This is a genomic window from Streptomyces sp. ISL-66, from assembly GCF_018614135.1.
Taxonomy (GTDB): Bacteria; Actinomycetota; Actinomycetes; order Streptomycetales; family Streptomycetaceae; genus Streptomyces.
Map to the genome: position 1 here is coordinate 1 of NZ_JAGGOW010000011.1, position 55,280 is coordinate 55,280.

Consider the following 55,280-nt stretch of genomic DNA (forward strand, 5'->3'; position numbering starts at 1 on the left):
GGCTCCGGCTCGGGAGCCGCGGCCGGCTCGGCTCCGGGCTCGGTCACGGCGACCGGCTCGGCCTCGGCGGGGGCCGCGGCCGGCTGCTCGGGAACCGGCTCCACCGCCCACGGGGCCCCGGCCTGCACCGGGATCTCGACCGACTGCGGGGCGGCCTCGGCGCGCGGGGCGTCCAGGTATTCGGGTCCGGTGGTCGGCGGACCGGGCTGTCGCACGGGGACCGGCTGCGCGGGGGTGCTCAGCGCGGACAGCACGGGAGCCTGCGCGGGCGCCGGCGTCGCGGCCGGACCCCGGTCCGCGAGGGAGCGTACGACTCCCCCGGTGGCCTCGGGCACGGGCGGGCCCATGTGCAGCGGCCGCCGCATCGGGGCCGGGGCGGCGGGGATCACCGGGGCAGGGGCCGGGGGGGCCGCCAAAGCGCCGAGGTCCAGCGCGCCGGAGTCCCGGCCGCCCGCCTCGTGGGCGCCCGCACCGTAGGACGCGGGGTCGGGGAAGGACGGCTCGGCGAAGGAAGGGTCCGCGAAAGAGGGCTGCGGGTAGCCGGCGGGCTCGAAGCCGTGCGGCGCCTCGGCGACCGGCTGCGGGTACCCGGTGACCGGCTGCGGGTATGCGGGGGCCTGCTGCGGGTACTCGGCGTACGGGCCGTCCCCGTAAGCGGCGGGCTCGGGGAAGGCAGGCACCGGCGGGACGACCTGCGGGTCGCTCCACGCGCCCTGGCTGCTCGGCATCAGCAGCAGCTCCTCGTCCTCCGGCTCGGCGGGGTCGTCCACGAGGTCCTGGAAGGCGTAGCCCCCGGTAGCGGGGGACGGCGGCACGGGAACCGGGGCGGGGAGGCCCTGCTGATCCACCATGCCCGTGCTGTCCGGGAGACCCTCGCCCGGAACCTGGCCGGTGTCAGTCATGCTTACCCCTCGCCCATCGGTGTTGCCTCTTCGATCGCTCGGCGCCCACGAAGCCGCCGAGCGGAGTTGCCGTGCCCGATCGCCGTCAGACCGATTCGCCTCACGCGCGCTTGCACGACAACCAGTAAGTATTGTCGTGCCCGTTCGCCACCGCGGCGGCCATAACCGCCACGGTCCTCTGTGGACTACGCCACGTCCCGAGTCGAGTCGGTGCCGCGTGCCCGAAACGTCCGGGCGGTGCGACGGTCGGCCAGCCTACCCCGGGCTTGTGGCTAGTGCTGTGGCGAGCGGTTGACGAGGCGTTCGGCGGACAGCAGGAACACCACGGAACGCTGCTGTTCGGTCCAGGTCCGCGTGTCCAGGCCGACGGACTGGAGGAGCGCGCACTCGACGGCGTACCCGCCCTCGGTCAGGACGCGGCCGATGGCCTCCGCCTCGTCGCGGGTGGAGGCGTGGCTGACGATCCGTTCGGGACGGCGGTCGGCCACGGCGGCGACGACCTCGGGTCCGCCGCCGCCGACGCGGACGACGTCGGGCTCGGGCAGGGTCTCCAGTACGTGCGGGGCGCGGCCGGTGACGACTTGGAGCTGAACGCCCCGGGCGCGGGCGGCGGTGACGGCGCGTTCGCAGGCGTGCCGGTCGGCGTCGACCGCGATGACGGCGGCGCCGAGGGCGGCCGCGTCGACGGCGAGGGCTCCGGAGCCGGAGCCGATGTCCCAGACGAGGTCGCCGGTGCGCGGGCCGAGCCGGGCCAGCTGGGCGGCGCGCAGTTGCGCCGACTCCCCTTCTCCCACGTCGATCTGCGGGCGGGCCCAGCCGCGGCCGGCGCTCTGGGCGGCGCTCTGGCCGAGGAGCCAGGCGGGGTCGGAGGCGGCGGGCTGGCCGCCGATGACGATGACCACGTTGGGGTCGCGCCAGCTGTGGTCGGCCGCCTTGTCGGAGGTGAGGACGGTGACCTGCTCCTTGTCGGTGCCCAGTTCCTCGCAGATGACGAAGGTGCGGTGGACGCCTTCGAGGAGCAGCGCGAGTTCGGCGGGGCCGGCGCCCGGCGAGGTGATGACGGCGACCTTGGGGTGGGCCCGGCAGACGTTGACGGCGCGGCGCAGGGTGCGGCTGTGGGCGACGACGACCTGGGCGTCGTCCCAGGGCATGCCGGCGCGGGCGAAGGCGGCGGCTACGGCGGAGACGGCCGGTACCACTTCGACTTCCAGACCGTGTTCCGGGGCGCGCAGGGCGCGTACGACGCCGAAGAAGCCGGGGTCCCCGTCGGCGAGGACGACGGCGGTGCCGCGGTGGCCGGCGATCCGGCCGGCCGCGAGGCCCACGCTGCCGAGGCGGATGCGCTCAGCGGCGGGCGGTACTTCGGGGAGTGCGAGGTGGTGGGCGGCGCCGGCCACGAGGGTGGCGGCGGAGAGCGCGGACCGGGCGGCCGCGGTCAAGGGGGAGCCGTCCCAGCCGATCACCGTGACCCGGTCGGCCATCGTCGTCAGTCTCCTGGTGTGGGGGCGGAGCTTCGCCGGAGGGGGTCGGGCACGGTGAGACTACCTGGTCATCGGGTCAGTTCCAGTCGGACGGGACCGCGTAGCCGTTCGCGTCGGACGGGCGGGTCTCGTACCCGTCGTAGCCGCTGGAGTAGCCGTCCCCGTAACCGCTCGCGTAGCCGTCCGCGTAGCCGTCGGCCTCGTCGTCGAGGTCCTCGGGGACCAGGCCCCAGACGATGAGGTCGCTGCGGGTGTCGCTCCAGGAGCCGTCGGGGTTCTGGGCGCGCACTATGCAGGCGCTGCGCAGGACGCCCTCGCTGACGCAGCCGATCTTCTGGGCCACCTGCTGGGAAGCGGTGTTGTCGGCCGCGGTGCGCAGTTCGAGGCGTTCGAAGCGCTGCTCGCGGAAGAGCCAGCGGGCCACGGCGCCGACGGATTCGCTGGCGTAGCCCTCGCCGCGGGCCCAGGGGGCGGTGACGTAGCCGACTTCGGTGGCGCGGGTGAGCCAGTTGGTGCCCTGGAGGTGGACGATGCCGACGAGGCGCTGGGTGAGGAACTCGGTGACGGCGAAGACGATGCCGCGGCCCTCGGTGCGCTCGGCGTGCGCGGTCCGGGTGGCCCAGGTGACGGCGTCGGCGCGGGTGTAGGGGTGCGGGACCGAGGTCCAGGCGGTGACCTGCTCGTCGTTCATCATCTCGGTGAGCGCGGTGGCGTCCTCTTCCTCGAAGGGGCGCAGCACCAGCCGGTCCGTGCTGATGGTGACGTCCGGGAAGGTGGTAGTCATGCGCAGCTCCATGCCTGAGACCGTGGTGCGACCGTGGTGCGTTGCGACCGGGGGCGGCGGACCGTTCGTGCGGAACCGTTCGTGCGGGTCGTAGGCCACAGCATGCAGTATCGGCCCGGGGATGTGCAGGGCCGGGCTGCCCGGAAGCGGGCACCGCGGGGCCCCGTACACCGGTGGGGTGTACGGGGCCGGTCGGCCCGGCCGGATCGGGCCGGTCGGGCCGGGTGGATCAAGCCGCGGGGTCAGGAGGCGGGCTTGCCGAAGGCCGGGATGACCGAGCCCTGGTACTTGTCCTCGATGAACTTCTTGACCTCGTCGGAGTTCAGGAGCTTCGCGAGCTTCTGGATCCGCGGGTCGTCCTGCTTGCCGTTCTTGACGGCGAGGATGTTGGCGTAGGGGTTGCCCTCGGCCTTCTCCAGGACGAGCGCGTCCTTGGCCGGGACGAGCTTGGCCTCGATGGCGTAGTTGCCGTTGATGACGGCGGCGTCCACGTCGTTGAGGGCGCGCGGGACCGTGGCGGCCTCCAGCTCCTTGAACTCCAGGCCCTTCTTGTCGGTGATGTCGGACAGCTTGGCGCCGGTGCCGACACCCTCCTTGAGGGTGATGAGCTTGTTCGAGGCGAGCAGCTGGAGCGCGCGGCCCTCGTTGGTGGGGTCGTTGGGGACGGCGATGGTCTGGCCGGCCTTGATGTCGCCGAGGCCCTTGACCTTCTTGGAGTAGAGGCCGAGCGGCTCCAGGTGCACGTTCACGACGGGCACGATGTCGGTGCCGTTCTTCTTGTTGAAGTCGTCGAGGTACGGAACGTGCTGGAAGTAGTTGGCGTCGACCTGGCCCTGCTGGGTGGCGGTGTTCGGCAGGACGTAGTCCGTGAACTCCTTCACCTCCAGCTTCAGGCCGTCCTTCGCCGCCAGGTTGTCCTTCACGAACTTCAGGATGTCGGCGTGCGGGGTCGGGGAGGCCGCGATGACGAGCGGCTTGCTCTCGTCGGTCTTGCCTCCGTCGGCCTTGGACGACGGGTCCGAGGAGCTGCCGCAGGCGCTCAGGGAGAGGGTGAGCGCGGCGGCGGTGGCGGCGAGGGCGGTGAAGTTGATGTTCTTACGCACGAAGAGTGCCTTTCTTGCTTCTTGCTCTTGCGGGTGGCGGCCCAAGCACGACAAGTGCGGGCTTTCTCGGAAAGGAAGTTTGAAATGTCCGGCTCGGGCCCGGATCAGGCTGTCCGACCCCGGCGCGCGAGGAGGCGTACCACGCCGTCGCCGATGAGCTGGATCACCGTGACGAGCACGACCAGGACGACGACGGTCGCGACCATGAAGCCGGTCTCGAAGCGCTGGAAGCCGTAGGTGATGGCCTTGGAGCCGAGGCCTTCGCCGCCGACCGCGCCGGCCATGGCGGAGTAGCCGATCAGGGTGATCACGGTGGTGGTGACGGCCGCGATCAGGGAGGGCAGGGACTGCGGGAGGAGCACCTTGCCGACCAGGGTCGGGATGCCGCCGCCCATGGACTCGACGGCTTCGATCAGCCCGTGGTCCACCTCGCGGACGGCGGTCTCGACGAGCCGGGCGAAGAAGGGGACGGCGCCGATGGCGAGCGGCACGATCATGGCGGTGGGGCCGATGAAGGTGCCGACGATCGCCGTGGTGAGCGGGATCAGGAAGATCAGGAGGATGATGAAGGGCAGCGAGCGGCCGATGTTCACGATCACGCCGAGGACCTTGTTGACCGTGCGGTTCTGGAGCAGGCCGCCCTTGTCGGTGAGGACCAGCAGGATGCCGATGGGCAGCCCGCCGAGGACCGTGACCAGGGTGGACCACAGCACCATGTAGAGGGTGTCGAAGGTGCCCTGCGTGAGCAGCGGCTGCATTTCGGACCAGGTCACTTCGCACCGTCCCCGAGGAGCGCGGCGAGCTCGCCGTCCACGTCCGTGCCGGTCACGGGGTCGGCGCCGGTGTCGGCTTCCACGACGTCCACCTGAAGGCCCTGCTCGCGCAGGAATCCGACGGGCACGACGTTGTCCTCGTAGCGGCCGGGCAGTTCGATGCGCATGCGGCCGATCTGACGGCCCGCGACGGTGTCCATCGCGGCGCCGAGGATCGATATGTCGATGTTGTAGGTGCGGGCCAGCTGGGAGATGACCGGCCGGGTGGCGGTCTCGCCGTGGAAGGTGACGTCGATGACCGTGTGCTCCTCGGTGGTCGCGGACCCGGTGAGCGGGAAGAGTTCGTGGGCGAGCTCGGAGCCTGGGGTGGCCAGCAGCTCGCTGACGGTGCCGGACTCGACGATCCGGCCCTGCTTCATCAGGGCGGCCGAGTCGCAGACGGACTTGACCACGTCCATCTCGTGCGTGATGAGCAGGACGGTCAGGCCGAGCTGGCGGTTGAGGTCGCGCAGCAGCTGCAGGATCTGCCGGGTGGTCTCGGGGTCCAGGGCGCTGGTGGCTTCGTCGGAGAGCAGCACCTTGGGGTCGCCGGCCAGGGCGCGGGCGATGCCGACGCGCTGCTTCTGGCCGCCGGAGAGCTGGCCGGGGTAGGACTTGGCCTTGTCGGTGAGGCCGACGAGGTCGAGGAGTTCGGCGGCCTTGCGGGAACGCTCGCGGCCGGAGATGCCGAGGATCTCCAGAGGCAGCTCGATGTTGCCCTGCACGGTGCGCGAGGACAGCAGGTTGAAGTGCTGGAAGACCATGCCGATGCGGCTGCGGGCCTCGCGGAGCTCCTTGCCGGCGCGCCGGCCGCGGCCGGCGAGGGCGGTGAGGTCGACTCCGTCGACGCTCACGCTGCCGGTGGTGGGGCGCTCCAGCAGGTTCACGCAGCGGATCAGGGAGGACTTGCCGGCGCCGCTCTGGCCGATGACTCCGTAGACCTCGCCCTGGCGGACGTGCAGGTCGACGCCGTCCAGGGCGGTGACCTCGCGGCCACGGGACTGGTAGACCTTCGTGAGGCCCGATGTGGTGATCACAGGATTTCCGTCGCTGTCGAGTGCACGGCGCAGCGGGTGCCGGGCACGGGGCAAACATCTGGGGACGCATGCGGCGCGAACCGTCGGAAAACGGTGGTTCCGGCGCATACGGGGCAGGAGCGGTCCGGGTTCACGCGGGGCGTGGAATGCGGAGGAGGCTCGGCCGGTCTCGCTTCGGGGCGCGAGACTGCGGGAAGGGGGCCCTCAGAAGGCGCGCATTCGACACATACAACGAGCACCGGGCGTCATCGTCGCCTCGGTCGCAAGGGTGCGGCTGCTCGTCGTGGTCATGGGCTCCAGTAAACCAGACGATCCCGGCCACCGATCAAGGCTGTCCGAATAGCGGACGCGATGCGGCCACATCCCGGACGGCATCCGTCAGGTCCGATCACCTTCATGTCTTCCAGGAAAGCCCGGAGCGGGGGCGGGCGCATCGGGTCTTTCGGCCCGTAATACCCTCGCTGCATGCTCGACGCCCTGACGGTCGCCATCGGCGTGGCCGCACTCGCCCTCGCCGCCTGGTGCGGCCACGCCACCTGGCGGGACCAGCCGACCAAGGACTGGCACTTCGTCGGGATGGCCGTGGTGACCGTACTGGTCCTCGCGCAGCTGGTGGTCGGCCTGGTCCAGCTCGCCCGCGGCGAGAAGCCGGAGCAGGGCACGGTGCTCTTCGTCGCCTACTTGGTGGGCGCCTTCGCCACCATCCCGGCCGCCGCGATGCTCTCGCTGAGCGAGCGGACGAAGTGGGGCTCGGTGACGGTGGCCGCGGGCGCGGTCGTCCTGGCCGTGCTCGAAGTGCGGCTCTACGACATCTGGGGAAACGCCGGTGCCTGACACGGACAAGGGTACGGACACGGATACGGGATCCACGATGCCCGCCGCCGGACGCGGGCGCCTGGTCACCGGGCCGGGGGTGCTGCTGGTCTGGCTCTACGGAGTGATCACCGTCGGCGCGGTCTCGCGCTCGATCTACCAGATCTCCACCGAGTTCGACCGGGCGCCGCTGGCCTACTCGCTGTCCGCCGCGGCCGCCGCGGTCTACGTGTTCATCACGTACTCGCTGGTGCGCGGCGGGGAGACGGCCCGCAAGGCGGCGCGGATCTGCTGCGCCGCCGAGCTGACCGGCGTACTCGTCGTGGGCACTTGGACCCTGGTGCGGCCCGAGGCCTTCCCCGACGCGACCGTGTGGTCGGACTTCGGGAGGGGCTACCTGTTCATCCCGGTGATCCTGCCGATCACCGGGATGCTCTGGCTGCGCGCCAGGCGTTAGGCGTTAGGCGCTGACCGCGAAGTCGGTGGCCTCCTTGGCCTCCTTCTCCAGGATCACCAGGCGGACGCCGTCGGACGCGGTGCGGCCGCCGACCTGCGTGTAGCCGGCCTTGCGGTAGAGCCGCAGGTTCGATTCGCTCTTGTGGCCGGTGAGCAGCCGGAAGCGGGCGGTCCCGTCGTGGCCCGCGAGGGCCTCCTCGACCGCGCGCAGCAGCCGCGCGCCGAGTCCGTGACCCTGGAGCCGCGGGTGGACGCAGAGCTTGGCGATCTTGCCGGTGCCCTCGTCGTCGACGTTGCCGCGCACGGCCCCGACGATCTCGTCGCCGAGCCGGGCCACCAGTACGGTGTCCGCCGCGAGCTCCGCCTTGAGGGAGTCCAGGGACTGGGTGAGCGGCTGGATGCGGTAGTTGCCGTACAGCTCGGCCTCGCTCTGGAACGCCAGATACTGCAGTTTGATGATCTGCTCGGCATCCTCGGCGGCTGCCGCCGAAATCGTCACGCTCATGCCCATGTGCGCATGCCTCCCGCTCACCTGGTGGCCTTTTGGTCTACCGCTCCATTCCCCGCAGGGCGGGAGCCGCAACCTCTACGGCCAGCATTCTGCGCAGACATCCCAGGCAACGGGAACGGACGGGCCCCAAACTTCCTTGTGAGATACCCAACTCTCCTGCGATTTCACGGTAGGTGAGGTCCCTGGGCGAAAGAAGTGCCCTCATGAGCTCCGGACACCGCCCGGGCAATCGGGCGACCGCCGATCGCAGGGCCCGGTTCTCCTCGCCGTGCAGGAGGGCGTCTTCCGGTTCGGCGCCCGTACTGGTACCGCCCCCGGCCTCCGCGCCGGATCCGGCCGGGGGGCCGCCGTACGGCACCTCGCGCCGGGCCCGGCGGCGCGCCCCGCGGGCCTCCGAACGCACCGCCCTGCGCAGCCAGCCGGCGGGGTCCGCGGGCATGCGGTGGTCTTCCAGCAGCCTGACCCAGACGGCTTGTTCGAGGTCGGCGGCGTCCACGCCGGTGCCCGCGGCCTCCGCCGACGCCTCGGCGGAGAGCAGCGGGCGGAGCTTCCAGTAGAGGTCAGCCTTCAGCAGGTCCATGCCGGGCGGGACGCGCAGGCCGCGCCGGGCGGTTTCCCCGCCGGGCGCGGCCCACTCGTACGAGAAGCCGCGGCTACGGGTTGACGCCCCGGCCGGGACGGAATGCCTGCGCCGCGAGGAGCCCTGTGTCGGCCTGGTCGGTGAAGATGCCGTCGATCCCCTGTTCGAAATACGCCTTGAAGGCGCCGAAGGCGTCTCCGTACGCCGCCGGGTCGGTGCCCCTGCGGTACTCGGCCGGCAGGAAGCCGTTCTCGTTGCGCGCGGTGTAGGGGTGCAGGATCAGTCCCTTCGCGTGGGCGTCCTTGACCAGCGTGGTCGGGGCGCCGAGCTTGCCCGCGGCGTCGCGCGGCAGGATCAGGTCCATGGTCGGCCCGACGCCCTGGGCGAATCCGGCGATCCACTCCAGCCCCTCGGGCTTGACCAGATCGGCGACCGTACGGGGGTCCCCGGCCAGTTCGAAGTCCCACGGGCGGGTGTTCGCCGCGGAGAGGAGGACCACGCGCGGGGCGGAGACCAGCCGGGAGAGCCGCTGGAGGCTGGAGGGCTCGAAGGACTGGAGGAAGAGCGGGGCGCCGCGGCCGTCGCGGCCGTAGCGGCGCAGCAGTCTGGCGAGGGGCTCCTCCAGCCCGAGTCCGAGGGCCCGGAAGTAGCTGGGGTGCTTGATCTCGACGTGCAGCCAGACCCTCCCCGAGCCTGCGGCCGGGGCCCCCGGCCCGCGCCGCCGGCCCTCCCGGTCGGCCCAGCGCAGCACCTCCTCGAAGGTGGGTACGTCCCAGCGGCCGTCGTAGAGCGTGTTGCGCTGGCGCAGGGCGGGGATGCGTTCCTTCGCGCGCAGGGTCTTCAGCTCGGCGAGGGTGAAGTCCTCGGTGAACCATCCGGTGACCGCGACGCCGTCGACCGTCTTCGTCGTCCTGCGCGCGGCGAACTCGGAGTGGTCGGCGACATCGGTCGTCCCGCCGATCTCGTTCTCGTGGCGGCACACCAGGTGGCCGTCCTTGGTGGCGACGAGGTCCTGTTCGATCACGTCGGCGCCGAGGTCGAGCGCGAGCTGGTAGGACCCGAGCGTGTGCTCGGGCCGGTAGCCGCTGGCTCCCCGGTGCCCGATGACGGTCGGCACGGGCAGGCCCCGGTACCCGCCGGACCCGCCTGCGGGGCCGTTCCCGGCCGCCGCCGCGGTTCCGGCTCCCACGGTCAGCGCGCCCGCCGCTGTGCCCGCTGCGAGGACGGCCGCCCCCAGTACCGTGCGCCGCGCTGCCCCACCCTGCGTCATGAGTAGCCACTCCCCGTCCGACACGAGCCAGGAGCCCCGGGATCTCCGGGTCCTGCGGCCCGTGTGCGCGTGCCGATCGTAGGCGGGGGATACCGGCGGGCAGGGGTGCGCGGGGGGAACATGGCGCAAACGTGTCAACACTGCGTGTCCGTCTCGTGAACCCGATGTGCGATCAGAGCTGACCCGCGAGTATCGTCCTCACCTGCACTACCGCCTCGGGGTGGGTGCACGAAAATCGCTTTTCGATGCCGGAGGGCCTCACGTTGTTCCGTACCGCGCTCATCAAAGCCACCGTCGGACCCGTCATGCGCCTGATGTTCCGCACCCGTGTGGAGGGCATCGAGAACATTCCGGGCACGGGACCGGTGATCCTGGCGGGCAACCACCTCACCTTCATCGACTCGATGATCCTGCCGCTGGTGTGCGACCGCACGGTCCACTTCATCGGCAAGGACGAGTACGTGACGGGCAAGGGCATCAAGGGCCGGGCCATGGCCTGGTTCTTCACCGGCGCCGGCATGATCCCCGTCGACCGCGACGGGGCCAACGGCGGCGTGGCGGCCCTGATGACCGGCCGCCGGATCCTCGACGAGGGCAAGATCTTCGGCATCTACCCCGAGGGCACCCGCTCCCCCGACGGCCGCCTCTACCGCGGACGCACCGGCATCGCGCGCCTGACCCTGATGACCGGCGCGCCCGTCGTCCCCTTCGCGATGATCGGCACCGACAAGCTGCAGCCCGGCGGCGCCGGCATGCCGCGCCCCGGCCGGGTCACCGTCCGGTTCGGCGAGCCGATGGAGTTCTCCCGCTACGAGGGCATGGACCGCGACCGCTACGTCCTGCGCGCCGTCACCGACTCGGTGATGGCCGAGGTCATGCGGCTCTCGGGCCAGGAGTACGTGGACATGTACGCGACCAAGTTCAAGGAAGCCGCGTAGCGCTCACTGCCGCTGGAGCGACCGGCTGACACCCGCCGCCGTCGTCGTGGCGAGGACCCAGCCGGTCACGATCAGCACGTACGACAGCCACTGGTACCAGCCGTCGGGCGCGAAGGCCGACTCCTGGCCGAAGCCGATGATCGGCAGCATCAGGTCGATCGTGTAGAACACCGGGTTGAACTCCGGGGCCTCCCCCGGCTTCAGCGGCCGGGGCGGGCGGAGCCCGTAGGCGAGCGTCCCGGTCACCAGCAGCGCCATCAGCCAGGCCGCCGCGCGCAGCGGCTGGTAGCCGTAGCCGACGGTGGCGTCCTGCAGGAGCCCCCAGACGCGGGAGCGCCGTGGCTGGGTGCGCCGGTGGCGGCGCAGCTTGGCGAGCTGGACGGCGCGGGCGGCCGTCTCGTCGCCCACCGTGCGGTAGGCCGCCGCGAGCTGTTCGTAGGCGTACGGGAGGTAGCCCGCCGCTTCGCGTTCCAGGGCGGGCAGCCGCTGGTCCGCGGGCAGGTGCGGGACGAGGGTGCGGTAGGTGAGGCCGTCGAGGCGGATCTCCTGCGGCAAGGTGACGGGCGTGACGTGCAGCAGGTCGAAATTCGAGCGGCGCAGGTTGACCGCGCCCTGGATGGTCGGGCAGGAGCGCAGCCAGACCTCGCCGGCCACGCAGCTGGAGGCGCGCAGGGCGACGCCGCCGGGGTTCACGAGCCGGGCGTAGGCGAGGTTGAGCTGGCCCGGTATGCGGGATCCGGTGAGGTTGACCCGGCCGCGCAGGTCGGCCCGCATGGCCCGCAGGTCGGTGCCGACGGTGAGGGTCTCGGCGTGCAGGGCGGTGCCTGCGGGGGCGAGGAGGCGGGCGTCGTCGAGGTTGATCTGCCCGCCGACGGTGGCGCCGTTGATGCGCGTCTGGCCGTGGACGGTGAGGCCCATGGCGATGACGTCGGTGCCGATGTCGGCGTGGTTGAACTGGAGCGGTGGCTCCTCGGTCTCCGGGGCGTCGGGCATGCCGATGACGGCACGCTGGAGGAAGAGGCCGCCGGTTATCCGGGCTCCTTGGAGCCGGACGGGCCCGGTGATGCGGCAGCAGGAGAGCCGTAGCGCGATGTCGACGCTCACGGTGGCGGCGGTCAGTCCGGGCAGGGTCGAGTCGGAGAGGACCAGCGCCCGCAGCTGGGATCCGTAGAGCAGGAGCTTGCGCTCGAACCAGCAGGCGCGCAGCCGGATCGCGTGTTCGACGACGGCGAACTTGAGGTCGAACTTGCCGGTGATCCGGGCACCTCGGACGTTGAGTCCCGCGACCTGGCCGTTGCGCGTGGGACCGTTCAGCAGCAGGGCGCTGAGTACGCCGGCGCGCAGGGTGCGCTCGGGCCCCCAGGTGTGCCCCTGCGCCCCGGTCTCGTCGGGGTCTTCACGGAAGTCGACGCCCTCACCGCGCGGGAAGGCTTCCCATACGCGGCGTTCGGCCGGGGTCAGATCGGTGATCTCCATCGCCGGGATGGTGTCCCGCACGCCGACGGCGTGTCAACTCCGCACGGGACGCCACCCTCTGGCATGACGTCAGTGCTCGATGCCGTCCTGGAGCTCCTGGCCCTTGAGCAGGAACCAGGCGGCCGCGGCGGTGGCCAGCAGGACGGCCGCACCGACGCCCGAGGCCAGCCGCAGGCCGTCCACGAAGGCCTCCTGGGCGGCGCCGACCATCTGGTGGGCGGTCTGCGGGTCCAGCGTCTTGGCTGCTTCGACGGCGCCGCCGAGGGATTCGTGGGCGGCGCCGACGAGGGGACCGCTGACGGAGGCCGGGGCGGTGAAGCTCTGGTATACCCCGGTGACGACGGAGCCGAGCAGGGCGATGCCGAGGGCGGCGCCCAGTTCGTACGCGGTCTCGGAGACGGCCGAGGCCGAACCGGCCTGCTCCTTGGGCACGCTGGAGAGGATCACGTCGGCGGTGACGGTGAAGGAGAAGCCGGCGCCGAGGCCGACGACGAGCAGGGCGGCGCCCAGCAGCGGGTAGCCGGTCTCCTTGTGGATCACGGTGAGTGCGGCCAGGGCGACGCCGATGGCCGCGAGGCCCGCGGTGACGATGACCCGTACGCCGTACTTGCGGGCGCACTTGCCCGCGACCAGGCCGGTGACCACCGCACCGACGGCGGCGGGCAGTTCGGCCAGGCCCGCTTCCAGCGGCTCGCGGCCCTGGACGAGCTGGAGGAACTGGGAGAGGAAGAAGACCAGCCCGGACAGGCCGAAGACGGTGAGCAGGTCGGCGAGGACCGCGCCGGAGAAGCCGCGGTGCCTGAAGAGCCGCATGTCGAGGAGGGGCGCGGTCAGGGTGAACTGGCGGCGTACGAAGGTGTACAGCGCGCCCGCTCCGATGACGGCGGCGGCCCACACCTCCCAGCCCATGCCGTGGGTGGCGACCTGCTTGACGGCGTAGACGACGCCGATGATGCCGACGAGGGAGAGGCCGACGCTGAACAGGTCCCAGGGGCCGGCGACGGCGTTCTTGGACTCGGGCAGCAGTTTGATGCCGACGATGACCAGGACGATCATCACGGGCAGGTTGATGAGGAAGACCGAACCCCACCAGAAGTGCTGGAGCAGGGCTCCGCCGACGACCGGGCCGACGGCCGCGCCCGCGGAGGCGGTGGCGCCCCAGATGCCGATGGCGAGGCTGCGCTCCTTGGGGTCGTGGAAGATGTTGCGGATCAGCGCGAGGGTGGACGGCATCAGGGTCGCGCCGGCCACGCCGAGCAGGGCCCGGGCGAGGATCATCATCTCGGGGCTGGTCGCGTAGGCGTTCAGGACCGAGACGGCGCCGAAGGCGGCCGCGCCGACGAGGAGCAGCTTCTTGCGGCCGATGCGGTCGCCGAGGGAGCCCATGGAGACGAGCAGGCCGGCGATGACGAAGGAGTAGATGTCGCCGATCCACAGCAGCTGGGTGCCGGACGGCTTGAGGTCTTCGCTGAGGGAGGGAGTGGCGAGACCGAGTACGGTGGCGTCGACGGCGACCAGCAGGACGGCCAGGACGAGCACGGAGAGCGCGATCCAACGCCCCTGACTCTTCCCCTCCGCCCCCTTCGCCTTCATCAGCTGTTCGGTACGGCTCATTTCTCCACACTCCGTCGTGCGCCACCGAGCAGCAACTCGATGATCATGTACTGAAAGTCCTTGGCCGCGACCCGGCCGTCCATGACGGCCCAGGCGCAGGTGCCGATGAGGCCGTACAGGGCCTCGGTGAGCCAGGCGGGGCTCAGGTCGATCCTGATGTCGCCCTCCTGCTGGCCGCGCCGGAAGAGCGCGCTCACGCGGGCGTCGAGCCGGGCCCAGCCCTCGTTGACCTGGTCGCCCTCGAAGAGCTGGTTCTCGGTGACGAGGAAGGCCAGCAACTCGGCATTGGGCTCCGCCTCGGCGACGAGGCGCTTCAGCGCGTCGACCGCCGTGCCCTCGTCGAGCCGGGCGCTGTCGAACGCCACCTCGAACTCCCGGATGCCGAGCTCTTCGAGCGCCCGCACGAGGGCGTCGCGCCCGGCGAAGTGCCGGTGGAGCGTCGCGCGGCCGATGCCCGCCGCCTTCGCGACCTCGTCCATCGTGGCGGTCGATTTGCGGGAGAGCAGGGCGGCGGCGGCGCGGAGCACCTGATCACGATCCATGGCCATGAGACAAGTCTAACCCGAATGAGACATAGACGTCTCACCATAAATGAGCTGCCCTTTCGGGCACCGAAGGGAATCCTGCCGAAACGAAGCCCAAACCCTTGCTCCTGATCGACGTGGACGGCCCACTGAACCCCTACGCGGCCAAGCCGCAGAGGCGCCCCGAGGGGTACACCACCCACCGCACGCGGCCCGCGGGCTGGCGGGACACGGAGAGCGCGGAGCCGCTGCGGGTCTGGCTGAATCCCGGCCACGGGGCGGAGCTGCTCGCGCTCGCGGACGCGTACGAACTGGTGTGGGCGACCACCTGGAAGGACGAGGCGAACGAGTGGATAGGCCCACACCTGGGTCTGCCGAAGCTCCCGTACATCGACTGGCCCCGGATGCACGGCCGGGCGCCCCGCGGGACCTTCTGGAAGACCCAGTACATCGTGGAGTACGCGACAACGTCTCCGACCCGGGCCAGGGCAGCTCGTCCATCCTGGTCGGCCAGGCCGGCTCCCACCGGATCCACATCCGCACGGCGACGCCGTCCGCCGGCGGCAGCGCCGCCGTGGACAGCGACCGGCCGTACTCGGTCAGCGTCGTCTGCCCCTGATCCCCGGCCACGCCGAAGGGGCGGCCGGGGCTCGAAGGCCCCGGCCGCCCCTTCGGGGACGCGGTCAGTTCTTGTGTGTCGCCCAGGCGTGCTGGATGACCAGGTCGGCCTTCAGCTCGGTGAGCTGGATGGCAACGGCCGAAGGGGCGGTGCCGCCCCGCCCGTTGCGGGAGGCCAGCGCGCCCTTGACGTTGAGGACCGTGCGGACCTCCGGCGTCAGGTGGTGCGAGATCTTCGCGAACTGCTCGTCGGTGAGCTCGTCGAGCTCGATGCCGAGCCCCTCGCACTCCTTCACGCACTCGCCGGCCACCTCGTGCGCCACCCGGAACGGCACGCCCTGCTTGACCAGCCACTCGGCGATGTCGGTGGCGAGCGAGAAGCCCGCCGGAGCCAGCTCCTCCATCCGCTCCCGGTTGACCGTGAGGGTCGCCATCATCCCGGTGAAGGCGGGAAGCAGGACTTCCAGGGTGTCGCAGGAGTCGAAGACCGGCTCCTTGTCCTCCTGGAGGTCCCGGTTGTACGCCAGGGGCAGGGCCTTCAGCGTGGCGAGCAGGCCGGTCAGGTTGCCGATGAGGCGCCCCGACTTGCCGCGCGCCAGCTCCGCGACGTCCGGGTTCTTCTTCTGCGGCATGATCGACGACCCGGTGGAGAAGGCGTCGTGCAGGGTCACGAAGGAGAACTCCTTCGTGTTCCAGATGATGATCTCCTCCGCGATCCGGGACAGGTTGATCCCGATCATCGCGGTGATGAAGGCGAACTCGGCGACGAAGTCGCGCGAGGCCGTGCCGTCGATCGAGTTGCCGACCGACCCGCGCTCGAAGCCCAGGTCGGCGGCGACCGCCTCCGGGTCCAGACCCAGCGAGGAGCCCGCGAGGGCGCCCGAGCCGTACGGGGAGACGGCGGTCCGGGTGTCCCACTGGCGCAGCCGCTCCGCGTCCCGGGACAGCGCCTGCACGTGGGCCAGTACGTGGTGGGCGAAGAGCACCGGCTGTGCGTGCTGCAGGTGGGTCCGGCCGGGCATGGCCACACCGGCGTGCGCCTCGGCGAGACCGACGAGCGCGTCCTGGAGGTCGGCGATCAGCCCGCCGACGATCCGGGCGTGGTCGCGCAGGTACATCCGGAAGAGGGTGGCGATCTGGTCGTTGCGCGACCGGCCGGCGCGCAGCTTGCCGCCGAGGTCGGCGCCGAGCCGCTCCAGCAGGCCCCGCTCCAGGGCGGTGTGGCAGTCCTCGTCGGCGATGGTGCCGACGAAGGAGCCGTCCGCCACGTCGGCTTCGAGCTGGTCCAGGCCCGCGATCATGCGGCCGAGCTCGTCGGGCGTGAGCAGACCCGCCTTGGCCAGCGCGCGGGCGTGGGCACGCGATCCGGCGATGTCGTACGGGGCGAGGCGCCAGTCGAAGTGGACCGACGCGGACAGCTTCGCGAGGGCCTCGGCGGGACCGTCGGCGAACCGGGCGCCCCAGAGCCGGACGTCGCCACCGTTGTTGCTGCTCACAGCTACTGCTCCTCAAGATGCATGGCTTCGGATGTGCAACCGCCTCTCCGCCGCGGAGGTAACGGGGAAGCGGTCCGTACTGCGGGTCCGCACTGCGGGCTCGGACTGCGGGCTCGGACTGCGGGCTCGGACTGCGAGCTCGGATCGGGCTCGGACTGCGGGCTCGGACTGCGAGCTCGGATCGGGCTCGGACTGCGGGCTCGGACTGCGAGCTCGGATCGGGCTCGGACTGCGAGCTCGGATCGGGCTCGGATCAGGCGAGGTCGCGGCGGGCCGCGATCTTCGAGGACAGACCGAAGATCTCGATGAAGCCCTGGGCGTTCGACTGGTCGAAGGTGTCGCCCGAGTCGTAGGTCGCGAGGTTGAAGTCGTACAGCGACTCCTCGGACTTGCGGCCGGTGACGACGGCGCGGCCGCCGTGCAGGGTCATCCGGATGTCGCCGGTGACGTGCTGGTTGGCCTCGTTGATGAAACCGTCCAGCGCCCGCTTCAGCGGGGAGAACCACAGGCCGTCGTAGACCATCTCGCCCCAGCGCTGCTCGACCTGCCGCTTGTAGCGGGCCAGTTCGCGCTCGACCGTGACGTTCTCCAGCTCCTGGTGGGCGGTGATCAGCGCGATCGCGCCCGGAGCCTCGTACACCTCGCGGGACTTGATGCCGACGAGGCGGTCCTCGACGATGTCGATCCGGCCGATGCCCTGGGCTCCGGCGCGCTCGTTGAGCTGCTGGATCGCCTGGAGCACGCTGACGGGCTTGCCGTCGATGGCGACCGGGACGCCCGCCTTGAAGGAGATGACGACCTCGTCGGCCTCGCGCGGCAGGGCCGGGTCGGCCGTGTACTCGTAGATGTCCTCGATCGGCGCGTTCCAGATGTCCTCCAGGAAGCCCGTCTCGACGGCGCGCCCGAAGACGTTCTGGTCGATGGAGTACGGGGACTTCTTGGTGGTGGCGATCGGCAGATCGGCCTTCTCGGCGAAGGCGATGGCCTTGTCGCGGGTCATCGCGTAGTCGCGGACCGGGGCGATGCACTTGAGGTCGGGTCCGAGGGCGGCGATGCCGGCCTCGAAGCGGACCTGGTCGTTGCCCTTGCCGGTGCAGCCGTGGGCGACGACGGAGGCGCCGTGCTTGCGGGCGGCGGCGACGAGGTGCTTGACGATGGTCGGCCGCGACAGGGCGGAGACCAGCGGATAGCGGTCCATGTAGAGGGCGTTTGCCTTGATCGCCGGAAGGCAGTACTCCTCGGCGAACTCGTCCCTGGCGTCCGCGACCTCGGCCTCGACGGCCCCGCAGGCGAGGGCCCGCTTGCGGATGACGTCCAGGTCCTCGCCGCCCTGGCCGACGTCCACGGCCACGGCGATGACCTCGGCGCCCGTCTCCTCGGCGATCCAGCCGATGGCGACGGAGGTGTCCAGGCCGCCTGAGTAGGCGAGTACGACGCGCTCGGTCACGGGGTTCTCCTCACGGGGTGCATCCGCCGTTACATCAACAGCGCTAGGCATAACTATGCACTGCTCCGTATGTTTCGTCAATCAAGCCCCTCGTGCGATGCCCTGACCAGCGCGAATATCAGAGGCGCCGCCCCAGCGCCGCGGCCTACGATCGGCGGGACACCAGGGGGAGGGCCCATGCACACGGGACGAGGACAGCGGGAGACGCACGCGGGGCGGGCTGCCGACGCCGGTCGCGACGCCGTCGGGCGGCTGGTGGCGGCGGAAGGCACGGACACGGAAGCACTGCCGCCGGACGCAGGGCCTGCCGCGTGGATCTCCTTCGACGAGGCGGTGCGGGACTCCTGGCCCGGCTCCCGCGACATCCCGCACGTCGCGCTGCGCCTGTGCCACCGCGACGGGTGGATCCGGGCGGCCGCGCTCGAACACCCGCACTCCCCGCTGCCCCTGGTCGCGATCCGCTGCACCGACTGGGTCCCCGCCGTGCGCGAGCACGCACGGAAGGTACTGACCACGGCGCTGGCCGCCGACCCCACGGGCACGCTGCGCCTGCTGACCCCGCTCGTCCTGCGGCTGGCCCGGCGCGAGCAGGGTGCCTGGGCGCTGGAGGTGTTCTCGGCGGTGCTGCGCGGTGAGCAGGTGCCCGTGGCGACATCTTGGTGGCGGCTGGGCCCCTCACCGGTGGCACGGGACGCAGCCATGGAGCCCGTACTGGCCGCGCTGCGCGACAGCGACGATCTGCCGACCCGGCGGTTCGCCACCCGGATCTCCCTGGAGGGCGGCGGGCTCGCCGTACGGGAGCTCGCGGGCCGGGCCCGTGCCGAGCTCGACCCGGTGACGAGCCGGATCTGGACCGACGCCGCCCTGGCAGCCATGGCCGCCGACGGAGCGGACGACGCGGCGGTCGACGAGCTGCTGGCCGGGCGCCTCCCGCTGGTCCGGGCCGCCGGAGTCACCGCGCTGCGCCGGGCCGGGCGGGCCGCCGAGGCCCCCCGATACCTCACCGACCGCTCCAGCCTCGTACGGGCCTGCGCGCGCTGGCTCGTCTCACAGGACGGCGGGGACCCCCGCGCCCTCTCCCGCGCGCTGCTCGAGGACCCGGCCCGGGTGACCCCGTACGCCGTGACCGGTTTCGCCGAGTGCGCCCGCCGGGAGGATGCCCCGCTGCTGCGCGCGCTACTGGACCATCCGGCCGGGGCGGTACGGGCCTCCGCCGTGCGCGGGCTGCGGCTGCTGGACTCCACCGACGTCGGGCCGCTGCGGGCGCTGCTGGACGACCCTTCGCCCTCCGTGGCCCGCGAGGCCTCGCTGAGCCTGCGCTCCTCGGCGGGGCGGCTGCCCACCGACTGGCTGGTGGACCGTCTGGCGCCCGGGCGGCCGGTGCACATCCGCCGCGCCGCGTACCGGCTGTTGCACGCCCAGGGCGGTGTGGCCGGACTGCGGGCCTCCGTGGAACTGCTGACGGACCAGGACGCGGGCCTGCGCCGGCTCGCCTCGCAGTACATCCAGAGTCTGCGGTCCCCCTACGGGCCGCCCGCCCTGCCGCCGCGGGACCCGGAGGTCGGCACCCTGCTGGACCGCTGCACGGGACTGTTCAGCGACTACGTCTTGGCGTGCATTCGCTCACAACTCGGACTCCCCCGCGGGGAATCCACGACGGACGGATACTGATCCACATGGGAAAGCTCTACGAACGCATAGACGGCCGCCTTCGCACCTTCATCGAGGAGCAGCCGATCTTCTTCACCGCCACCGCCCCGCTGGCGGGTGACGGTCACGTCAACCTCTCCCCCAAGGGCCGAGCCGGCACCCTCGTCGTCATCGACGAGCAGACGCTCGCCTACCTGGACTTCGGGGGCAGCGGCGCCGAGACCATCGCGCACGTCCGCGAGAACGGCCGCATCACGCTGATGTGGTGCGCCTTCAGCGGACCGCCGAACATCGTGCGCATCCACGGCGACGGCGAGGCCGTCTTCCGCGACGACCCGCGCTGGGACGGGCTCGTCGAGCTGTTCGGGGATGCCGACGGGCCGGCGGCGCGCGCGGTCATCGTCGTCAAGGCCCGCCGGATCGCGGACGTGTGCGGGTACGCCATCCCCTTCATGGAGTACCAGGGCGAGCGCACCCTCCACGCGGAGTACTTCGGCCGCAAGACGGACGAGGAGTTCAACGCGTACTGCGAGAAGAAGGAGTTCATCGGGGTGAGTGTCGACGGCCTGCCTGCGCTGCCACTGCCCCTTCCGCCCCGTACCGTCTGACATGTGCCGCGTACCGCTGTCGCCCTCGCCTCACTGATCGTCACCGGCCTGCTGGCCCAAGGCCCGCACGACCCGCACGAGCCGTACCCCGGTCCCGCGCTGCCCGCCCGGCTCGCCGACACCGGCGGCGGCAGCCAGCTGATCACCGCCGTCGCCCCGGCGCCCGGCTCCACGACGGGGCGCCTGACGTGGTGGGACCGGCGGGCGGGGCACTGGTACGAGGCGGGCAGCGCGCCGGCCCGGTTCGGGGCGAACGGCCTGACCGAGGGCGCCACGCGGACGCAGGGCACGGACACCACCCCGGCCGGGCTGTACGCGCTCCCGTACGCCTTCGGCATCGCGCACGCCCCGGCCGGCACGGCGTACCACTACCGGCGGGTGACTCCCGCTTCCTGGTGGTGCCAGGACAATGCCTCGGGCAGCTACAACCGCTGGGTGGAACCGCTGCCGGCGGACTGCGCGCCGGGCGAGGCGGAGCATCTGACCGCGTACGCGAAGCAGTACGCGCACGCCCTGGTCATCGCCTTCAACTACGAGCAGCCGGTACGGGGCCGGGGCGCGGGCATCTTCCTGCACGTGAACGGCAAGGGGGCGACGGCCGGCTGCGTCTCGGTCCCCGAGGACGCGATGCGCGCGGTCCTGCGCTGGGCGAACCCGCGCAGGCGGCCGCACATCGCGATCGGCACGGAGTCGGGGGCGCTGGCCGTCACCCGGTACTGACGCGCGGGGGCCGAAGCCGGTCCCGGAGGCCGGTCCCGGGAGGCCGGTCCCGGGACCGGTGCCGCGGCGCTGCCACCGCGCTGCCGACGCCCGCTCAGCTCTCCTTCTGCGCCAGCCGCAGCAGGTGGTCGGCCAGCGCCTGGCCGCCCGCCGGGTCGCGGCTGATCAGCATCAGCGTGTCGTCGCCCGCGATCGTGCCGAGGATGGCCTGGAGTTCGGCCTGGTCGATCGCCGAGGCGAGGAACTGGGCCGCACCCGGTGGGGTGCGCAGGACGACGAGGTTCGCGGAGGCCTCCGCCGAGATCAGCAGTTCCCCGGAGAGACGCCGCATGCGCTCCTCCTTCGCCGATTCGCCGAGCGGTGCCTGCGGAGTGCGGAAGCCGCCCTCGCTGGGGACCGCGTAGATCAGCTCGCCGCCCGTGTTGCGGATCTTCACCGCGCCGAGCTCGTCGAGGTCGCGGCTGAGCGTCGCCTGGGTGACGCTCAGCCCGTCATCGGCGAGCAGCTTGGCCAGCTGGCTCTGGGAGCGGACCGGCTGCCGGTTGAGGATGTCCACGATCCGGCGGTGGCGGGCGGTGCGGGTCTGCGGGACGGCCTGTCCGCCGTGCTCGTTGTCCTGCGCCTGACTCATCGTCGTCTCATTCTCCGGATCGGTCCCCGCTGGCTGCGTCGAGGATGCCGGGCAGGGCCCGGAGGAACGCGTCCACCTCGGCCTCGGACAGTACGTAGGGGGGCATCAGCCGTACGACGTCGGGGGCGGGCGCGTTGACCAGGAAGCCGGCGTCCTGAGCCGCCTGCTGCACCTGGGGTGCGAGGGGCTCGGTCAGCACGATACCCAGCAGCAGACCGGCGCCGCGGACGTGGGAGACCAGCCCGTGCCCGGAACCCTCGATTCCGCCGCGCAGCCGCTCGCCGCGTGCCTTGACCTGGTCGAGGAGCCCCTCGGCGGTGATGGTCTCGATGACGGCGAGGCCGGCGGCGCACGCGACGGGGTTGCCGCCGAAGGTGGTGCCGTGCTGGCCGGGCCGGAGCAGGTCGGCCGCGGGGCCGAAGGCGGCCAGTGCGCCGATCGGCAGGCCGCCGCCGAGGCCCTTGGCGAGTGTGACGAGGTCGGGCTCGACGCCCTCGTGGGCCTGGTGCTCGAACCACTGGCCGCACCGGCCGATGCCGGTCTGGACCTCGTCGAGGACGAGCAGGGTGCCGGTGGCCCGGGTGATCTCGCGGGCGGCCGTCAGGTATCCGGCGGGCGGCACGACCACGCCGTTCTCGCCCTGGATCGGCTCGATGACCACGAGCGCGGTCTCCTCGGTGACGGCGGCCCGCAGGGCCTCCACATCGCCGTACGGGACGTGCGTGACGTCTCCGGGCAGGGGCAGGAAGGGGTCCTGCTTCTTGGGCTGGCCGGTGAGCGCGAGGGCGCCCATGGTCCGGCCGTGGAAGCCGCCGTCCGTGGCGACCATGTGGGTCCGCCCGGTCAGCCGGCCGATCTTGAAGGCGGCTTCGACGGCCTCGGCGCCGGAATTGCAGAAGAAGATCTTCCCGGGGCGGCCGAAGAGCTGGAGCAGCCGCTCGCCGAGTGCGATGACCGGCTCGGAGGCGTAGAGGTTGGAGACGTGGCCGAGGGTGGAGACCTGCGCGGTCACGGCCTCGACGATCGCCGGGTGGGCGTGGCCGAGGGCGTTGACCGCGATGCCGCCGACGAAGTCGGTGTACTGCTTGCCGTCCGCGTCCCAGACCTGGGCGCCGGCGCCGCGTACGAGGGCCAGCGCGGGGGTGCCGTAGTTGTCGGTGAGCGCCGCCTTCCAGCGGTCGCCGAACTCCCGGTTGCCGGTGCTGCCGCTCACTGCGCTCCCCCTTGCTGCTCGTCGAGCACGACCATCGTGCCGATTCCCTCGTCGGTGAAGATCTCCAGCAGGATCGAGTGCTGGACCCGCCCGTCGATGACCCGGGCGGTGGTGACGCCGTTGCGCACGGCGTGCAGGCAGCCCTCCATCTTCGGGACCATGCCGCTGGACAGCTCGGGCAGCAGCTTCTCCAGCTCGCTGACGGTGAGCCGGCTGATGACCTCGTCGCTGTTCGGCCAGTCCGCGTAGAGGCCCTCTACGTCGGTGAGGACCATCAGCGTCTCGGCGCCGAGCGCGGCGGCGAGCGCCGCGGCGGCCGTATCGGCGTTCACGTTGTACACGTGGTGGTCGTCGGCGCTGCGCGCGATGGAGGAGATGACCGGGATCCGGCCGTCCGCCAGCAGCGCTTCGATCGCGCCGGTGTCGATGGCGGTGATCTCGCCCACGCGCCCGATGTCGACGAGCTCGCCGTCGATCTCCGGGGTGTGCTTGGTGGCGGTGATCGTGTGGGCGTCCTCGCCCGTCATGCCGACGGCGAGGGGCCCGTGCTGGTTGAGAAGCCCGACCAGCTCGCGCTGGACCTGCCCCGCCAGGACCATCCGTACGACGTCCATCGCCTCGGGCGTGGTGACGCGCAGGCCCGCCTTGAACTCGCTGACCAGACCCTGCCGGTCCAGCTGGGCGCTGATCTGCGGACCGCCGCCGTGCACGACGACCGGCTTGAGGCCCGCCTGGCGCAGGAAGACCACGTCCTGGGCGAAGGCCGCCTTCAGGTCCTCGTCGATCATGGCGTTGCCGCCGAACTTGATCACGACGACCTTGCCGTTGTGGCGGGTCAGCCAGGGCAGGGCCTCGATGAGGATCTCCGCCTTCGGCAGCGCGGTGTGCTTCCGGGCGGTGCTCATGAGGAGTACGCGCTGTTCTCGTGGACGTACTCGGCGGTGAGGTCGTTGGCCCAGATGACCGCCGACTCCGAGCCGGTGGCCAGGTCGGCGGTGATGCGGACCTCGCGGTCCTTCATGCTCACCAGGTCGCGGTCCTCGCCGACCGAGCCGTTCTTGCACACCCAGACGTCGTTGATCGCGACGTTCAGCCGGTCCGGGTCGAAGGCGGCCTTCGTGGTGCCGATCGCCGACAGGACGCGGCCCCAGTTCGGGTCCTCGCCGTGGATGGCGCACTTGAGCAGGTTGTTGCGGGCGATGGACCGGCCGACCTCCACCGCGTCCTCCTCGGTGGCCGCGCCGACCACCTCGATGCGGATGTCCTTGCTGGCGCCCTCGGCGTCGCCGATCAGCTGGCGGGCCAGGTCGTCGCAGACCGCGCGCACGGCTTCGGCGAACGCCTCGTACGCCGGCACCCGGCCGGACGCGCCCGAGGCCAGCAGCAGCACCGTGTCGTTGGTGGACATGCAGCCGTCGGAGTCGACCCGGTCGAAGGTGGTGCGGGTCGCGGAGCGCAGCGCCTTGTCGAGGGTGGCGCTGTCCAGGTCGGCGTCGGTCGTGAGGACCACGAGCATCGTGGCCAGGCCCGGGGCGAGCATGCCCGCGCCCTTGGCCATGCCGCCGACGGTCCAGCCGTCCTGGCTGACGCTGGCCGTCTTGTGCACGGTGTCGGTGGTCTTGATCGCGATGGCGGCGTCCTCGCCGCCGTCGGCGTCGAGCGCGGCGACCGCCGCGTCGATGCCGGGGAGCAGCTTGTCCATGGGGAGCAGGACGCCGATCAGGCCGGTGGACGCGACGGCGATCTCACCGGCGTTGAAGTCCCCGCCCAGGGCCTCGGCGACCTTCTCGGCGGTGGCGTGCGTGTCCTGGAAGCCCTTGGGGCCCGTACAGGCGTTGGCCCCGCCGGAGTTCAGGACCACGGCGCTGACGACGGCGCCGCGCAGGACCTGCTCGGACCAGTGGACGGGCGCGGCCTTGACACGGTTGGAGGTGAAGACTCCCGCGGCGGCCTGGCGCGGGCCGTTGTTGACGACGAGGGCGAGGTCCGGGTTGCCGTTCGTCTTGATTCCGGCGGCGATGCCCGCCGCGCTGAATCCCTGTGCTGCCGTGACCGTCACGGTGCGACTCCGATCGTGGAAAGACCCAGGCCCTCGTGGAGGCCGAGGGCGATGTTCATGCTCTGGACCGCGCCGCCGGCGGTGCCCTTCGTGAGGTTGTCGATGGCGCTGATCGCGATGATCCGCTGCGCGGCCTCGTCGTACGCGACCTGGATCTGAACGGCGTTGGAACCGTAGACGGACGCCGTCGCCGGCCACTGCCCCTCGGGCAGCAGGTGCACGAAGGGCTCGTCCGCGTACGCCTTCTCGTAGGCGGCGCGCACCGCGTCGGCCGTGGTGCCGGGCAGCGCCTTGGCCGAACAGGTGGCGAGGATGCCGCGGGGCATGGGCGCCAGCATCGGCGTGAACGACACGGAGACCGGCGTTCCGGCGACGGGGCTGAGGTTCTGCACCATCTCGGGCGTGTGGCGGTGGCCGCCGCCGACCCCGTAGGGGCTCATGGAGCCCATGACCTCGGAGCCGAGCAGGTGCGGCTTGAGCGCCTTGCCGGCGCCGGAGGTGCCGGTGGCCGCGACGATCACGGCCTCGGGCTCGGCGAGCTGCGCGGCGTAGGCCGGGAAGAGCGCGAGCGAGACGGCGGTCGGATAGCAGCCGGGCACGGCGATGCGCTTGGATCCCGCCAGCGCGACGCGGGCTCCCGGCAGCTCGGGCAGGCCGTAGGGCCAGGTCCCGGCGTGCGGGGCGCCGTAGAACTTGTCCCAGTCGGCGGAGTCCTTGAGCCGGTGGTCGGCGCCCATGTCGACGACGAGCACGTCCTCGCCGAGCTGCGCGGCGACGGCGGCGGACTGCCCGTGGGGCAGGGCCAGAAATACGACGTCGTGCCCGGCGAGCACCTCGGGCGTGGTCGCCTCCAGCGTGCGCCCGGCCAGCGGCACGAGGTGCGGCTGGAGGGAGCCGAGCAGCTGCCCGGCGTTGGAGTTCCCGGTCAGCGCGCCGATCTCGACCTCGGGGTGGGCCAGCAGCAGGCGCAGCACTTCCCCGCCCGCATACCCGCTCGCACCGGCCACCGCTACACGTACCACCATCGGACCCTCCTCCTCGATGGCATGACTATACGTACTACCGCACGTTTATGCAAAGCCATATCGGGGGGTTGAGGGCGGCGTGTGGACGTGCCCACCCTTCCTGATCCTGCGGTCCTGCACCCGGACGTCGCGGCCTGCGGCAGTCTTGCCTCAGCGCTCCGGGCCGAAGCGGAAGGCTGCCTGGACGCCGTCCCCGCTACGCCCTCAGGCTCCGCTTACGGTCTGGGCACGGTTGATCAGCAGTGGAGCAGTATCCCCGCCCGGATCTTCGGGATCGCCGGCTCCACATCGCCGGCCTGCGCGGTCAGCGGCTGGGCGCCCACCGCCGCCACACGCGGACGCACGAACGCGGTCCAAGGCGCCTCGCTCTCGCTGTCATCCACCATCACCCCGCCCGGCAACCGGGTCAACTCGCCGGGCTGGTCAGGACGCAGTTCGGATAATCGTTGTCCGGATCGCCGACGGCGACCCAGAGCTTCAGGACCTTGCCGCGCCTCAAGGCGTCGTAGGAGTCGGGCTTCCGCTCACCCGTTTCGGGGTGAGCGGCGTCGAAGGTCACACCTACGAAGGTTTGCTTCTTGTTGGAGTCTTGCGCCCAGATGCCTGTTCCGGACCCGGTCAAACCCTCGTCCCAGCGGTGGGCGATGCAGACTCTATCGGCGATGAACGTCCCGTCCGGCTTCAGCGTGAGGGTGCCACCGTCGGCATCGGTCCACGTGGTCGCAAGCTCGGCCGGCTTCAGAACGACCGGCTCGCCTTCGGGCGGCGGCATGACGGTGAGCCTGCCGCAGGCCGTCAAGGCGAGAGCTATGGCGAGCAAGATCAGCGCAGTACGACAGGAACGCAACACACCCACCCCTAGCGGGTTCCGCAGGCCGCGTGCGCGACCGATGAGCTCAAGAACGCCTTCCGCACTCTGGCACAGAGTTTGAACACGTTCAAGCCTCAGTCGTCGCGGCCATTCTTCACGAGGCGTGAGGCGGTACGGCAGCGGAGTACCGCAACCGCGGCGGCCGGTCGCGGTCGGGCCGCGAATAGCCCCCATGGATCACCTTCTTCGCGGCACCGAAGAACGAGCCACGCTATCTGGCTCGCGCTCTCCGAACGTTTCACTGCGACCGTGCTGGTTCTTGCAGAGCGCGCCGGGATCAAAGTGGACCGGGCACAGCGGCGTTCGGTGCGGGTCGCCGTCCGCCGGGGGCTGCGGTGCGGGCGGGAGGACCGGTCGGCCATGCCGGCCTCGCCCATGGCGCGGTAGCGGGCGGCCCACCGCTGGGCGGTGGTGGGTGAGACCTGGAAGCGTTCGGCGGCCCGGCGCAGCGGCCAGCCGTCCACGACCACGCAGCGCGCCAGGCGCAGGCGTCCGGTCTCGGTCAGGGGTGCATTACGGTGGGACACGAGGGCCTTTCTGGTCGGTGTAGACGTCGCAATCCACACCGAACCCGGAAGGCCCTCACCCGTTCAAGATCCCTCAGCCGAGACCTGCATCACCCGTCCACAACCTCCCAGGACAGAACACCTAGGCCCGGGTCAGCTGGTGGGGAAGTTGTCGGGAGTGCTGATCCGGCTTTTGATCAGCGCCCCCGATTCGGTCAGCACGCCGCTGCTGCTGTAGTCGCTGCCGTTGCAGGTGCCGGGCTTGAACACCGCACTGCTTTCGGGGGCGTCGGAATAGGTCCAGTTCGCGTAGCCGATTTTCAGCTGATCGAGCAGGTCCAGCCAGGCCGTGGCGCTCGCCCGGTCCATCGCTCCCCCGCCTGTGGCGCTCACCGTTCCGAACTCGGTGACGAAGAGCGGCAGTTGGGAGGCCGCCCGGCTCACCGCGGCGCGGTAGGTGTCCTTGTGGCTCTCGGCGTAGAAGTGGAACGTGTACATGATGTTGGTGGCCTTGACGGGATTGTTGACGACCTCGCTCTCGTTGGAGCCGTCCGAGACGCCGAGGGAGGACCAGCCGCGAGTGCCGACGATGACGACGGCGTCCGGGTCGGCGGCCCGGATCACCGGGATGACCTGCTCGGCGTAGTTCTTGATGGCCGTCCAGCTCACACCGTTGGGCTCATTGGCTATCTCGTAGATCACGTTCTTCTTGTCGGCGTTGCGGGCCGCGACGGACGCGAAGAACGTCTTCGCGCGCTCGAGGTTGTAGTTCGGGTCGCCCGGCGTCAGGGTGTGGAAGTCGATCAACGCGTACATGCCACGCGCCTCGGCCATGTCGACGAGGCTGTTCACCCGGCTGGTGAAGCCCGCCGGGTCGGTCTCATAGCCGCTCTCCTGCACGTACATGGCGATGCGCAGCAGGTCCGAGTTCCAGCCCTTGGCCAGCGCGTCCAGGGAGGCGGTGTCGTAGCACTTGGCGAACCACTGAATGCCGTGAGTGCTCATCCCCCGCAGCTGGATGGGCCGGTTGTACCGGTTGCACAGGTTCACACCGCAGACGTGGAGCTGCCCGTTGATGCTCACGGGAGTGCCGGTACCCGGCGACGGAGTAGGAGTAGGAGTGGGTGTGGGCTCGACGGTGGAGCCGGTGCAGGCGACGCCGTTGAGCGTGAACGCCGTCGGTTTGGGGTTGGCGCCCGTGAAGGTGGCGGTGAGCCCCAGATCGGCGACGGCGCCGGTGGCCAGCGTGCGGTTCCAGTCGAGGTTCACCGCGCTGACTGTGGAGCCGGATTGCGACCAATTGGCGTTCCAGCCCTGGCCCAGTTTCTGCCCCGCATCCGGCAGGCTGAACCTCAACGTCCACCCGGTGACGGCATCGCCCAGGTTGGTGACCTTGACCCCGGCCTGGAAGCCGCCCTGCCACTGGCTGGTGACGGTGTAGTCGACCTTGCAGCCGGCGGCGGCCACCGCCTCGGGGACGGTCAGGGCCGTGAGACCCAGGGCCGCCGTCGCGCAGGTCGCCAGTAGAGCCAAAAAGCGTTTCACGGTGTTCCTCCTCGTACGAAGTGGGGACGGGCCCGTCTCAGGGCCGACCACTCATCGCCGTGCCGGCATCCCGCAGACCCGGTCGTTCAATCTGAAGACCTTCGGATCGTTCACGAGGCCGGCGGACCGGCCGTTGAAGCCGAACTGCACGGTGCCGCCGGGCGCCAGCTTGCTGTTCCAGCTCAGCGCCTCGGCAGTGATCCGGGGGCCGCTCTGCCGGACGTCGGCGCCCCACTGGTCGGTCACCCGCTGCTGGTCGGCGAACGTCCAGTCGAGCTTCCAGGGTGTGATGACCGAAGCGCCGGTGTTCTTCACCACGACCTGGGTGGTGAAACCGCCGCCCCAGCGCTGCGAGGTGTAGGTGACCTCGCACTGCGCCTTCCCGGCCGCACCGCTCCCCAGGTCGTCCACGTAGGACGCGACCCACGCGAGCGGGGCGTTCCAGTTGATGGTGATCTCGTTCGTGGCCCAGGACCCGATGTCGTCGATGTAGCACATCGACGGTGCGCAGCCCTGCAGTTTGGCCTGCGCGACCGGGTCCTGAATGCCGTCGTTCGGACCGCCGGCCAGGGATCCTGGTGCGGGGTTCGGCAGAGCGGGGTCGAGCTGGTGGGACCAGAAACGGTGGTGCTGGTTCTGCGAGTCCCGCTCGCCGTATCCGGTGACGTAGGACTGGTTCAGTGCGTTACGGCCCAGCAGGTAGTCCAGTCCGCGCAGTACGGCGTCACGGTAGACGGTTCGACCGGTCAGGTCGTGCGCCGAGCCGAGGACGACCATGCTGTTGGCGACCTGGCTGTTCGACCCCCATGCGTAGTGCCCGTCACCGGGCGCGTACGGAACGCCGTACGCGGTCCCTGCCGAGTCGGCCGCGTAACCGTCGGCGGCTTCGGTCACCATGCCCCGCACCGTCGTGAGTTGGTCGCCGGACAGCCTGCTCGGCACGGTCGCGAGGTCCAGGGCGCCGAGCCCGGCGACCGCCCCCCATGACATGCCGCCGCGCGGGAAGACCGCGTCGGTGTCACCGTGCAGCGCAGAGCCCAGGACTTCCTGGCGGTACGCGTCCTCGCCGGTGGTGAGGAAGAGCTCCGCCGCCGCCCAGTAGAACTCGTCACGCACGTCGCTGTCGGCGTAGGTGCCACCGCCGGTGCCGTCCTCGGGATCGGCGAGAACGTCCGGGTGGGCCTTGGCCGCCGTCCACGCCGCTCGCGCGGCCGACCGGCACCGCGCGGCGAAGTCCGCGTCGTAGACCTGGAAGAGGCGGGCGCACTGGGCCGCGGTGGCCGCCAGGTTGAGGGTGGCCGCCGTGGTCGGCGGATGCAGTTCCCGGGGCTGGGGGTCACGGTCCGGCCGGGTCGGCAGTCCCGTCCATTCCTTGTCGTGCAGCTTGTGGTGGGCCATACCGGCCAGCGGCTTCCCTGCGGGCACCTGCATCCGCATCAGGAACTCCAGCTCCCAGCGGGCCTCGTCGAGGATGTCGGGAGTGGCGTTGCCGTGTTCGGGGAGCCGGAGTTCACCGTCACCGAGCGGCCCGGCGTCGGCGGTCTCCTCGTACAGGGTCCGTTCGAACGTGGACATCAGCTGGCCGACGGCTATACCGCCGTTGACGACGTACTTGCCGTGGTCGCCGGCGTCGTACCAGCCCCCTGCCGCGTCGAGGCGGTAGTCGCAGACACCTGGCTGGCAGGGCACGTCGTTGTCGCCCTGGTTGGGGCTCACACCCACGTGGCCGGCCGGCCGCGCGTACCGCTCCCCCACGATGTCCGCGTCGATCTCGATACCGCTGCGGTTGTGGTAGAAGTACGCGAGCGCGTCGGTGCGCAGCGACGCGTACAGGTCGTCGCCGATGGCGAACGGCTCGCTCTTCTCCCCGGCGACCGTGACGGTGTAGCCATCCCCCGGCGTCGTGACCGCGCTGAAGTCGAAGGTGTGGACGTTCTGCCGCGAGGCAGTGTCCACGCCCGCCGGAGTGGTGGTGCCGCCGGCCCGGCGCGTCCCGTCGGCCGAGTCGAGCGTCCAGGGCAGCGGCCCGGTCTCGTCGGTGACGAAGGTGCCGCCCTTGGGGCCGTGGGTGAGGTATCCGACCTGGTTGACCCGGACCGGCGATCCGGTGTCCGGTTCGTACGGCGGTGGCGCGGTCCCGCCGCGCAGCGACACGTCATCGACGCAGAAGGTGAGCGCCTCGGCGCTGCCGCCGATCTGGAAGGCGAGTTGAGCGGCCTCGTGGCCGGCTCCGGCCGTGAAGGTCTCGGTGACGCGTTCGGCGGTCGCCCCGACCGGCTGCGTGGTGGAGAGTTCCGTGCTCCAGGGTTCGGTCGCCATCTGCACGTTGGCGCGAATGGTGACCGGCACGGTGGACGTCGCCGTGTAGCTCAAGGTGTATCCCTCGCCCGCGGTGAGGGCGAGCCCGTTCTGCCCGACGATGGCGTCCCAGGCATTCGCCGTGCCTGCGGGGACGTCGGCGCACAGGCGCCCGTCCGAGACCGCGACGGGGCTGTTGGCCGTCGCCCACCAGGGGGCGGTGCCCGCGGAGAAGTCCCCGTTGACGATGACCTCGCGGGCATCGTCGGCGGGTACGGCGGCACTGGCGGGTACGACGAGGCTGCCGGCCAGCAGCCCGGCTGTGGCAGCCGCGCCCAGTAACAGGCTTACCCGTCCGGAGCGGCCCGGTCGGCGGTGGGTACGGGACAGGCGGGGAGAGAGGGGCTGTTGTCGCGGCACACTGAAGTCCTTACGGGAGGGGAAAGGCGCGCAGTGACTGGAGCACCGGCGCGTTGTGTCCGGTGGGGCGGAACGGCGGTGGGAGCGCTCCCAATCTCGGGGGCGCGAGACGCGCCGTCAAGCCGTTGGACAGGATTCGCCGCCGCCGTGGTGTTCACGGGGCACCGCCCGCGACGGGTGGCCGCGTCCGGATCGAACACGGCGACTCTCCGCGCGTACGGGGTCCCTGGCGGTCCGTCGGGACCTGCGGTCCAGCCCCCGTCGGGCCGTAGGATCGGGTGTTCTTGGGGGTGGAACATGCTGAAGCGAAGTTCCGGCACACCGACGCTGGAGGAAGTGGCCGCCCTTGCCGGAGTGGGGCGGGGCACGGTCTCCCGGGTGATCAACGACGCGTCGGGCGTCAAGGCGTCCACACGCCACGCCGTGCAGCGCGCCATCGATGAACTGGGCTACGTGCCCAATCTGGCCGCGCGTTCACTGGCCGGGCGGCGCGCGGGCGCCGTCGCGCTGGTGATGCCGAAGACGGACTGGCGGCTGTTCGGAGAGCCGTTCTTCTCGGAGATCGTGGGGGCGGTCGGGGATGCCCTGAGCGAGGCGGGCGTGCAGCTGCTGCTCACGCTCGTCCGCACGGACGCCGAGCGACAGCGGCTCGTGGAGTACCTGCGCGGCGGCCGGGTCGACGGGGCGCTGTTGATGTCCGTGCGGGCCGAGGACCGGTTGCCGGACATGCTCGCCGACGCCGGGCTGCCCACGGTGCTGCTGGGCAGGCGCTCGGCCGACGAGCGGGTGACCTACGTGGACGCGGACAACGTGGGCGGTGCGCGGGCCGCGGTCGGCCATCTGGTGGGCGGCGGGCGGAAGACCATCGCCGCGATCACGGGCCCGCCCGAGATGTACGTCGCCCAGTGCAGGCTGCGCGGTTACCGGGAAGCGCTGAGTGACGCCGGGCTCGACGAGCTGCCGTCCCTGGTCGTACAGGGCGACTTCACCGAGACCAGCGGGCAGCGGGCGATGGCCGGACTCATCGAGCGGCACCCGGAGATCGACGGCGTCTTCGCCGCCTCGGACAGCATGGCCGCCGGGGCGCTGGCCGCCCTGCATGCGGCGGGGCGCCGGGTGCCGCAGGACGTGGCGGTGGTCGGCTTCGACGACTTCGAGCTGGCCGAGCAGACGGAACCGCCGCTGACGACCGTCCGCCAGCCGATGAAGGAGATCGGCCGCACCATGGTGCGACTGCTGCTGGAGGAAATGGAGCAGCCGGAGGTGGCCTGGCGCCATGTGATCCTGCGGACGCGACTGGTGGTGCGCGAGTCGGCCTGAGCTGTCTTCGCACGCCACGCCGACCGCCGTGACAGCCGGGCCGTTGCCGGGCCGGCCCCGGATTTGGGAGCGCTCCCAAATATGGGCCGAGGTGGGCGCTCCCTCTTCCTTCCGTCCAAGCCCGGCTACTCGCCCGGCACCGAACTGGGCTGGGACGACTTGGATCCCTGGAGCGGCGGCTTCAGGGTTTCTGCCGAGGTCATGAACCACGGCACGACGGCGCGCGATGGCTGGGCCGTGAAGTGGACGCCCGGGGCGGGCACCAAGGGCGGCAACGACTTTCCGGCCGGCTCGATCAGCTGCCTCACCCGGGAGCCGCTGCCGCTGACGGAAGCAGCGCCGGTTTCCGCATCGTGCGGGAATCGGCGCCGCCCTGCCTCCGGGCCCGGGCGTCAGCGGCCTCGAGACCGGCCCTTCGGGCAGCGTCCCGGGCGCGGCCGCAGGCGTACCAGGTCCTCGATCACCCCGCGCGACAGCGTCTCACCGTGACCGAAGCCACACCGGCAGCCGTCCGCTGCCGGAGCGCGAGGTCGGGGAACGCGTCTACTTCTCGTTCTTCTCCGGCTTCTCGGCCTTGTTCGCCTTCTCGGCCTGCATCTGCTTGATGCGGACGCTCTCCTTGCGGACATCGGCCTGGGTGGCGCGCTCCTTCTCGAGCCACTCCGGCATCTCCGCCTTCAGGGCCTCGATCTGCTCGGTGGTGAGCGCCTCGGTGACCCCGCCGCGCGCCAGGCCGGAGATGGAGATCCCGAGCTTCGCCGCGACGACCGGACGGGGGTGCGGGCCGTTGTTCCGGAGGTCCTGCAGCCACTGGGGCGGCTCGGCCTGGAGGGCGGCCAGCTCGGTGCGCGAGACGACACCCTCCTGGAACTCTGCGGGGGTGGCCTCTAGGTACACACCCAGCTTCTTCGCCGCGGTCGCGGGCTTCATGGTCTGGGCGTTCTGCTGCGACGTCATGGTGTCAAGGGTATAGAGCGTGTGCGCCCCCTCCGACCACGGCCGGTAATCTGGCCGGGTGACAGACTCCCAGACTCCCCCGTCGTTCAAGCTCGCTTACGTCCCCGGGGTGACGCCCACCAAGTGGGTGCGGGTCTGGAAGGAGCGGCTGCCCGACGTCCCGCTGACCCTCGTCCCGGTCGACCCCGCCGAGGCGCCCGCCCTGCTGCGCGGCGGCGGCGCGGACGCCGGTTTCGTCCGGCTCCCGATCGACCGTACGGACCTCAGCGCGATCCCGCTCTACACCGAGACCACGGTCGTCGTGATCCCGAAGGACCACCTCGTGGCGGCGGCCGAAGAGGTGTCGGTCGCGGATCTGGCCGACGAGATCGTGCTCCACCCGCTCGACGACACCCTCGACTGGGAGCAGCTGCCGGGCAAGCCCGCGCTACAGCGCCCCGAGACGACGGCCGACGCGATCGAACTGGTGGCGGCGGGCATCGGCGTCCTGGCCGTGCCGCAGTCCCTCGCGCGGCTGCACCACCGCAAGGACCTCACGTACCGGACCCTCGTGGACGCCCCGGCCTCGCGCATCGCGCTGTCGTGGCCGGAGGAGGAGACCACCCCGGACCTGGTGGAGGAGTTCATCGGGATCGTGCGCGGGCGGACCGTCAACAGCTCGCGCGGCCGCGGCCGTACCCAGCCCGAGCCCGAGCCGAAGAAGGCGAAGCCGCAGCGCAAGCCGGCCCCCCGCTCGGGCGGCAAGCCGACGGCCAAGAACCCGCGCGGCGGCGCCCCCAAGGGCGGCAAGGCCACCCCCAAGTCCACCGGCAAGCGCGGCAAGCCCCGCGGCCGCTAGTGCCGCGTCAGGCAACGTTTGCCCGTCAAGGAGCGGCGTCCGGTGCGTGCTCTCGGCGTGCCGGCCGGAAGCCCTCGTACTGGACGCACTTGGGCTTTCGGCCGGTGCGGCGAGAGTGCGTGCCGGACGCCGCGACGGGGCGAACGTTGCCTGACGCGGCACTAGCGCCGTGGTGGACCGTGATGCCGAGATAGCCGCTCGCGTCCGGGAGCTGGACACGGATGCGGCCGGAGAGGCCGAGGAGGCGCAGCACGCGCTGATCCGGCTCGGCCCGCGCGTCCTGGACCAGCTGATCGCGGCCGTACCCGGCATGGGCGCCTTCGGGCAACTCTGCGCCATCGAGGTCTTCAACGCCCTGAAGGACCCCCGGCCCGGCGAGGTCCTGACCGGCCTGCTGGACAGCGCCGCGATCGCGGCTCCGGTTCCCGCCCTGGCTCCACCATCGTGGCGCGCATCGACTGGGTCGCCGCCTCGGACGTGGGCGGCTCCGGCTACGACGCCTCGCGCCCGATCCCCTCTGGTCCCCGTGATCCCCGCCGACCCCCGGGTGATCCCCGTGATCCCCGTGATCCCCGCTGATGTGTGGTCCACCGTGGTTCGGCGAGCCCCACGTTCACCCCGCGAGCGCACCCACCACCATGCACCCGAAGAGCAGTCCCGCCACCGTCGCCACCAGGCACGCGAGGCCCGACAGGGCCGAGGCGGCGAGCCGGTGGCGGCGCGGGTCGGCGAAGGCCGCGAGCGGCAGGAGCAGGGCCGAGGGGAGGAAGATGAAGAGGCCGAGGTAGACCCCGAGGACGGAGGACACCAGCAGGAGGAGCCCGGTGGTCCCGCAGGCCGCCGCGAAGGCCGGCCGGCTCCGGCGGAAGGCCAGCGGGGCCGCGGCCAGCAGGGTGAAGCCACCGAGGAGCGGGAACAGCATGCCCCCCTCTCGGAGCATCAGCAGCGCGGGGGCCGCCGGCAGGAGGACCGCGGTCAGCGCGATCTTGTTCTGCCACGGGTGGACGGCCCGTACCTGCGTCGCCGCGATGTGCGCCATGGCCGTCGCCCCTGACCTTTGCCCTCGAACCCAGCGTGTTGAACGCGTTCAACATAGCGGCATTCGTCCGCACGAGCGGCGCCGGGCGGGCATTGCGTCCGTCACACACCCCCCACCCCGCCGCGGCCCACGCTCGCCACGGCCCCCGCGGCCGGGCCGGCGAAGCGGGGCAGGCCCCGGCGGGTCCGCTACCCCAGCGGGTGCCGGACTCAGACGTTCGGCTCCACGTAGACCGCGTATCCCTGTTCCGGTTCGCAGCGGACCGGGGACAGGGCTCCCGGCACGTGGACCGGCCCCGCGGTGTCGAAGGGGAGGCCGGTCCACTCGCGCCACTGCGCCACGGAGCCGGTGATCGTCATCGACAGCGGGGCCACCGAGTCGATGGTGGCGCCCGCCCGCACGTGGACCCGTAGCCACGGGTCGTGCGGGAGGCCGTCCTCGCGGGTGCGGTACGCGTACTCGTGGATCGAGGCGTCCGGCTCGGCCGGCTTTCCGCTGGGCCGGACCGGGGCCACGACCTCGTGGAAACCGCGCGCGCGGGCCGTCTCGCGCAGTGCGGCGAGCATCCGCCCCGACAGCCCCTCGCCCTGCCGGTCCGGCCGGACGCTGATCTCGATGGCGCTGACCGTGTCGGGGGCCACCCCGCGCCGCAGGTCCGAGAAGGCCCACATCAGGACCCGGTCCCAGCCCTGCGCCGGCAACTGCCCGTCACGGCCGGGCGCGTGGAGGGCGAACGGCACACTGAACGCCTTGGCGACGACCTCGCCGGTGGCTCCGTCGGTCGCGACGAAGACGTACTCCGGGAGTTCGGCCACCATGCGCGGGTACAGCAGCCAGGCGAGTGCGTCCTGCGTGGCGAACTCGGGCCACGAATCCGCCATGCCCCAGAGCGCATCGGTCAGCTCGGGCCGCTCCGCGAGCGTGGTGATCCGGATGCCGACGTCCACACCGCTCGCACCGCCCACACCACCGGGGCCACCCACACCACCGGGTGCGCTCGCACCGCTCGCACCGTTCATGCTCGCAGGCTATGTGCGGCCCGGCCGCCCCTCAACCGGGTTTAGGCGGGGGCCTGGAGGGACAGGTGCCAGTGCCTCGGCCAGCCCGCCAGAGTGACCGTGGACAAGGGCCGCACGTCCACGTTCCAGTAGGTCGTCGGCGGCGCGTTCAACGCGTACACGAGCGCCGCCCTGACCACCGAGGGCTCCGCCACCGCCAGGATCGCTCCCCCGTCGTCCGCCGGCCGGGTGTCGAGCCAGCCGCCGATCCGGGCGATGAAGGCGAGCAGGGATTCCCCGCCGTGCGGCGCGGCGCGCGGGTCGGCGAGCCAGAGGTCCAGGGCAGCGGGCTCCCTCGCGGCCACCTCCCCCAGGGTCAGCCCGCGCCAGCGGCCCATGTCGCACTCGCGCAGCGCGGGTTGCGCGAGCGGCGCGTACCCGAGGGCCGCGCCGGTGGCCCGGCTGCGGGTGGTCGGCGAGCAGTAGCGCAGGTCGGCCGAGCCCAGCGGTACGAGCCCGCGCGCGGCGGACTCCACCGCGCGCCAGCCGTCCACGTCGATGGGGCGGTCGTCGTCGAAGCGCTCGGCGAGCAGCGGGGTACTACGGGCTGCTGCGACTAGCGAAACCCGAACATGCATGCGGCGATGGTGAGCCGCGTGTCGCACGGGGTCAAGCCTCTGTGCGAACCCCGCCGCCGATGCCCGACCGCATCCGCCGCACCGCCTCGGTGAGCTCGCCCGTACCGGCCACCCCGGCGAAACTCAGCCGGACGTACGCGGCCGGCGGTTCCGCGCAGAAGAACGGCCGGCCCGGCGCGACCTGCACCCCGGCGCGCAGCGCGGCCGCGGCGAAGGCCGTGTCGTCGAGGCCCCCGCCGGGCCTGACCCACAAGAGGTTGCCGCCGCGTGGCGCGGGGGGCACCTCCAGCTCCGGCAGCTCGCGCCGCAGCGCACCCGCCAGGACGTCCCGCCGGTGGCGCAGCTCGGCGGCGACGGCCCTGAGGTGGCGCGGCCAGGAGGGCGCGCCGACCAGTTCCAGGGCGGTCTCCTGGAGCGGCCGCGGCACGAAGAAGCTGTCCACGACCTGGATGGCGCGCAGCCGGTCCCGCACGGGGCCCCGGGCGGTCAGCGCGCCCACCCGCAGGCTGGGCGAGGTGACCTTGGTCAGCGACCGCACGTGCACGACGACCCCGTCGGTGTCCTGGGCGGCGAGGGTCGCGGGCAGCGGTCCGGCGTCCTCGTGGGCCAGGGCCCGCGCGTAGTCGTCCTCCACCACGAAGGCCCCGGCGGCGCGCGCGATCCGCAGCACCTCGCCGCGCCGCGCGTCGGACAGCACCGCCCCGGTCGGGTTCTGGAACAGCGGCTGGCATACGAACACCCGCGCCCCGGTCGCTTCGAAGGCGGCGGCCAGCAGGTCCGGCCGGACCCCGTCCTCGTCCACGGGGACGGGCACGGGCCGGCATCCGGCGGCGCGGGCGATGGCCAGCAGCCCCGGGTAGGTCGGGGATTCGACGAGGATCGGCGCCCCGGGCGGGGCGAGGGCCCGCAGGGCGGTGGTGAGGGCGCTCTGCCCGCCGGCGGTGACCAGGACGTCCGCGGCCCCGACGGTGCCGCCCGGCCCGCCGATCTCCCGCGCGAACCAGTCCCTCAGCTCCGCCAGCCCCTCCACGGGCGGCCGTCCCCACGCGCCGGGCCGGCGCCCGGCGCGGGCGAGGGCCGCGGCCATGGCCCGCTCGGGCTGGAGCGTGGGGTGCATGTAGCCGCCGTTGAGCTCGATGACCCCGGTCGGCGGCGGGGTGAGGGTGACGAGCACGCCGGAGGCGTCGACCGAGCGCGGGACCACGTCGCCCGCGCCTTCGGCGCTCAGGGCGACGGCCTGCCACGAGGTGTCTCCGGGCTCGGGCGCGGGGGTACGGGGCTGCGCCCGGAAGACGCCGGCTCCGGGGCGGGTGGTCACCAGGCCTTCGGCGGCGAGCTGGGCGAGGGCCCGGGAGACGGTGACGGGGCTGACGCGGAAGCGCTCGACGAGAGCCCGGCTGGACGGGAGCTTTCCACCCACCGGATAGCGGCTCAGCTCGGGCCTGAGGGATTCTGCCAGTTCAGCCACGCTGCTACGCTCGTACATGAGAGCAAAGAGTAGCGCTATCCCCCCTGCCGCGATAGCGGTTCGCGGCTCGGCCCAGGGCCCGTCTCAGGACCGGGCTCCCGCTCCGGCCCCGGCTTCGGTCCAGGCCCAGGCCCAGGCCCCGGCTTCGGTCCAGGCCCCGGCCCAGGCTCCGGCTCAGACCCCGGCCCCGGATGCGGCCCAGGCCACCGCCCGCGGATCCGCGCTCCGCGCACGCACCCGCCGGTTCGGTGGAGGCACCGTCCTCGCCTCGGCCGGCGTCATCGCCTTCTCGCTGACCTTTCCCGGCACCGCCTGGGGCCTGGAGAGCTTCGGCCCCTGGTCCCTGTTCGGCCTGCGCTGCCTGCTCGCGGGCCTGGTCGCCGGCGGCTTCCTGCTGGCCCTGCGCGTCCCGCTCCCCGACCGCGCGCACTGGGCGGGCCTCGTGGTCGTCGCGGGCGGCGTGGTGGTCGGCTTCCCGCTGCTCACCACCCTCGCGCTGCAGACCTCCACCACCTCGCACGCCGCCGTGGTGGTCGGCCTGCTGCCGCTGACCACCGCGGTGGTGTCCTCGCTGCGCACCGGGGCCCGGCCGTCGCGGCGGTTCTGGGCCGCGGCCGTCGCGGGAGCGGTCATCGTCCTCGGCTTCACGCTGGCGCAGAGCGGCGGCTCCCTCTCGGCCGGCGACGCCTTCCTCTTCGCCGCGCTCCTGGTGTGCGCGGCCGGGTACACCGAGGGCGGCCGCCTGGCCCGGGTGATGCCCGGCTGGCGGGTGATCGCCTGGGCTCTGGTGCTGTGCCTGCCGATCGGCCTGGCCGGCTCGCTGCTCGGGCTCGCGCACGAACCGGCCCACGTCACCGTTCAGGGACTGGCCGGACTGGTGTGGGTGGCGGCCGGCTCCTCGTTCCTCGGCCTGTACGTCTGGTACCGGGGCATGGCCGAGATCGGCGCGGCCCGCGCGAGCCAGCTCCAGCTCGCGCAGCCGCTGCTGACCCTGGGGTGGGCGGCGGTCCTGCTCGGCGAGCACATCTCCCCCGCCGCACCCGTCGCCGCCTGCGCGGTACTCGTCTGCATCGCCGTGACCCAACGGGTCAAATAGTGCCGGAACGACCTAAACTGCTAGCACCGGATCGGACTGCCACCTAGGAGGTCAGCATGCGCGCGACCGAGGGCGATCAGCTGGTTCAGCACGGCAGGATCGTGGGCCAGCACGACAAGGTCGGAGAGATCACGCAGGTCCTGGGAGAGAACGGCACGCCTCCCTACCGGGTCCGCTTCACGGATGGGCACGAGGCCGTCATGTCCCCCGGGCCCGACTGCGTCGTGAAGCACCCCGTCGACGACCACTGAGTCAGCGGGGCGGCACCGCCGCCACCGTCGGGTAGTGGTCGGCCACCACCGTGGCCATCGCCCCGTTGGGGTCCGCGACCACCTGCTTCGCCGAGAAGTAGGCGTGGCCGCGGACCTCCGGGTAGCCGCGGGCGAAGCGCACGTGCCGCGACAGCTCCCGCGGATCGCGCCAGGCGGCGGTGGAGCTCCGCGGATCGCAGCGGTAGAGCGCCTCCCCCACGTAGAGCTGGACGCGGGTGCCGGCGACGGCGCTCGCCCACCAGGGGACGAGCGCCGCGTAGTCGGCGGTCGGGTGGCCGATCTGCCAGTACACCTGCGGCACGATGTAGTCGATCCAGCCCTCGCGCACCCACTTGCGCGTGTCCGCGTACAGGTCGTCGTACGTGGTGGCGCCCGCCCGCGTCGGCGAACCGAGCGGATCGCGGTCGGAGTTGCGCCAGACCGCGAAGGGGCTGACGCCGAAGCGCGTGGCCGGGCGCAGCGCCCGTAGCCGCTCGGACATCTCGCGGACCAGGGTGTCCGTGTTGTGGCGGCGCCAGTCGGCTCGGGTGGCGAAGGAGCGGCCGTACCGCTCGTACGCGGCGTCGTCGTCGAAGTCGCGGCCCTCGACGGGGTACGGGTAGAAGTAGTCGTCCCAGTGGACCCCGTCGACGGGGTAGCGGGCGACGGCGTCGAGCATGGCGTCCTGTACGAAGCGGCGGACCTCGGGCAGCCCGGGGTTGTAGTAGAGCTTCCCGCCGTAGGCCACGGTCCAACCGCGGTTGCGGCGGGCCGGGTGGCCCGGGGAGAGCAGGCCCGGGTCGGTGTGGTTGGCCACGCGGTACGGGTTGAACCAGGCGTGCAGCTGGAGCCCCCGGGCGTGCGCCTCGCTCACGGCGGTGCCGAGCGGGTCCCAGCCGGGGTCGACCCCTTGTTCGCCGGTCAGCCACTGGGACCACGGTTCGCGCGCCGAGGGCCACATGGCGTCGGCGGTGGGCCGGACCTGGAGGATCACCACGTTGAGGCGGCGGGAGACGGCGGTGTCGAGGAGGGCCAGCAGCTCGGCGCGCTGATCGTCCGCGGCGAGTCCGCTCCGCGAGGGCCAGTCCACGTTCTGCACGGAGGCGACCCACATCCCGCGGAACTCGGCCTTGGCCGCCCCGCCGGCCCCGGCCGCCGCCGCCCGCGGAGCGGCCGGCCCCTTCGCCCGCGCCTCGTTCGCCCCGGCCCCCTTCGCCGGGGCCCCGTTCGCCCCGGCCCCGTCGGCCGGGGCTCCGCTCGCCCTGACCGCTTTCGCGGGGGCGGCCGTAGCCACCGCGGCCAGCACCCCCGCCGCGCCGGTGAGCACCCCCCGCCTCCCGATGTACGCCATGTGACGCCTCCGCTCCGTTCGGTGACATTGCCTCGTGTCCGCCCAGCATGCCCGCCCCGGCCCGACATGCCGGGCAACGACGGGGGTAACGTCGGGGGGCGTGGCGGGCGCCGGAACGCAGTTACCACTGCACCAGTACGGGGGACCCGCGATGGAGAGCAGCGAAAGGCACGATGTGACGGACCTCCCAGACGACATCTCACGCGTCGGCGTAGTGGGCTGTGGGCAGATGGGCGCGGGTATCGCGGAGGTGTTCGCCCGGAGCGGTCTCGAGGTGATGGTCGCCGAGACCACCGGCGAGGCCCTGGAGCTCGGACGGACCCGGCTGCACACCTCGCTGACGCGAGCCGCCGAACGCGGCAAGATCAGCGCGGAGGAGCGGGACGCGACCCTGGCCCGACTGTCGTTCACCACCGACCTCGGCGAGTTCGCCGACCGCGACCTCGTCATCGAGGCGGTCGTCGAGAACGAGCAGGTCAAGACGGAGATCTTCCAGGTCCTCGACCAGGTGATCACCCGCCCGGACGCGATCCTCGCCTCCAACACCTCCTCGATCCCGCTGGTCAAGCTGGCCGTCGCGACCTCGCGTCCCGACCAGGTCATCGGCATCCACTTCTTCAACCCGGCCCCGGTGCAGCAGCTCGTCGAGCTGATCCCGGCGCTGACCACGAGCGACGAGACGATCAAGCGCGCCGAGGCCCTGGTCGGGGGCGTGCTGGGCAAGCACGCCATCCGCGCCCAGGACCGTTCCGGTTTCGTCGTCAACGCGCTCCTGATCCCGTACCTGTTGTCCGCGATCCGGATGTTCGAGTCCGGGATCGCGAGCCGCGAGGACATCGACAACGGCATGGAACTGGGCTGCGCCCACCCGATGGGCCCGCTGAAGCTCGCGGACCTCATCGGCCTGGACACGGTGGCCTCGGTGGCCGACTCGATGTACGCGGAGTTCAAGGAGCCCCTGTACGCGGCTCCCCCGCTGCTCCAGCGGATGGTCGACGCCGGCCGCCTCGGCCGCAAGACCGGCTCGGGCTTCTACCCGTACGGCTGATGCGAGCGGCTGCCCCGTACGGATGAGCCCTACGCCTGACCCGTACGCCTCATCCGTACGGCCGCCCCGCGCGGATCGTGCGGCTACCCGAGCCGCAGGTGGTGCAGCAACAGCAGCCCGGCCGCCATGTTGGCGGCCGGGATCTCGCCGCGCGCGATCATGTCCGGCACCAGCTTGAGCGGCACCCACTCGCGGCGCGAGGACTCGAAGTCGTCCTCGGGGTGGCCGGTGTACGTGGCTCCGTCCGCCCAGTAGAGGTGGTGGCGGGCATCGGTCAGCCCGTTGGACGGCTCCACGGTCATCAGGTGGCGCAGCGGGCCCGGCCGCCAGCCCGACTCCTCCTCCATCTCCCGGGCCGCGGCGCTCTCCAGGGACTCGCCGTCCTCGACGACGCCGGCGGGCAGTTCCCAGCCCCAGCTGTCGGTGATGAAGCGGTGGCGCCACAGCAGCAGCACCTCGTTGGCCTCGTTGACGGCCGTGGCGACGGCCACCGGACGCAGCCGGATCACGAAGTGGTCCAGGTGCCGGCCGTCGGGGAGTTCCACGTCGGCGAGATTCACGTCGAACCAGCGGTTCGTGTACACAGTCTGCTCACTCAGGTTCATCCACTGCACGGTTCTGCCACCTTCCGATCGAGTAGGTGGCAACATGGCAGCAGTTCACCCGCTCACAGGGGAACGCGCAGCGCCCCGTCGATGAGCTCCGCGGTCTCCCCCGCCCCCGGACAACCGCTGGTCAGCAGCTGTTCGCGGACCGCCCGCAGCCGGTCGCGCAAGCGCAGCGACTCCATCCCCTTGGCCCGCTCGGCCATTTCGGCCGCCGCCGCCACCGCCTGGTCGGCCTCGCCCTGGCGCAGCTGGATCTCGCACAGCATCGCCAGGCGGTGCACCCGGCCCCGGTCGTGCGCGGGGGTGCCGACGGCCGCCGCCGCCTGCTCGTGCGCCGCCCGCAGATCGCCCAGACCGAGCAGCGCCTCGGCCACCTGTACGTTGACCAGGCCGGGCTGGACGTACCCCGTCTCATCGGGCTCCGCGCCGGGCCGGATCCGCTCGGCGGCCGCCTCGGCGTTGCGGATGCAGGCCAACGCGGCGGCACCATCGCCGAGTTGGGCGTAGGCCTTGGCCTGCATGGCGTACAGATCGGCGGCCAGCGCCGGGGTGGTGTACCGGCCCGCCGAGCGCAGGGCGGCCTCGGCGAAGGCCACGGCCTGGCGGAACTCCCGTAGGTGCAGGGACTGGTTGACGATCAGCGCGATGACGTAGGCGCCCAACCCCCGGTCCCCACTGGCCTTGGCCAGGCGCAGGGCCTGGTGGAAGTAGCGCTGGGCCAGCCCGTGGGCGTCCGAGTCGTACGCGCAGATCCCCGCCACCGCCACCAGGGAACCGGTCGCCCGGTGCAGGCTGCGCCCCAGGCCGTCGCAGTAACTCCCGCGCAGCATCGGGGCGGTCTCGGTCCCGAGGAAGCGGACGATGCGGTCACGGGTGGCCACACCGCCCGCCCGCCGGTACATCAGCTCGTAGTGCGCGCGGGCGGCCCGCAGGATCTCGACGTGCTCGGGGCCGACCCGGGTGGGCCCCTCGCGGGACACGTCGGCGTCCTCCGGCGGGTTCTCCCACTCCCACACCGGGATCACGGCGGGGGTGCCCGTGACGGCCCCGGTGGTGAGGCACTTCAGCCGTCCCTGCTCGTCGGAGCGCCACAGGGCGGCGGCCCGGTCCACGAAACCGCTGAGCGGGGAGGCGTGCGGGCCCTCGGACCCTCCCGGCGGGCCGAGGCCTACGTCGTCGAGGGAGAGCGGTCTGCGCAGCCGGCCCCCGATCACCTCGCAGATCAGGTCCGGAACCTGGCCGCGGGGCCGCTGCCCCTTCAACCACCGGGCAACGGCGGTGTGTTCGTAGCGAAGGGCCAGGCCGCGGTCGCGGCCCGCCTGGTTCACGTGCGCGGCGAGCCCGGCGTGGGACATGCCCGCCTCCGCGAGGAGGGCGTCGAGCAGTGCATTGGGCTGCATGGGCCCCTCCATCGGCTCGTCGGAATCAGGCTAGTGGGTGCGCGGTTCACACGGGGTGTGAACGCAGTACGCGCATAAATGCGATACGCACCCTGTCGGGGGACACCCCGCGAGCGCTTCACTGAAGGGCCTCGCCAAGAGGTGACTCGGGTCGTCGGCTCCCCCCTCGTACAGTGCGACGACCCGTCAACCGCGCCGCCCGTCCTGTTGTCTGCCCGACACTCCACGGCAGGCGGGCGGCGCGCTTCGGCTCTGCCGGGGCCCGGTTGGTCGCCGGTCCCCGGCCGGGCCGGACCGAACGCGCGCCGGGTCCACCCACCGGGCCCGGTGCGCGTGGTCTCGAACCCGCGGCGCGGACGCCCGCGACCCAGCCGCGCGGACGTCCGCGCCCCGAGCGAAGGCCGGGTACGGGTGAGGGGGTGCATCCCGGATCGGGATGCACCCCCTCACTGCCGTGGACCGCGCCGGCGGCTACGCTCCGCGCAGCACCGCGCCCGTCCGCTCGCCCGCCAGGGCGACCGCCGCGTCACGCGCGGCCGTCGACTCCTCGGCCGTCAGCGTCCGGTCCGCGGCCCGGAAGCGCAGCGCGTAGGCCAGGGACTTCTTGCCCGCGCCCACCTGCTCGCCCTCGAAGACGTCGAACAGCCGCAGGGACTCCAGCAGTTCACCGGCGCCCTTGCGCAGCGCCGCCTCGACCGCGGCGGCCGGAACCGACGCGTCCACGATCAGCGCGACGTCCTGGGTCGCCACCGGGAAGGAGGAGATCCGGGGCGCCTGGAGGGCCTCGCCGCCGGCCGCCGCGAGGCGGTCCAGGTCGAGTTCCATCGCGCTGGTGCGGGCCGGCAGGCCCATCGCCTTGACCACGCGCGGGTGCAGCTCACCGGCGTGGCCGATGACCGTCTCCACCCCGTCGAGGGTGACGAGCAGTTCGGCGCACCGGCCGGGGTGCCAGGGGCCGTACTGGCCCTGGCGCACCACGAGCTCCGCACCGGCCTCGACGGCCAGCGAGCGCGCGGCCTGGACGGCGTCCGCCCAGTCGGCCGGACGGCCCTTGCCCCACCAGCCGGCCTGCTCGCGGGCTCCGGCCAGCACGACCGCGGCGTAACGCGGCTGCGCGGGCAGGGCCGCGTTCAGGGTGGCGATCTCCTCGTCCGTGGGACGCCGGTCGACGGGCAGCCGTACGGCGACACCCGGCTGCGCGGCGGCCCGGAAGACCGAGCCGGTCTCGAAGAGCGCGAGGTCGTGGCTGCCCCGGCTGTCGTTGCGCCGCAGCGCGCCGAGCAGGCCCGGCAGCAGCGTGGTGCGCAGCGCCGGCTCCTCGTCGGAGATCGGGTTGACCAGCTTGACGACCTGGCGGGAGGCGTCGTGCGCGGGCAGCTGGAGCTGGTCGAAGACGCCCTCGCCCAGGAACGGGTAGCTCAGCGCCTCCACGTAGCCCGCGCCGGCCAGCGCGCGGCCGACCCGGCGGTGCAGCTGCTGCCGGGCCGTCAGACCGCGGCCGGAGGGCACCTGCGGGAGGGTCGAGGGAAGGTTCCCGTAGCCCTCCAGCCGGATGACTTCCTCGGCGAGGTCGTTGGGCTCGGCGAGGTCGGGCCGCCACGAGGGAACGGTGACGACGAGCTCGTCCTGGCCGTAGACGTCGCAGCCCACCTCCTGGAGGCGGCGTACGACGGTCTCGCGGCCGTAGTCCATGCCCGCGACCTTGTCGGGGTGGTCCGCGCTCATCGCGATGGTGCGCGGGGCGCCCGGTGCGGTGAGCGCGGTGACGCCGGCCTCGGCGGTGCCGCCCGCGAGCAGCACCAGCAGGTCGACGGTGCGCTGCGCGGCCGCGGCCGCGGCCTGCGGGTCGACGCCCCGCTCGAAGCGCTTGGACGCCTCGGAGGAGAGCTTGAGGCGGCGGGCGGTGCGCGAGATCGACACGGAGTCGAAGTGCGCGGCCTCGACGACCACGTCGGTGGTGCCGGTGACCGCGCCGGTCACGGGGTCGGTGACGGAGTCGGCGATCTCGGTGTTGGCGCCGCCCATGACACCGGCGAGCCCGATCGGGCCGCTGTTGTCGGTGATCACCAGGTCCTCGGAGTCGAGCGTGCGCTTGACCCCGTCGAGGGTGGTGAACTTCTCGCCCTGCTCGGCGCGCCGGACGCCGATGGCGCCGTCGATCCGCGAGCGGTCGTAGGCGTGCAGCGGCTGACCGAGCTCCAGCATCACGTAGTTCGTGATGTCCACGGCGAGCGAGATCGGGCGCATGCCCGCCTTCTGCAGGCGGCGGGTGAGCCAGATCGGGGAGCGCGCCTCGGGGTCGAGGCCGGTCACCGTGCGCGCGGTGAAGTGGTCGCAGCCCCGCGGGTCGTCGATCTTGACGGCGTAGCCGTACGAGTTCGGCGCGGGCACGTCGAGGAGCGCCGGGTCGCGCAGCGGCAGGCCGTACGCGGTGGCGGCCTCGCGGGCCACACCGCGCATGGACATGCAGTAGCCGCGGTCCGGGGTGATGTCGATGTCGAGGACCTCGTCGACGAGCTCCAGGAGCTTGATCGCGTCGGTGCCGACCTCGTGTTCGTGCGGCAGCACGATGATGCCGTGCGTGCCGTCGTCCCCCATGCCCAGCTCGTCGCCGGAGCAGATCATGCCGTGCGAGGTCCGGCCGTACGTCTTGCGCGAGGCGATCGCGAAGTCGCCGGGCAGCACCGCGCCGGGCAGGACCACGACGACCTTGTCGCCGACGGAGAAGTTCCGGGCGCCGCAGACGATCTCCTGCGGTTCGCCGGTGCCGTTGGCCGAGCCGACGTCCACCGTGCAGAAGCGGATCGGCTTGCGGAAGCCTTCGAGCTCCTCGATGGATCGCACCTGGCCGACGACGAGCGGGCCCTTGAGGCCACCGCCGAGCTGCTCGACCGTCTCGACCTCGAGGCCGGCGTCGACGAGCTTGGCCGCGACGTCGCGACCGGTTTCACCGGCGGGGAGGTCGACGTACTCCCGCAGCCAAGAAAGCGGGACCCGCATCAGATCTCCATCCCGAACGGCCGGGTGAAACGGATGTCACCCTCGACCATGTCTCGCATGTCTTCTACGTTGTGGCGGAACATCAGCATCCGCTCGATGCCGAAGCCGAAGGCGAACCCGCTGTACTTCTCCGGGTCCACGCCGCAGGCGGTGAGCACCTTCGGGTTGACCATGCCGCAGCCGCCGAGCTCGATCCAGCCCTCGCTGGAGCAGGTGCGGCACGGGCGGTCGGGGTTGCCCACCGATTCGCCGCGGCACACGTAGCACTGCATGTCCATCTCGGCGGACGGCTCGGTGAAGGGGAAGAAGTGCGGGCGCAGGCGCGTGGTGGTGCCCTCGCCGAACAGCTCCTGCACCATGTGGTCCATGGTGCCCTTCAGGTCCGCCATGGTCAGGCCCTCGTCCACGGCGAGCAGCTCGACCTGGTGGAAGACCGGGGTGTGCGTCGCGTCGAGCTCGTCGGTGCGGTACACCCGCCCCGGGCACACGATGTAGACGGGGGGCTTGCGCTCCAGCAGCGAGCGCGCCTGCACCGGGGAGGTGTGGGTGCGCAGCACGACGCCGGACTCGTCGCCCTCGGTGCCTGCCGGCCCCCGGACGAAGAAGGTGTCCTGCATCTGGCGCGCCGGGTGGTCGGGCGTGAAGTTGAGGGCGTCGAAGTTGAACCACTCCGCCTCGACCTCGGGGCCCTCCGCGACCTCGTACCCCATGGCCACGAAGATGTCCGCGATGCGGTCCATCAGCGTGGTCAGGGGGTGCCGGGCGCCCGCGGGAACCCGGTCGTAGGGCAGCGTGACGTCCACCGCCTCCTCGACCAGCACCCGCTCGTCGCGCTCGACTTCGAGCGCGACCGTGCGGGCCCCGAAGGCCTTGTTCACGGCGCCCCGGGCCTGGCCCACGCGCTTGCCCGCCTCGGCCTTGGCCTGAGGTGGCAGCGCGCCGATCTCGCGGTTGGCGAGCGCCAGGGGCGAGCGGTCGCCCATGTGCGCGGTCTTCGCCTCACGCAGCGCGTCGAGGTCGCCCGCGGAGGCGAAGGCGGCGAGCGCCTCGTCCCGCATGCGCTCGATCTCATCCGGTTTCAGTGCCTCGACCTCAACAGGGTCGTACGACTTGTTCGGTGCCGACATCTCTTCCCGTACTTCCGATGGCTGGCTGGTGGGTCCCCCGCGCGACGCGCAGGACGCGCTCGGCACTAGGACACAAAGGTGCCAAAGGTCGAGTCTAAAGGTCGCTGGGGGTGAAGGGGCCCGTGGGCCGCCTGGCGAGACGCTCCGCAGGACTACTGCGTGAGGTACGCCGGGGCGGCGACGGGCAGGATAAATCGGAACTCGGCCCCGCCGCCGGGGCCGCGGCCGACCCTGATGGTGCCGCCGTGGGCTTCCACGATCCCCTTGACGATGTACAGGCCCAGGCCGGTGCCGCCGCGCTTGCTGCCCCGCCAGAAGCGGGTGAAGACGCGGCCCATCGACTCCTCGGGGATCCCGGGGCCCTCATCGGTCACGGTGACGGCGGTTCCCTTCTCGGTCTTCCCCGCGGCGTTCGCGAAGGTGGTCGGCGCTACGTCGATGGTGACCGTTCCCTCGCCGTGCCGCACCGCATTTTCGAGGAGGTTGCCGAGGATCTGGTCAATTTTGTCCGGGTCCGCCCAGAGATCGGGCAGCGGCCGGCTCACGCTGACGAGGAACCGCTCCGGGGCCTGCCCGTTCGCGGTGAGCGCCTGGACGTGCCGGCCGACGGCGGTGGCGATGTCGACCGGCTGGCGGCGCACCTCGAGACGGCCGGAGTCGATGCGGGAGATGTCGAGGAGCTCCGCGATGAGCCGGGTGACGCGGTTGGCGTCGGCGTCGACGGTCTCCAGCATCAGCCGCTTCTGGTCGTCGGTGAACCGCTCCCACTTGGCGAGCAGGGTCGCCGTGAACCCCTTGACGGAGGTCAGCGGGGAGCGCAGCTCGTGCGCGACGGTGGCGATCAGCTCGGCGTGGCTGCGCTCGGTGCGCCGCCGGGCCTCGGTGCCCCGCAGGGTGACCACGAGACGGCGCACCGGGCCGGTGGGATGGGTGCGGACGTAGCGGGCGGAGACGAGCACCTCGCGGCCACCGGGGAGCAGCAGGTTCCGCTCGGGCTGGCCGCGCCGGGTGGCGAGGCCGCCGTACGGATCGGTCATGGCCCACCAGCGGCGGCCTTCGAGGTCCTCCAGCGGGAGCGCCCGCTCGATGTCCACGCCGATGGCCTCGCCGGCCGCGAGCGCGGTGATGCGCGCGGCGGCGGAGTTGAAGCAGACGACCCGGCCGGTGGCATCGGCGATCACGAGCCCGTCGGGCAGGTCGTCGGGGTCGATCCCGAGACCGGCGAACTCGCCGCCCGCGTCCGGTCCGGGGCCGGAACCCGTGCCGGTCTCCTGGCCGGCGCCCGTGCCGGTACCGGGTCCGGGACCCGGGAGGCCTACGGGGCTCGCGTGCGCGGGCCGGGCGGACTGGGCGGGTGGCGCGGGCTGGGCGGGCACCCGGGCGGCCTCGGCCCGCTGGGGCACGGCCGCCAGGACCGGTGCACCGGGTGCCTTGGCGGCACCTGGCGAGCTGTTCGTACCGACGGTCATGTCCCCGTACCCCACATCTCCGAGTAGCGCAGTGGGCCCCCGGGCGGCCACATTACTAGCTGGGGGTCACGGAGCGGCACCCTCCGGGCGCCCGCTGTGCACGCGCGGAGGCGTACAGGCACACGGCGGCGGCCGTCGCGAGGTTCAGACTCTCGGCCTTGCCGTGGATCGGGACCCGTACCACCGCGTCGGCGAGCGCCCGGGTCTCCTCGGGCAGGCCCCAGGCCTCGTTGCCGAAGATCCAGGCCGAGGGCGTGCCCATGGTGCCCGCGTCCAGCTCGGCGTCGAGGTCGTCGGCGCCGGCCCCGTCGGCGGCCAGGATCCGGACGCCGGCCGCGCGCAGCCCCTCGACGGCCTGCTCGACGGGGACGCCCACGGCCACCGGGAGGTGGAAGAGGGAGCCCACGGAGGCCCGTACCGACTTGGGGTTGTACAGGTCCACGGAGGCGTCGGTCAGCACCACGGCGTCGGCTCCGGCGGCGTCCGCGCAGCGCAGCACCGTACCGGCGTTGCCGGGGTCGCGGACGTGGGCGAGGACGGCGACCAGCTTCGGCCGGGCCCGCAGGATCTCCTCGAAGGGCGAGTCGAGGAAGTGGCAGACGCCGACCAGGCCCTGCGGGGTGACGGTCTGCGAGACCTCGGCGAGCACCTCGTCGGAGGCGTAGTGGACGCGGGCTCCGGCGGCGAACGCGGCGTCGACGATGTCGCCGTAGCGCTCGGCGGCCTCGACGGTGGCAAACAGCTCGATCAGGGTGGGCTCGCCGTCGGCGCCCCGGTGCTCGGCGGCCTCGCGCACGGCCTGCGGGCCCTCGGCGATGAAGCGGCGCTCCTTGGTGCGGAAGTTCCGGCGCGCCAGTCGCCTGGCGGCGGCCACCCGCGTGGATCGGGGGGAGATCAGCTCGGCGGGGGTGCCCATGGAGGTCGGCTCGCTTCCGTGCGTACTGCGGGTCGAAACGGGTGGAACGGGTGGAACGGGTGGAACGGGTGGAACGGTGTATCCCCGTGGAACAGGTGGATCAACGCACCGGACCCGCAGGCGCGAGGCCTGCGGGTCCGGGCAATTACTGCAGCCTTGAAGGGCGTGCTGCTGCTTAGGCAGCGACCTTCGGGGCGTTGACGTCGGCCGGGAGGGCCTTCTGCGCGACCTCGACCAGCGCGGCGAACGCGTTGGCGTCGTTGACGGCCAGCTCGGCGAGGATCTTGCGGTCCACCTCGATGTTGGCGGCCTTCAGACCCTGGATGAGGCGGTTGTACGTCATGCCGTTCTGGCGGGCAGCAGCGTTGATGCGCTGGATCCACAGCTGACGGAAGTCGCCCTTGCGCTTCTTGCGGTCGTTGAAGTTGTAGACCAGCGAGTGGGTGACCTGCTCCTTGGCCTTGCGGTACAGGCGCGAACGCTGACCGCGGTAGCCCTTGGCCGCCTCGAGGATTGCCCGGCGCTTCTTGTGGGCGTTTACTGCCCGCTTGACGCGTGCCACTTTTTACTCCTTGTAGCGGGGCCGTGGTTGTCTTCACACGGCCCGAATTCGATGGGGTCCCGGTCTTGACGTCCCGCTCCCGGAAGGGGAGCGGAGGACGTCACTTGCCGAGAAGCTTCTTGATCTTCTTGGCGTCGCCGGGGGCCATCTCCGCGGTGCCGGTGAGGCGGCGGGTGACACGGGACGACTTGTGCTCGAGCAGGTGGCGCTTGCCAGCGCGCTCGCGGAGCACCTTGCCGGAGCCGGTGATCTTGAAGCGCTTCTTGGTCCCGCTGTGCGTCTTGTTCTTCGGCATAGCGCCGTTATCTCCTCGTCGGTGGCGCCCCCACCGGCCCTGTTGGGGGCCGGCTCACCGGAGCGTCATGTTGTGTCGGTGATCCGAGACGGGCTGCCTCGGGATCAGGCCTCGCTAGGAGCCTCGGGGGAGGCGTCTGCCTCTTCGGGGGCAGTCTCGGCTGCTTCGGTCGCCTCGTCAGAAGCGTCCTCCGCGTCCTCGGCGGCCACGATGTCGGTGTCCTCGACCTCGAACTCGACGTCCTCGGAGAGGGCCTCGTCGTCGGTGAGGGCGACACCCTGGCGCTCGGCCTTGCGGGCGGCCTGCGCCTCGCGGGCTTCGGCCATCGCCTCGGTCTTCTTCTTGTGCGGACCGAGAACCATGATCATGTTTCGGCCGTCCTGCTTCGGGTTCGACTCGATGAACCCGAGGTCCTCGACGTCCGAAGCGAGGCGCTGCAGCAGTCGGTAGCCGAGTTCCGGCCTGGACTGCTCGCGACCACGGAACATGATCGTGATCTTGACCTTGTCGCCCTGCTTGAGGAACCGGACGACGTGACCCTTCTTGGTGTCATAGTCGTGCGGGTCGATCTTCGGCCGGAGCTTCATTTCCTTGATGACCGTGTGCGCCTGGTTCTTGCGCGCCTCACGGGCCTTCATGGCCGACTCGTACTTGAACTTGCCGTAGTCCATGAGCTTGCAAACCGGCGGGCGTGCGGACGCCGCGACCTCGACCAGGTCGAGGTCGTACTCCTGCGCGAGCTCGAGCGCCTTCGCAAGCGGCACGATGCCGACCTGCTCGCCACTCGGGCCGACGAGTCGTACCTCGGGAACGCGAATCCGGTCGTTGATGCGGGGCTCGGTGCTGATGGATCCTCCTCGGTAGCACCACACGGCTGCCTGGAGGACAGCCGCTGACGTAATTCCGTCAGACCGACCGCGGCGGGGAATGAAAAAAGCCCCGCCGGGCACAGGCGGGGGCTCCAATACAACCGGAGCACCGTCGCGTGCGAACCGCGGGGCGCAAAATCGGGCAGCTTTCCATCGTCCGTACGGAACGATGGATACCACCTGACCGGTGACCCGCCTCCCGTGAGGGTGGTCGGGTGGGAGAATCGGAGCCTCCACTTGTTGGCCGGGCATGTGAGTGTCCGGCCGGTCGATGTACATACTAGCACCCTCGTTGCAAGCCCACCGCTCCGCATATCGTGGTGCACATGACTGACGCGACGCCCTCCGGTTCCACGCCCGACTCCCCCGACTACGACGACCTGACCCGCGACATCGCGGACGTGCCGGCCGTCGAGGTCATCACCACGGTGGCCGTCCACCTGCTCAGCGCAGCGGCGGTCAACCTGGGTCTGGACAAGCCCGACTCCGAGCACAAGGACCTCGACGAGGCCCGCAAGCTGATCCACGCCCTCGCCGGGCTGGTCACCGCGAGCGCCACCGAGATCAGCTCCTTCCACGCCGCCCCCCTGCGCGACGGCCTGAAGTCCCTCCAGCTCGCCTTCCGCGAGGCCTCGCTGGTGCAGGACGAGCCGGGGCAGGGCCCGGGCGAGAAGTTCACGGGTCCCGTGTACGCGTAAGGACATAGGACGCGTAGGACACGTCACGAAGCCACGGAAGAAGAGGGGGACCCGAGCCACCGCTCGGGTCCCCTTCGCATGCGCACGTGCGGGCGGCCGCCCTTCGTCAGCGCGTGAACAGCGCCTCGCCGGGCGGGACCGGAGCCCCCTGCGGGAGCAGGGCCAGGTCCAGACCTCCTACGAGGCGTGCGCGCAAGGTCTCGTCGGCCGCCAGGGCCTCGGCCACGCGCCGGGCCGCGACCGGGGCCCCGGAACCGGGGGCCAGCACGACGGCCAGGGTGCCGTCGGCGTCCTCGCCGCCCGGGCCCAGGTGGGCCGCGAGCACGGCGGGCTCAGCGGCCACGACAGCCCGTACCGCCTCGCGCACGGCGGGATCGGCGAGGGGACCGGCGTCCGTGCGGCCCTCGGCCAGTGCCAGCAGCGCGGGGCCGCTGAGCTGGTAGGTGACCGGCCCGGACAGGTCGATGACGACGGTGTCGGCCTTCTCGTGCGCGGCGGCGGCCAGGGCCTGGTGCAGCGGGACCGCCACCGGGCGGGCCGCCGGGTCCCACAGGGCCAGCGAGGCGGTGGACGTGAAGGCGGGCAGCGCCCGCCGGTCCCCCGCCCGCAGCGTGGGGACGGCCATGTCGCTGGTCTTCTCGCGCGTGAGCCCGGTCTCGGGGTCGGTCTCGACCTCGCCGAGGACCGCGACGACGGGCACCAGCAGCCGGGCGCTCCGCAGCGCGGCCAGCACCTCCGGCTCTGTGCTCCGGTCCGCGGACCAGGCCGCGAGGGCCGCGCTCAGCCGCGGGTCGGCGGAGCCGTCGTCGTCGGAGAAGCCGGGGTCGGGGATGTTCTTGTTCGAAACCGTCTTGTTCGCCACAGTTACCCGACCCTATCCCCCCGCGCCGGCTTCGGCCGCCGGGCCAGTACGCCGGCCAGTGCGAGCAGCACCAGTCCGGCGGCGGCCCCCGCCGGGGCACCCAGGCGGGCCCGGCGCTCGGGGTTCCCCGGCCGCTCGGGGCCGGGGCCGAAGTAGGGGCCCGCGGCCGGGGCGGGCGAGGGCCGGGGCGGCTCGCCGGTCATCGCCTCGGCGGCCTGGAGGGCGGCGACCGGGTCCACCAGGCCGAAGCCGCGGGAGTCGTCGCGGCCGCCGGCCGGGGAGTCGGCAGCGGTGTCCTCAAGCAGCTTCTTGATCTGCGCCGGCGACAGGTCGGGGTGGGCGGCCTTGACCAGGGCGACGGCGCCGGAGACGAAGGCGGACGCGGCGCTGGTGCCCCAGCCCTCGTAGTAGGAGAGGTCGGGGTCGGCGATGACCACGTCGACGCCGGGCGCGCTGACGGTGGCGTACCAGTTGCGGGTGGAGAAGGCGGCCTTCTCGCCCTTGCGGTCGACGGCCGTGACGGCGATGACGCCGGGGTAGGCGGCCGGGTAGGAAGCGTGGTCCCCCTGTTCGCCGCCGTTGCCGGCGGAGGCGACGACGACCACGCCCTTGGCCAGGGCGTACTGCACGGCCTCGTCCTCTCCGGCCTCGTGGTGGGCGGAGCTGCTGTCGTCGCCCAGGGACAGGTTGATCACGTCGGCCCCGTGGTCGGCGGCCCAGCGGATGCCCTCGGCGAGGGCGCCGCCCTTGCTGTCACCGGCCTTGCTCCGGCCCGGGTCGCCCTCCTCCAGGATCACGCGGACCGGGAGGATCTTCGCCTGGGGTGCGATGCCGAGGACTCCCTGCCGGCGGCTGGGTCCGTGGCCGTGGCCGGCGATGATCCCGGCCATGGCGGTGCCGTGGCGGGCCCAGGCGCGGTCGCCGCGGCCGGCGCCCATGCCGACGAGGTCGGTGCCCCCGAGGACCTGGCCGGCCAGGTCGGGGTGGGCTGCGTCGACGCCGGTGTCCAGAACGGCGACGGTGACGCCGTCGCCCCGGGTGGTGCCCCAGGCCTCTTCGGCG

52 protein-coding genes and 4 pseudogenes (1 of these 56 running past the window's edge) are annotated in these 55,280 nt (G+C 72.0%); 14 read left to right on the forward strand and 42 right to left on the reverse strand.

Going from position 1 to position 55,280, the window contains the following annotated elements:
- The 6 genes and pseudogenes from J7E97_RS02640 to J7E97_RS02665 form a co-directional block, all read right to left on the reverse strand.
- Positions 1–902: pseudogene (locus J7E97_RS02640) on the reverse strand (5,6-dimethylbenzimidazole synthase); the annotation flags it as partial.
- 272 nt (positions 903–1,174) lie between these two features.
- Entirely contained in the window at positions 1,175–2,383 is a 1,209-nt protein-coding gene (gene cbiE / locus J7E97_RS02645) for a precorrin-6y C5,15-methyltransferase (decarboxylating) subunit CbiE (protein WP_215021749.1), read from the reverse strand.
- Positions 2,384–2,459: 76 nt separating this feature from the next.
- Positions 2,460–3,167, reverse strand: a complete 708-nt coding sequence (locus tag J7E97_RS02650) for a GNAT family N-acetyltransferase (RefSeq protein WP_215021751.1) — start codon at positions 3,165–3,167, stop codon at positions 2,460–2,462.
- A gap of 242 nt (positions 3,168–3,409) precedes the next feature.
- Entirely contained in the window at positions 3,410–4,270 is an 861-nt protein-coding gene (locus J7E97_RS02655) for a MetQ/NlpA family ABC transporter substrate-binding protein (protein WP_215021754.1), read from the reverse strand.
- A gap of 104 nt (positions 4,271–4,374) precedes the next feature.
- Entirely contained in the window at positions 4,375–5,043 is a 669-nt protein-coding gene (locus J7E97_RS02660) for a methionine ABC transporter permease (RefSeq protein ID WP_215021755.1), read from the reverse strand.
- On the reverse strand, positions 5,040–6,119 hold the full coding sequence (locus J7E97_RS02665; RefSeq protein ID WP_215021758.1) for a methionine ABC transporter ATP-binding protein: 1,080 nt from the start codon (positions 6,117–6,119) through the stop codon (positions 5,040–5,042). The genes J7E97_RS02660 and J7E97_RS02665 overlap by 4 nt, the downstream gene beginning before the upstream one ends.
- Positions 6,120–6,584: 465 nt before the next feature.
- Here J7E97_RS02665 and J7E97_RS02670 point away from each other — a divergent pair, with 465 nt between their 5' ends.
- Together J7E97_RS02670 and J7E97_RS02675 are read left to right on the forward strand one after the other, a co-directional pair.
- A complete protein-coding gene (locus J7E97_RS02670; protein WP_215021761.1) occupies positions 6,585–6,953 on the forward strand; it encodes a hypothetical protein in 369 nt (122 codons plus the stop codon).
- Between the two features lie 37 nt (positions 6,954–6,990).
- The gene (locus tag J7E97_RS02675; protein WP_215021889.1) at positions 6,991–7,389 is read left to right on the forward strand and encodes a hypothetical protein; all 399 of its coding nucleotides are present in this window, start codon (positions 6,991–6,993) and stop codon (positions 7,387–7,389) included.
- 3 nt (positions 7,390–7,392) lie between these two features.
- On the opposite strand, the gene J7E97_RS02680 is transcribed toward J7E97_RS02675, so the two are convergent.
- The 3 genes from J7E97_RS02680 to J7E97_RS02690 all read right to left on the reverse strand — a co-directional run bounded on the left by J7E97_RS02680 (position 7,393) and on the right by J7E97_RS02690 (position 9,749).
- Positions 7,393–7,899: a GNAT family N-acetyltransferase gene (locus J7E97_RS02680; protein WP_215021764.1), complete on the reverse strand. Its 507-nt coding sequence runs from the start codon at positions 7,897–7,899 to the stop codon at positions 7,393–7,395.
- Between the two features lie 37 nt (positions 7,900–7,936).
- Complete coding sequence (locus tag J7E97_RS02685; protein ID WP_215021766.1) at positions 7,937–8,479, reverse strand: RNA polymerase sigma factor; 543 nt, start codon at positions 8,477–8,479, stop codon at positions 7,937–7,939.
- Between the two features lie 73 nt (positions 8,480–8,552).
- On the reverse strand, positions 8,553–9,749 hold the full coding sequence (locus tag J7E97_RS02690; protein WP_215021769.1) for a glycerophosphodiester phosphodiesterase: 1,197 nt from the start codon (positions 9,747–9,749) through the stop codon (positions 8,553–8,555).
- Positions 9,750–9,994: 245 nt separating this feature from the next.
- Between J7E97_RS02690 and J7E97_RS02695 the strand changes: the two genes are divergently transcribed.
- On the forward strand, positions 9,995–10,687 hold the full coding sequence (locus tag J7E97_RS02695) for a 1-acyl-sn-glycerol-3-phosphate acyltransferase (protein WP_215021771.1): 693 nt from the start codon (positions 9,995–9,997) through the stop codon (positions 10,685–10,687).
- A gap of 3 nt (positions 10,688–10,690) precedes the next feature.
- Here the strand turns inward: J7E97_RS02695 and J7E97_RS02700 are convergent, their stop codons facing one another.
- The 3 genes from J7E97_RS02700 to J7E97_RS02710 all read right to left on the reverse strand — a co-directional run bounded on the left by J7E97_RS02700 (position 10,691) and on the right by J7E97_RS02710 (position 14,325).
- Positions 10,691–12,163: a membrane-associated oxidoreductase gene (locus tag J7E97_RS02700; RefSeq protein ID WP_215021774.1), complete on the reverse strand. Its 1,473-nt coding sequence runs from the start codon at positions 12,161–12,163 to the stop codon at positions 10,691–10,693.
- Positions 12,164–12,232: 69 nt separating this feature from the next.
- Positions 12,233–13,777 carry an MFS transporter gene (locus tag J7E97_RS02705; protein ID WP_215021777.1) on the reverse strand — a complete coding sequence of 515 codons (1,545 nt, stop codon included), beginning with the start codon at positions 13,775–13,777 and terminating at the stop codon, positions 12,233–12,235.
- A complete protein-coding gene (locus tag J7E97_RS02710; protein WP_215021780.1) occupies positions 13,774–14,325 on the reverse strand; it encodes a TetR/AcrR family transcriptional regulator in 552 nt (183 codons plus the stop codon). The genes J7E97_RS02705 and J7E97_RS02710 overlap by 4 nt, the downstream gene beginning before the upstream one ends.
- 98 nt (positions 14,326–14,423) lie before the next feature.
- Between J7E97_RS02710 and J7E97_RS35475 the strand changes: the two are divergent.
- Positions 14,424–14,777, forward strand: a pseudogene (locus J7E97_RS35475) (hypothetical protein); the annotation flags it as partial.
- 207 nt (positions 14,778–14,984) lie between these two features.
- On the opposite strand, the gene argH reads toward J7E97_RS35475, so the two are convergent.
- Together argH and J7E97_RS02720 are read right to left on the reverse strand one after the other, a co-directional pair.
- Positions 14,985–16,415, reverse strand: coding sequence for an argininosuccinate lyase (gene argH / locus J7E97_RS02715; RefSeq protein WP_215021782.1), 1,431 nt, complete (start codon positions 16,413–16,415; stop codon positions 14,985–14,987).
- Positions 16,416–16,668: 253 nt separating this feature from the next.
- Positions 16,669–17,862, reverse strand: a complete 1,194-nt coding sequence (locus J7E97_RS02720) for an argininosuccinate synthase (RefSeq protein WP_215021785.1) — start codon at positions 17,860–17,862, stop codon at positions 16,669–16,671.
- A gap of 177 nt (positions 17,863–18,039) precedes the next feature.
- On the opposite strand from J7E97_RS02720, the gene J7E97_RS02725 reads away from it, so the two are divergent.
- Genes J7E97_RS02725 through J7E97_RS02735 form a run of 3 tightly spaced genes read left to right on the forward strand, consistent with a single transcriptional unit; the run spans position 18,040 to position 20,840 of the window.
- Positions 18,040–19,533 carry a HEAT repeat domain-containing protein gene (locus tag J7E97_RS02725; RefSeq protein ID WP_215021788.1) on the forward strand — a complete coding sequence of 498 codons (1,494 nt, stop codon included), beginning with the start codon at positions 18,040–18,042 and terminating at the stop codon, positions 19,531–19,533.
- A 5-nt stretch (positions 19,534–19,538) separates the two neighbouring features.
- Complete coding sequence (locus tag J7E97_RS02730) at positions 19,539–20,120, forward strand: pyridoxamine 5'-phosphate oxidase family protein (protein WP_215021791.1); 582 nt, start codon at positions 19,539–19,541, stop codon at positions 20,118–20,120.
- A 33-nt stretch (positions 20,121–20,153) separates the two neighbouring features.
- The gene (locus J7E97_RS02735; RefSeq protein WP_251053688.1) at positions 20,154–20,840 is read left to right on the forward strand and encodes a L,D-transpeptidase; all 687 of its coding nucleotides are present in this window, start codon (positions 20,154–20,156) and stop codon (positions 20,838–20,840) included.
- A 94-nt stretch (positions 20,841–20,934) separates the two neighbouring features.
- On the opposite strand, the gene J7E97_RS02740 is transcribed toward J7E97_RS02735, so the two are convergent.
- From J7E97_RS02740 to J7E97_RS02770, 7 genes are all read right to left on the reverse strand, one after another.
- Entirely contained in the window at positions 20,935–21,471 is a 537-nt protein-coding gene (locus J7E97_RS02740; protein ID WP_215021795.1) for an arginine repressor, read from the reverse strand.
- Between the two features lie 7 nt (positions 21,472–21,478).
- Positions 21,479–22,684, reverse strand: a complete 1,206-nt coding sequence (locus tag J7E97_RS02745) for an acetylornithine transaminase (protein WP_215021798.1) — start codon at positions 22,682–22,684, stop codon at positions 21,479–21,481.
- Positions 22,681–23,589, reverse strand: a complete 909-nt coding sequence (gene argB, locus J7E97_RS02750; RefSeq protein WP_215021801.1) for an acetylglutamate kinase — start codon at positions 23,587–23,589, stop codon at positions 22,681–22,683. Before argB ends, J7E97_RS02745 begins: the two co-directional genes overlap by 4 nt.
- Positions 23,586–24,743 carry a bifunctional glutamate N-acetyltransferase/amino-acid acetyltransferase ArgJ gene (argJ, locus tag J7E97_RS02755; RefSeq protein WP_215021803.1) on the reverse strand — a complete coding sequence of 386 codons (1,158 nt, stop codon included), beginning with the start codon at positions 24,741–24,743 and terminating at the stop codon, positions 23,586–23,588. The genes argB and argJ overlap by 4 nt, the downstream gene beginning before the upstream one ends.
- Positions 24,740–25,768 (reverse strand): N-acetyl-gamma-glutamyl-phosphate reductase, encoded by a 1,029-nt coding sequence (gene argC / locus J7E97_RS02760; RefSeq protein ID WP_215021806.1) that lies wholly within the window; start codon positions 25,766–25,768, stop codon positions 24,740–24,742. Before argC ends, argJ begins: the two co-directional genes overlap by 4 nt.
- Positions 25,769–26,004: 236 nt before the next feature.
- Positions 26,005–26,154 carry a hypothetical protein gene (locus J7E97_RS02765; protein ID WP_215021808.1) on the reverse strand — a complete coding sequence of 50 codons (150 nt, stop codon included), beginning with the start codon at positions 26,152–26,154 and terminating at the stop codon, positions 26,005–26,007.
- Between the two features lie 20 nt (positions 26,155–26,174).
- The gene (locus J7E97_RS02770; RefSeq protein WP_215021811.1) at positions 26,175–26,540 is read right to left on the reverse strand and encodes a hypothetical protein; all 366 of its coding nucleotides are present in this window, start codon (positions 26,538–26,540) and stop codon (positions 26,175–26,177) included.
- Between the two features lie 285 nt (positions 26,541–26,825).
- Between J7E97_RS02770 and J7E97_RS35480 the strand changes: the two are divergent.
- Positions 26,826–26,927 (forward strand): annotated as a pseudogene (locus tag J7E97_RS35480) (DUF6086 family protein); the annotation flags it as partial.
- Here J7E97_RS35480 and J7E97_RS02775 read toward each other — a convergent pair.
- The 3 genes and pseudogenes from J7E97_RS02775 to J7E97_RS02785 all read right to left on the reverse strand — a co-directional run.
- Positions 26,906–27,166, reverse strand: a pseudogene (locus tag J7E97_RS02775) (leucine zipper domain-containing protein); the annotation flags it as partial. The pseudogenes J7E97_RS35480 and J7E97_RS02775 sit on opposite strands and share 22 nt — an antisense overlap.
- Before the next feature lie 132 nt (positions 27,167–27,298).
- Complete coding sequence (locus J7E97_RS02780; RefSeq protein ID WP_215021814.1) at positions 27,299–28,690, reverse strand: cellulase family glycosylhydrolase; 1,392 nt, start codon at positions 28,688–28,690, stop codon at positions 27,299–27,301.
- A gap of 51 nt (positions 28,691–28,741) precedes the next feature.
- Positions 28,742–31,333: a glycoside hydrolase family 9 protein gene (locus J7E97_RS02785; protein WP_374224104.1), complete on the reverse strand. Its 2,592-nt coding sequence runs from the start codon at positions 31,331–31,333 to the stop codon at positions 28,742–28,744.
- 372 nt (positions 31,334–31,705) lie between these two features.
- Between J7E97_RS02785 and J7E97_RS02790 the strand changes: the two genes are divergently transcribed.
- Complete coding sequence (locus tag J7E97_RS02790) at positions 31,706–32,728, forward strand: LacI family DNA-binding transcriptional regulator (RefSeq protein ID WP_215021817.1); 1,023 nt, start codon at positions 31,706–31,708, stop codon at positions 32,726–32,728.
- Positions 32,729–33,271: 543 nt separating this feature from the next.
- On the opposite strand, the gene J7E97_RS02795 is transcribed toward J7E97_RS02790, so the two are convergent.
- Positions 33,272–33,685 carry a DUF5997 family protein gene (locus J7E97_RS02795; protein ID WP_215021820.1) on the reverse strand — a complete coding sequence of 138 codons (414 nt, stop codon included), beginning with the start codon at positions 33,683–33,685 and terminating at the stop codon, positions 33,272–33,274.
- 58 nt (positions 33,686–33,743) lie between these two features.
- Between J7E97_RS02795 and J7E97_RS02800 the strand changes: the two genes are divergently transcribed.
- Positions 33,744–34,523: a LysR substrate-binding domain-containing protein gene (locus tag J7E97_RS02800; protein ID WP_215021823.1), complete on the forward strand. Its 780-nt coding sequence runs from the start codon at positions 33,744–33,746 to the stop codon at positions 34,521–34,523.
- A gap of 25 nt (positions 34,524–34,548) precedes the next feature.
- Here J7E97_RS02800 and J7E97_RS02805 read toward each other — a convergent pair whose 3' ends face one another.
- The 5 genes from J7E97_RS02805 to J7E97_RS02825 all read right to left on the reverse strand — a co-directional run bounded on the left by J7E97_RS02805 (position 34,549) and on the right by J7E97_RS02825 (position 38,684).
- A complete protein-coding gene (locus tag J7E97_RS02805; protein ID WP_215021826.1) occupies positions 34,549–34,851 on the reverse strand; it encodes a hypothetical protein in 303 nt (100 codons plus the stop codon).
- A gap of 285 nt (positions 34,852–35,136) precedes the next feature.
- Entirely contained in the window at positions 35,137–35,562 is a 426-nt protein-coding gene (locus tag J7E97_RS02810) for a hypothetical protein (protein ID WP_215021829.1), read from the reverse strand.
- Positions 35,563–35,771: 209 nt separating this feature from the next.
- On the reverse strand, positions 35,772–36,443 hold the full coding sequence (locus J7E97_RS02815; protein ID WP_251053691.1) for a GNAT family N-acetyltransferase: 672 nt from the start codon (positions 36,441–36,443) through the stop codon (positions 35,772–35,774).
- 179 nt (positions 36,444–36,622) lie between these two features.
- Positions 36,623–37,198 (reverse strand): histidine phosphatase family protein, encoded by a 576-nt coding sequence (locus tag J7E97_RS02820; RefSeq protein ID WP_215021832.1) that lies wholly within the window; start codon positions 37,196–37,198, stop codon positions 36,623–36,625.
- Positions 37,199–37,229: 31 nt separating this feature from the next.
- Complete coding sequence (locus J7E97_RS02825) at positions 37,230–38,684, reverse strand: PLP-dependent aminotransferase family protein (protein ID WP_215021835.1); 1,455 nt, start codon at positions 38,682–38,684, stop codon at positions 37,230–37,232.
- Here J7E97_RS02825 and J7E97_RS02830 point away from each other — a divergent pair.
- The gene (locus tag J7E97_RS02830; protein WP_215021839.1) at positions 38,683–39,762 is read left to right on the forward strand and encodes a DMT family transporter; all 1,080 of its coding nucleotides are present in this window, start codon (positions 38,683–38,685) and stop codon (positions 39,760–39,762) included. The two genes, J7E97_RS02825 and J7E97_RS02830, sit on opposite strands and share 2 nt — an antisense overlap.
- Positions 39,763–39,818: 56 nt before the next feature.
- Positions 39,819–40,013 (forward strand): DUF1918 domain-containing protein, encoded by a 195-nt coding sequence (locus J7E97_RS02835; protein WP_215021842.1) that lies wholly within the window; start codon positions 39,819–39,821, stop codon positions 40,011–40,013.
- Position 40,014: 1 nt separating this feature from the next.
- On the opposite strand, the gene J7E97_RS02840 is transcribed toward J7E97_RS02835, so the two are convergent.
- Complete coding sequence (locus J7E97_RS02840) at positions 40,015–41,364, reverse strand: glycoside hydrolase family 10 protein (protein ID WP_215021845.1); 1,350 nt, start codon at positions 41,362–41,364, stop codon at positions 40,015–40,017.
- 151 nt (positions 41,365–41,515) lie between these two features.
- Between J7E97_RS02840 and J7E97_RS02845 the strand changes: the two genes are divergently transcribed.
- Positions 41,516–42,412 carry a 3-hydroxybutyryl-CoA dehydrogenase gene (locus tag J7E97_RS02845; protein WP_215021848.1) on the forward strand — a complete coding sequence of 299 codons (897 nt, stop codon included), beginning with the start codon at positions 41,516–41,518 and terminating at the stop codon, positions 42,410–42,412.
- Positions 42,413–42,495: 83 nt separating this feature from the next.
- Here J7E97_RS02845 and J7E97_RS02850 read toward each other — a convergent pair whose 3' ends face one another.
- The 9 genes from J7E97_RS02850 to infC form a co-directional block, all read right to left on the reverse strand.
- Positions 42,496–43,017, reverse strand: coding sequence for an NUDIX hydrolase (locus J7E97_RS02850; RefSeq protein WP_251053679.1), 522 nt, complete (start codon positions 43,015–43,017; stop codon positions 42,496–42,498).
- 62 nt (positions 43,018–43,079) lie between these two features.
- A complete protein-coding gene (locus J7E97_RS02855; protein WP_215021852.1) occupies positions 43,080–44,420 on the reverse strand; it encodes a transcriptional regulator in 1,341 nt (446 codons plus the stop codon).
- A 471-nt stretch (positions 44,421–44,891) separates the two neighbouring features.
- Positions 44,892–47,420 carry a phenylalanine--tRNA ligase subunit beta gene (gene pheT / locus J7E97_RS02860; protein ID WP_215021854.1) on the reverse strand — a complete coding sequence of 843 codons (2,529 nt, stop codon included), beginning with the start codon at positions 47,418–47,420 and terminating at the stop codon, positions 44,892–44,894.
- On the reverse strand, positions 47,420–48,547 hold the full coding sequence (gene pheS / locus J7E97_RS02865) for a phenylalanine--tRNA ligase subunit alpha (protein ID WP_215021856.1): 1,128 nt from the start codon (positions 48,545–48,547) through the stop codon (positions 47,420–47,422). The genes pheT and pheS overlap by 1 nt, the downstream gene beginning before the upstream one ends.
- A gap of 152 nt (positions 48,548–48,699) precedes the next feature.
- Entirely contained in the window at positions 48,700–50,016 is a 1,317-nt protein-coding gene (locus tag J7E97_RS02870; protein ID WP_215021858.1) for a sensor histidine kinase KdpD, read from the reverse strand.
- Positions 50,017–50,071: 55 nt separating this feature from the next.
- The gene (locus J7E97_RS02875; protein WP_215021860.1) at positions 50,072–50,932 is read right to left on the reverse strand and encodes an RNA methyltransferase; all 861 of its coding nucleotides are present in this window, start codon (positions 50,930–50,932) and stop codon (positions 50,072–50,074) included.
- A 175-nt stretch (positions 50,933–51,107) separates the two neighbouring features.
- Positions 51,108–51,494, reverse strand: coding sequence for a 50S ribosomal protein L20 (gene rplT, locus J7E97_RS02880; RefSeq protein ID WP_215021862.1), 387 nt, complete (start codon positions 51,492–51,494; stop codon positions 51,108–51,110).
- Positions 51,495–51,594: 100 nt separating this feature from the next.
- A complete protein-coding gene (gene rpmI, locus J7E97_RS02885) occupies positions 51,595–51,789 on the reverse strand; it encodes a 50S ribosomal protein L35 (RefSeq protein WP_215021864.1) in 195 nt (64 codons plus the stop codon).
- A 104-nt stretch (positions 51,790–51,893) separates the two neighbouring features.
- On the reverse strand, positions 51,894–52,661 hold the full coding sequence (gene infC, locus J7E97_RS02890) for a translation initiation factor IF-3 (protein WP_215021866.1): 768 nt from the start codon (positions 52,659–52,661) through the stop codon (positions 51,894–51,896).
- A gap of 323 nt (positions 52,662–52,984) precedes the next feature.
- Here infC and J7E97_RS02895 point away from each other — a divergent pair, with 323 nt between their 5' ends.
- The gene (locus tag J7E97_RS02895; RefSeq protein WP_215021868.1) at positions 52,985–53,356 is read left to right on the forward strand and encodes a DUF1844 domain-containing protein; all 372 of its coding nucleotides are present in this window, start codon (positions 52,985–52,987) and stop codon (positions 53,354–53,356) included.
- Positions 53,357–53,462: 106 nt separating this feature from the next.
- Here the strand turns inward: J7E97_RS02895 and J7E97_RS02900 are convergent, their stop codons facing one another.
- Positions 53,463–54,218, reverse strand: coding sequence for an SseB family protein (locus J7E97_RS02900; RefSeq protein WP_215021870.1), 756 nt, complete (start codon positions 54,216–54,218; stop codon positions 53,463–53,465).
- Positions 54,219–54,220: 2 nt separating this feature from the next.
- A protein-coding gene (gene mycP, locus J7E97_RS02905; protein WP_215021871.1) for a type VII secretion-associated serine protease mycosin crosses the window boundary here: on the reverse strand, positions 54,221–55,280 show its 3' portion. 131 nt of this gene lie beyond the right edge of the window; only the last 1,060 of its 1,191 coding nucleotides appear in the window; its start codon lies beyond the right edge, outside the window; it ends in the stop codon at positions 54,221–54,223.

Bases quoted from the DNA above. Each gene is read 5' to 3' on its own strand.
- J7E97_RS02845 (WP_215021848.1), top strand. From the start codon at position 41,516: ATGGAGAGCAGCGAAAGGCACGATGTGACGGACCTCCCAGACGACATC.
- argB (WP_215021801.1), bottom strand. From the start codon at position 23,589: ATGAGCACCGCCCGGAAGCACACCGCGCTGCCGAAGGCGGAGATCCTC.
- J7E97_RS02685 (WP_215021766.1), bottom strand. From the start codon at position 8,479: ATGGACCTGCTGAAGGCTGACCTCTACTGGAAGCTCCGCCCGCTGCTC.
- J7E97_RS02710 (WP_215021780.1), bottom strand. From the start codon at position 14,325: ATGGCCATGGATCGTGATCAGGTGCTCCGCGCCGCCGCCGCCCTGCTC.
- J7E97_RS02740 (WP_215021795.1), bottom strand. From the start codon at position 21,471: ATGAGTCAGGCGCAGGACAACGAGCACGGCGGACAGGCCGTCCCGCAG.
- J7E97_RS02770 (WP_215021811.1), bottom strand. From the start codon at position 26,540: ATGCCGCCGCCCGAAGGCGAGCCGGTCGTTCTGAAGCCGGCCGAGCTT.
- J7E97_RS02705 (WP_215021777.1), bottom strand. From the start codon at position 13,777: ATGAGCCGTACCGAACAGCTGATGAAGGCGAAGGGGGCGGAGGGGAAG.
- J7E97_RS02700 (WP_215021774.1), bottom strand. From the start codon at position 12,163: ATGGAGATCACCGATCTGACCCCGGCCGAACGCCGCGTATGGGAAGCC.
- J7E97_RS02870 (WP_215021858.1), bottom strand. From the start codon at position 50,016: ATGACCGTCGGTACGAACAGCTCGCCAGGTGCCGCCAAGGCACCCGGT.
- rpmI (WP_215021864.1), bottom strand. From the start codon at position 51,789: ATGCCGAAGAACAAGACGCACAGCGGGACCAAGAAGCGCTTCAAGATC.
- J7E97_RS02850 (WP_251053679.1), bottom strand. From the start codon at position 43,017: ATGAACCTGAGTGAGCAGACTGTGTACACGAACCGCTGGTTCGACGTG.
- J7E97_RS02830 (WP_215021839.1), top strand. From the start codon at position 38,683: ATGAGAGCAAAGAGTAGCGCTATCCCCCCTGCCGCGATAGCGGTTCGC.
- J7E97_RS02695 (WP_215021771.1), top strand. From the start codon at position 9,995: ATGCCGGAGGGCCTCACGTTGTTCCGTACCGCGCTCATCAAAGCCACC.
- J7E97_RS02820 (WP_215021832.1), bottom strand. From the start codon at position 37,198: ATGCATGTTCGGGTTTCGCTAGTCGCAGCAGCCCGTAGTACCCCGCTG.
- J7E97_RS02825 (WP_215021835.1), bottom strand. From the start codon at position 38,684: ATGTACGAGCGTAGCAGCGTGGCTGAACTGGCAGAATCCCTCAGGCCC.
- J7E97_RS02670 (WP_215021761.1), top strand. From the start codon at position 6,585: ATGCTCGACGCCCTGACGGTCGCCATCGGCGTGGCCGCACTCGCCCTC.
- J7E97_RS02790 (WP_215021817.1), top strand. From the start codon at position 31,706: ATGCTGAAGCGAAGTTCCGGCACACCGACGCTGGAGGAAGTGGCCGCC.
- J7E97_RS02730 (WP_215021791.1), top strand. From the start codon at position 19,539: ATGGGAAAGCTCTACGAACGCATAGACGGCCGCCTTCGCACCTTCATC.
- pheS (WP_215021856.1), bottom strand. From the start codon at position 48,547: ATGTCGGCACCGAACAAGTCGTACGACCCTGTTGAGGTCGAGGCACTG.
- J7E97_RS02725 (WP_215021788.1), top strand. From the start codon at position 18,040: ATGCACACGGGACGAGGACAGCGGGAGACGCACGCGGGGCGGGCTGCC.
- J7E97_RS02855 (WP_215021852.1), bottom strand. From the start codon at position 44,420: ATGCAGCCCAATGCACTGCTCGACGCCCTCCTCGCGGAGGCGGGCATG.
- J7E97_RS02840 (WP_215021845.1), bottom strand. From the start codon at position 41,364: ATGGCGTACATCGGGAGGCGGGGGGTGCTCACCGGCGCGGCGGGGGTG.
- J7E97_RS02690 (WP_215021769.1), bottom strand. From the start codon at position 9,749: ATGACGCAGGGTGGGGCAGCGCGGCGCACGGTACTGGGGGCGGCCGTC.
- J7E97_RS02895 (WP_215021868.1), top strand. From the start codon at position 52,985: ATGACTGACGCGACGCCCTCCGGTTCCACGCCCGACTCCCCCGACTAC.
- J7E97_RS02875 (WP_215021860.1), bottom strand. From the start codon at position 50,932: ATGGGCACCCCCGCCGAGCTGATCTCCCCCCGATCCACGCGGGTGGCC.
- pheT (WP_215021854.1), bottom strand. From the start codon at position 47,420: ATGCGGGTCCCGCTTTCTTGGCTGCGGGAGTACGTCGACCTCCCCGCC.
- J7E97_RS02765 (WP_215021808.1), bottom strand. From the start codon at position 26,154: ATGGTGGATGACAGCGAGAGCGAGGCGCCTTGGACCGCGTTCGTGCGT.
- J7E97_RS02650 (WP_215021751.1), bottom strand. From the start codon at position 3,167: ATGACTACCACCTTCCCGGACGTCACCATCAGCACGGACCGGCTGGTG.
- J7E97_RS02675 (WP_215021889.1), top strand. From the start codon at position 6,991: ATGCCCGCCGCCGGACGCGGGCGCCTGGTCACCGGGCCGGGGGTGCTG.
- J7E97_RS02680 (WP_215021764.1), bottom strand. From the start codon at position 7,899: ATGGGCATGAGCGTGACGATTTCGGCGGCAGCCGCCGAGGATGCCGAG.
- argC (WP_215021806.1), bottom strand. From the start codon at position 25,768: ATGGTGGTACGTGTAGCGGTGGCCGGTGCGAGCGGGTATGCGGGCGGG.
- J7E97_RS02810 (WP_215021829.1), bottom strand. From the start codon at position 35,562: ATGGCGCACATCGCGGCGACGCAGGTACGGGCCGTCCACCCGTGGCAG.
- J7E97_RS02815 (WP_251053691.1), bottom strand. From the start codon at position 36,443: ATGGCGGATTCGTGGCCCGAGTTCGCCACGCAGGACGCACTCGCCTGG.
- cbiE (WP_215021749.1), bottom strand. From the start codon at position 2,383: ATGGCCGACCGGGTCACGGTGATCGGCTGGGACGGCTCCCCCTTGACC.
- J7E97_RS02795 (WP_215021820.1), bottom strand. From the start codon at position 33,685: ATGACGTCGCAGCAGAACGCCCAGACCATGAAGCCCGCGACCGCGGCG.
- J7E97_RS02835 (WP_215021842.1), top strand. From the start codon at position 39,819: ATGCGCGCGACCGAGGGCGATCAGCTGGTTCAGCACGGCAGGATCGTG.